Raw genomic sequence first — 57,671 nt, 5'->3', positions numbered from 1 at the left:
GCATAGGTGGGCCGCGTTCGACTGATAGCTACCTCAATATCCCTGCGATCATCACAGCATGCGAGCTGACAGAGGCTGACGCTATTTTTCCAGGATATGGTTTTTTGAGCGAAAATCAAAATTTCGTCGAAATTTGCGCTAAACACGGCATTAAATTTATCGGCCCAAGTGTTGAAGCTATGACGCTAATGAGCGATAAAAGCAAGGCTAAGCAAGTAATGATGAGAGCTGGAATCCCAGTTGTGCCAGGATCAGATGGCGCGATTGCCGATGTCGAGGCTGCGCGCAAACTAGCCAAAGAAATCGGCTATCCTGTCATCATCAAAGCAGCCGCTGGTGGTGGCGGACGCGGTATGAGAGTGGTCGAGAGAGAAGAGGATTTAGAAAAGCTTTTCTGGTCGGCTGAGAGCGAGGCTATGAGTGCGTTTGGCGACGGGACAATGTATATGGAAAAATACATCACAAATCCGCGCCATATCGAGGTTCAAGTCATCGGCGACGAGCACGGAAATGTTCTACATGTGGGCGAGCGCGACTGCTCTATGCAACGCCGTCACCAAAAGCTAATCGAAGAGAGCCCGGCGGTGATACTCGACGATGAAACCCGCGCCAAGCTCCTAGAAACAGCCGTTCGCGCGACTAAGGCGATTGGCTATGTCAGTGCGGGAACATTTGAGTTTTTATACGACAGCAAGGATAAGAATTTTTATTTCATCGAAATGAATACGCGCTTGCAGGTCGAGCATACAATCAGCGAAATGCGCTCAGGACTTGATTTGATCGAGCAAATGATAAGGGTAGCCGAGGGTCATAAGCTCCCTAGCCAAGATGAGATTAAATTTAGCGGACATGCGATCGAGTGCAGAATCACAGCCGAAGATCCGAAAAGCTTCATGCCAAATCCGGGCAAAATCACTCGCTACATAGCACCTGGCGGACGCAATGTGCGTATGGATAGCCATGTGTATGAGGGATACAGTGTGCCGGCATTTTACGATAGTATGATTGGCAAGCTCATCGTGCATGACAAAGACAGGCTTCGCGCGATTTCGAAGATGAAAATCGCACTATCCCAGCTCGTCATCGGCGGTATCAAATCGACCCGTGATTTCCACATCGCTATGATGAACAACCCTGATTTTATCAACAACGACTACGATACAAACTATCTGTCAAAACACTAAAATTCTAAATTTAGCCCATGAATTTGGGCTAAATTTAGCTAAATTATTCATTTTTATTTCATTTCATTAAAAATTTTATTTTGCTTTAAATAAGCCATTTCGGCTAACAGCCCGAATTCCGTAATGTTTTGCTCTAATGTATTCATTAGATTTCTCCTTTATTAAAATTTTTGAATTTTTATCAGCGATAGATATAATGGTCAAACAAATTTGAAAAATCAAAACTCCATTTTTTCATATCAAAGACTTTTTCTATCTCTTGTCTTCTGCCACATACTTTCCTTGTAAATTGGTAATCATCGGTAAAATGTGGCATTAATATTTCAGGGAAAATAAAAGTCGCTTCTTTATTTCTAATATACATTTTCCAAAAAGCTATTTTTTCTTTGCTCTTATTATCTATCACATAAATATCATTTAAGTGAAAAAATGTATTTTCAAAATAATTTTTAGAAATTTCATTTTTTTGATTTATAACTATTAAGTAATTATAATCTTTTACAATATTGTCATCATTTTTTATTATTTCGCTTTTTATTATTTTACGCCTAATATCTTGTATATTTTCATTATAAAATTTATACTTACTTGACTTATCTGTCAAATTTTGATATTGCGAAATTAAATTTATATATTGTTTATAATTTGATGAATTTGTATCAAATTCTTCTTGTATGATTTCGCCGTAACAATTAACAGCTATTTTCTCAACATGAATTCCGTCCAACATAGCTTCATCGAATTCCCCACATAATTGACCATTATAGAGTATTTCATCTTTATCGCTACTATTGATTTCGACATATACACTTTTTGGATATTCTACAATTTTATCAATCTTAGATTTAGGCTCTATTTGGCAATATTTATTTGCGATAATCCTAGTAGGAACGACATCGTAAAACGGCACCAAAACACATAAGGCAACAGATATAGCCACTGCTTTATTGCTTTTTGAAACTGCACCCACAATAACGCATATTATAACGCTTACTACTACATAAGCGGCAAATACAAAAGTTATAATTAAGTCCATAAATTTTCCTTTCAGGTCGTATCGCCAAAGACGATACGAAATGTTTCGCATTTTTGCAATGACGCATTGAACGCAAATTTTGCTAAATCTGTCATTGCGAGGAAAGGCGCAGTCTTGACGAAGCAATCTACGAATTAAAATCACCAATCGCTAAATTCGCAAAATTTTAAAATTCAATGAAATTGGCCAAAACGCTGACTTTGAATTTCAAGCTCGTAGATTGCCACGCAAGCAGGCTTGCTCGCAATGACAAATCAAGGGCTAGGGAATTTCTCTGAATCGCCACAAAATATTTCGCAAATTTTGCCAATGACAAAACGGGCGAAATTTATTCCAAAACCTCGTCTAATCGCACGAACTCAAAGCCATTTTTAACCAAAATTTTAAGGCCCCCCACCACGCCTGCGCCACTTGGCTTTTCGGGGTGGTTTGCGTGAGCGATGATGATATCGCCACTACGCGCGCTAGACACAGCAGTGCGCGCCCCTTCCGCACTCATCGTAGCCCCAGCATCTCCTAGCACGCTAAATCCCACGGGCGCGTATCCCATATCATAAATCTGCGCCACGGCAAGCTCATCGTAATACGCCGTGCCTGAGCGGTAAAATTTCGGGCGTGCGCCAGTAAGCCTTGCGATTAAATCGGCGTTTCGCGCGATTTCATCGTATAGCTCGCCAGCATCCGCTGTGCCCTTTATGCCGTAAATGCTAGCCCCATTTAGCGAGGCTGGGGAGTGTGCGGTGCCGTGATTTTCGATTTCGAAATTTGGATTTTGGCGCAAACGCTCGAATTTTTGCGGGAATTTCTCTATCCAGCGCAAATTTACAAAAAATGTCGCTTTCAGGCTGTGTTTTTCTAAAAATCCCACGATTCGCTCGTCCAAATCGTCCGTTTTGCTTCCGCACAGATCGAGTGTGAGGGCGACTTGCTTTTTGTCAGTTTTGAAATTTTTAATCACGCCCTGCAATTCCTCGCCCCAAAGGCTAGGCTTTGCGTCAGAGTATTTTTGCAAAATTTGCTCTTTGGTCAAATTTTCGCCCTGCGCGCCACACAAAACCCCAAAAGCGCAGATAAAAATTAAAAATTTTTTCATTGAATCTCCCCTGTAAATTTGGCTAAATTTTGGCTAAATTTAAAAAGGGGCAAATTTTGAAATTCGCTAAAATTTCGAAATTTTACCCCAAATTTGCGCTTAAATTTTGTTTATTTTTGCGCCAAAATGTCGCCAAGCACCTTTGCGGCGTGGTCTTTGGCTTTGACAGATTTATAGACTTTTTCGATTTTGCCGTCTTTGCCGATTAGAAATGTCGAGCGCACGATCCCTAGATACTCGCGCCCGTAGTTTTTGCGCACTTGAAGCACGCCGTAAGCCTTGGCGACTTCGCGTTCGTGGTCGCTTAGCAAGATATGGCGCAGGCTTTGCTTGGCGATGAAGCTGGCGTGTGATTTGGTGCTATCCGGGCTAATGCCTATAATCAGGGCGTCTTCGGCGATAAATTTATCCCAAAGCTCGCTAAATTCGCACGCCTCGGTGGTGCAACCAGGCGTATTATCCTTAGGATAAAAATACAAAACGACCCTTTTGCCGATAAAATCGCTTAGGCGAATTTGCACGCCATCGGCGTTTTCTAGGGCGAAATTTGGCGCCATATCGCCCTTAGCAAGCGTGATTTTACGCGCTAAATCCTCCGCGCTAAATGTAGTCTCAGCCATTTTGCGCCTTTTTTCGCATATCAGCCACACTTTCGCCACCGAAATAGAAATTCTCAGCCTCGTCGTATTCGAATTTCACGACCACGCGACTTGGCACCTTGCCTAGGTTTTCGACCATTGTTTTGGTGATTTCACCGGCGATTTTGTCCTGCAACTCCTTGCTTGGGGCTGGTTTGGTTAGATGGATATTGATGATTGGCATTTTTTACTCCTTTATAAAATAATCTCCGTCAAAACTGATTAGCGAATATTTTCGCTCATCTCCTAGCGCGCCGACAAGCTCATTTATGCTTAGAAATGTCAGGCTGTCTGCGCCGATATACTCGCGCACCTCTTCTGTGCTTTTGTTTGCGCTGATTAGCTCGGCGTAGCTTGGCGTGTCTATGCCGTATCTATCTGGGTGCTTGATTTCTGGGCTTGCGATACACATGTGAATCTCCCTCGCCCCAGCGTGGCGCAGAAGCTCGACGATTTTTTTGCTCGTGGTTCCTCGCACGATACTATCGTCAATGACGACTATGCTTTTGTCTTTCAAAACCTCGCTCATAGGGTTTAGTTTGAGTTTGACCTTTAAATTTCGCATTTCTTGTGTCGGCTCGATAAAGGTGCGCCCCACATAGTGATTTCTCACAATCGCTAACTCAAAAGGCACGCCACTTGCGCCTGAGTATCCCAAAGCTGCTGGCACGCCACTATCTGGGACAGGGACGACAAAATCAGCCTTTATGTCTTTGCATTTCTCAGCCAAAACTGCGCCTAGTTTTTTGCGGATATTATAGACATTTTTGCCCTCGACCGTGCTGTCTGGGCGGGCGAAATATATGTATTCAAACGCGCAAATTCTAGGATCAACCTCTTCGAAAATTTGAAGCGATTTTATCTCGTCTTTGCCCTCTTCGAAAATCACCATTTCGCCGGGCTTCACATCTCGCACGAACTCCGCTCCCACCAAATCAAAGGCGCATGTCTCGCTCGCTACGATATATCCGCCGTCATTGAGTCTTCCGATACTAAGAGGCCTTACGCCGTGCGGATCGCGCAGGGCAAACATTTTGCTACGACTTAAAATCAGAAGCGAATACGCCCCAGCGCATTTTTTCACAGCCTCGATTATGCGGTTTTGCAATTTTTTTTCTTTGCTTCTAGCGATTAAATGCAAGATATTTTCTGTGTCCATATTTGACTGAAATATCGCTCCCTCGGCGATTAGCTCAGATCTAACGCTATCTTTGTTTATCAAATTTCCATTATGCACGATTGAAATTTCGCCTAGGGCGTATTTAGCGGAGATTGGTTGCGCGTCGTGGATACTCTCGTTGCCCGCTGTGGAGTAGCGATTGTGGCCAATCGCACTATTGCCCTTTAAAATTTCAAGGGCTTGCGGGGTGAAAATTTTGGTTACTAGTCCTTGACCTTTTACCGTGTTTATATGGTGGTTGTGATTAGCACTTACTCCGCTTGCCTCTTGGCCTCGGTGTTGCATCGAAAACAGCCCATAAACCGCCGTTTTAGCCGCATTGGCTGAATTTATAACTCCTACTATCGCGCACATTTTAAAATCCTAAACAATCATTTATGCTATAAAGGCCATTTTTTTGTGTGGCAAGCCAAATTCCAGCCTTAATCGCGCCATTGGCGAAGGTTGCACGGCTCGTGGCGGTATGGTTTAGTTCGATATACTCGCCCTCGTTGTAAAACCCTACCGTGTGGCGTCCGACGATATCACCACCACGAAGCGCCATGACAGCGATTTCGTCTTTGCCCCGCTCTCCGATTAGCCCGTCGCGCCCGCTAACTCGCACGCTTTTGATATCAAGCTCTCTCGCACTAGCGGCGGTGTGAGCTAGCGTCATTGCTGTGCCACTTGGGGCGTCTTTTTTGTGTTTGTGATGCATTTCGACTATTTCGCAGTCAAAATCGCGCAAAGCCTTGCTAGCTAGATTTACAAGCTTGTTTAGCACAGCCACGCCAAGGCTCATATTTGTCGCGTGAAAAACTGGCATTTTTTGCGCGCACTCTTTTAGCAGTGCTTCGCCCTCATCGCCTAGGGCAGTAGTGCCGATGACAAGGGGTTTTGGGTGAGTTTGGGCGAATTTTAATAAATTTATCGCCCCGTCTCTAATGGTAAAATCAATCACCACATCGCAAGAATCAAAAAATTTCGCCAAATCGTCCGTGATTACGCATTTGGGGCTGTATGATAGCTCCTCGATAGTATAAATCGCGCTAACTACCGCGTTTTCGTAGTTTTTCAGACACTCATAAATCATACTTCCCATTCTACCGCTGCCGCCGTGGATACCAATCCTAACCATTTTAACCCTTTCTGAATTTGTAAAAATTTGGCGTAGTATAGCCAAATTTAGCTTATTTCTGAATTCGTTGCGTGGAATTTTCCGTAGCGCAAATTTTGCTTAATCTGTCATTGCGAGCGAGTGTAACGAGCGTGGTAGTTCAGAGAAATTCCCACGCCCTCAATTTGTCATTGCGAGGAGCTGTTTTACAGCGATGAAGCAATCTACGAGTAAAAATAACCAAACGCTAAATTTGCTGTCATTGCGAGAAAACGAAGTTTTCGAAGCAATCCAGGGAAATTTAAATTTAAAATTCAACTTAAATTTAGCATTGAACGATTTTGTAAATTTTAGGCTAAATTTTGAAATTCTCCGTAAGGGAGAGGGCGCGCTTTTTAGGAGACGCTACCCTCCCCCTTACAAACCCCCAACCCCCGACGACGCTTTACAAGGTGGCTAAATTTAGAAAAACGAAGTTTTTCTAAATTTAGCTGATCTTATTTTTACGGAAATGTTTCGCATTTCTCTTGCAATTACGAAATTTTAAATTTCACTTCTCTACGCCAAGGCCGACGCTGATGAAGCTATCTTGCTTCGCGCTGACATTTGCAGGCTTTTTAATCACGATTTGTGAGTCTGAAACGCCCAAATTCGCAAGTGCATTTTGCACGGATTTAGCGCGCGCGACGGCTAAATTCTCCAAACGAGAGGTTGTGAATTTTTGCGCCTGTATAAGTTTTTCAAATCCCTCTTCGCCACCCTCTTTTATGCGGTGTTTCGCCCTTAGGCTTGCAATCGCAGCGTCAGATGAGAGATTTTCTTTTAGCATTACCCTGTCTATATTTTCGTTTAGGGTGACGAGCTTAAACGCCCTAGTATCTAGCTTCTCATTATATGCTGGGGTTAGGGTGATTTTGATTTCTGGCTTTGATTTTGCAATCGTGGCAAGATTCTCGATTTTTTCGTTTTCGCTGATCAAAATCTCGCTACTAGCTGGCTCAAAATCAATTCCGTCGAGGCTAGAAGTATCGATTCCAGCAATTTTGCCTAAAAACCTAAACGGACTTAGCACGATATCGCTAAATAGCTTCGTCACAGCCCCCACAATCACGCCTCCAAAGCTAAATTTCGGATCGTTTAGATTCCCGCTGATTGGCAGGCTGACATTGATTTGGCCGTCGCTGTCTTTGAGAATCGAAATCGCTAAATCCAGTGGCAAATTCAGCGCGTCTTTGCTTTCAACCTTTTCGCCAAGCACGAGATTATCGAGGTTTATGTCGTTTGTGGCGTTTAGTTTGGAGGCGTTGATTTTATAATTTAGCTTTAAATTGCTCTTGCCACTTTTTATCTCATAGCCCACGAATTTCGCGCTGTATGGGGTGATATCAGCAAGCGCGACATCTTTTAAAACCACGCTAATATCGCTTTTTTGCTCTGGCGCGAAAGGGTAGGCTTTAAGAGCGATTTGCCCTAAGCCACTTTTGCCCACAAGGCCGTTAAATTTGAGGTTTGCTTGGGATTTGTCGCTGATTTTATCTATTGTAGTTTTGATTTTGGAGACCGTGATATTTAGTGGCATAAAGAGCGTATCGTCGATAAAGTTAAACGAGCCGTTTTGCACGCTGAGATTTGAAATATTCACGCCAAAAGCGCCTTTTTGCCCTCTGGCTTGGGCTTTTGGGGCGGGCGATTTGGAGGCTGGTTTGCTTGTGGATTTTGGCGAAGTTTTGGCTAGTTTGGCTAGGTTTATCTCGCCGTTTTTGGCGATATGGATTTTCGCGTAAGGGGCGTTTATGGCGATATTTTTGATATCAATTTTGCTCTCATTTAGGCTTAGCGCGCCCACTTTTGCGCTATTTATGCTAAAAACTTTCGCCCCTTTTGCGTCGTTTAGTGCTAAATTTTTGCCCGAAATTTCAGCATTTAGCGCGAATTTATCGCTAAATTTGAAATTTCCTTTTAAATTTGCGCTACCACTTGCGATTTTTGCGTTTAAAAACTGCTCCAAATACGGGTTTGCTTTGCGCAAATCAGGGTGGGCGACATCAAAATCGATGTCTAAGTTCAGCGGATTTATGGCGATTTTCGAGGTCGCGTTGGCGCTTATTTCGTCGCTTGCCACGCTTGCTTTGGTGCTAAAAGGGGCACTAAAATTGCTAGATAGATTTTGCACGCTAGCGTCAATTTTAGCGAGGTTGTGGGTAATCTGTGGAGCTACGAAGCTCTCTGTGATTTTCGCGTGGCCGCCATTTAGCGCGATTTGTGCGATAGCAAAGCTAAATTTTGGCTCATTTTTGGCCGGTGAAATACTGCGCGCAGAGCCGTTATTTTCGCTATTTTGTGTGAAATTTCCCTCTGGGGCGAGAGTGTGAATTTGAGCGTGTAAATTTTGCCTAAATTTCGCATTTTCTGCCTTGCTAGGCGCGTAAGAAATCACGCTTAAATCGTTTATGCTTTTTGCGCCCTCTTCGCTAATCTCTGAGTTAAAAAACGGCGCGTCAATGCCGATTTTGTCGATATTTAGGGCAAGTTTATCTAGGGCAAAGCTTAGCTTTTGCACGCTTAAATTTTTAATTCCGCTAAATTTTTCGTTTTTATTGGCTAGGCTAAGCTCGCCAAATTTGGCCGAATTTAGGGCTAAATTTGAACCTTTTTCGTCCATTTGGAAGCTAAAATCATCTGCGTTTAAATTTGCCAAATTTATTTTGTCAAATTTCGCCAAGGCTAAATTTAGTGGCAAAATTTCGATTTTTGCGACTTTTGCCTCTGTTTTAGAGGCGTTGTTTTCGCCCTTAAAATTTGCGCTGATTTGCGAAATTTCGCCACCATCTGCGCTTAAATTTATTAAGCTATCATTAAATTTGCACTCGCTTAAATTTATCTTGTCTAAATTCGCATTTAAGCCCAAATTTTCGCCCTCTAAGCCAAATTTTAAACCAAAATCAAAAGCCTTAAATTCGCCCAAACTCGCGTTATTTTCTGCGCTTAGAAAATCGCTATTTTTAAGCGAAATTTCGTCAAGGCGCAAGTTTGTGGCTAAATTTTCCCCAAATTTGGCGTTAAAATCAATATTTGCAAGCGAAATTTGCTCTGATTTGATTAAATTTTGGCTAGCAAACAGGGCAAGGTCGTTTAGTGCGATTTTGCTTTTTTTCAAATTTAGCGCGATTTCCTCGTCCAAAACCACCTCATAAAGGGCATTTGCGCTGATTTTCCCGCCAAGGAGATCGAGGTCTTTTATGTCCAAAAACGATAGCCAAAACGGATTGATTTTGAGATTTTCTACGCTTAAATTTCCTTTGATTTTAAGCGGATTTAGGCTGATTGAGCCTGAGTGAAAGATATTGTCGAAAGTCTGCGAAGAGGCGTTAAAATCGTGGTTTCCGATAGAATTACTAGCCAAATTTAGACCGGCGATTTCGTAGTTTAAGCTACCAAGCTCGATTTTAAAGGGCTTTTCAAGGCTTAAATCTTCGTAAAAAACCCCGCCGTTTTCGATTTTGAAATTATCCAGCTTGACATTTATGCTCGAATTTTCGTCTGTTTTTTCGCTTTCGCTATTAGCATAAAGGCTTTCGAAATTAAACGAGCCATTATTTTCGCGCGAAATGCTGATTTTAGGGCTTTGCAGGCGCAGGGTTTGGATATCTATGGTTTTGTTAAACAGCTCGCCAAATTTTAGCTTGACATCAATTTTCTCTGCCGAAAATAGCGGTTTGAAAGTCGAAAGCGAGGGAGCGGTGATGTTTAGCTCGTAGGTAAAGGGGTTAAATTTCGCGCTTTTAACGCTGAAATTTGCCTCGTTTTCTAGGATTTTTGGAACTGCTTTTTCGATGAGAAGTGGCACACCAAAAAAGCCAAAAAGCGTGTAAAACGCGCCAATCCCACAAATGCTATAAATAAATTTTTTCTTGTGTTTTGCTAAAAATTTCACCATTTTTGCGCCTATTGATTGTTAAATTTAATAATCTAAAATTATAGCAAATTAAAAATAACCAGGTAAATTTAGGTTTAATTATTAATGAATTTTTGGGCAAATGTGGTTTTTTTGTAAGGGGGAGGGCGCGCTTTTTAGGAGACGCTACCCTCCCCCTTACCAACCCCCACCCCTGTAAAACCTTAGAAGTGGCTAAATTTAGAGCTTCGCTCTAAATTTAGCTGATTTTATTTTTAAGGAAATGCTTCGCATTTCTTTCGCAATAATGCGAATTTTGCGAAATTTAAAAGGAGATTTTTTGTTAGTTCATATCTGTTGTGCGGTGGATTGTGATTATTTTTTGCGTAGGTTAGCGCGCGAGTGCGACGAGCCCTTGGTAGGGTATTTTTACGACCCAAACATACACCCTTACAGCGAGTATTTGCTGAGGTTGGAGGACGCAAAGAGCGTGTGCGAGGGGCTCGGGATTAAATTTTACGCTGGGGAATATGATTATGAGGCGTGGCTTAGTGGGGCAAAAGGCCTTGAAAACGAGCCAGAAAAGGGCAGGCGCTGTGAGTTTTGCTTCGATTTTCGTATGCAAAACACCGCCTGCTTCGCGCGCGCTGTCGGCGAGAAAAAAATCACCACGACGCTTTTAATGAGCCCCAAAAAATCGCACGCCCAGCTTGTAAATTCGCTAGAAAAAATCTGCAAAGAGCAAAATTTGGAGTTTGTCGCGCCTGATTTTCGCAAAAACGGCGGCACGAACGAGCAGTTTGCCCTAGCCAAAAAAGACAGCCTCTATCACCAAAACTACTGCGGCTGCATGTTTGCGCTACGCGCACAGCGCGGAGAGGGCGAAATTTACGAGCTTATGTCGCCACTTAGCGGGGAAATTTTGCCTGCTTCGATAGAAGAAAAGTTTAAAATTTATAAAAAAGTGGCGAAATTTAGGCGCGAAGGGGTGAAATTTGAGATTATCAGAGATGAGTTTTTAAACTACCGCCTGCTTAGGGCGTGGGTGAAATTCTCTGGGCAAATAAGCCCCTCGTTTATCTTGCATAACTCCCATTTTAGGCGTGAATTTGTCAAATTTAGCATAAATGAGAGTTGCGAGAAATTTTACTGCGATAAGGGCGAGATTAAAATTTTAAGCCTTAAATTTTTCAACGAAATTTTAAAAACAGATTTCAAAAACACAGCCGAAATTTTAAAAAATCCGCCAAGCCTGAAAAAACAAGAGCAAATTCGCGCGAAAATTTGTGGTGCGCGCTCGCTTTCGCCAATCATCGTCGTAGATGAAATTTACCCAGCCAAAGTGGAGATTTATGCGCTATCTCGGATATTTTTAGATGTTAGGGAAATTTTAGTAAAGTTAGGGTAAAATGGCAAGAATTTTTATCAAGGATACGAAATGATTGACATAACCGAAATCTTAAACATACTCCCGCACCGCTACCCGTTGCTTTTGATCGACAAAGTTACCGATATGGATATGGGAAAAACGATAATCGCTTACAAAAACATCACCTATGGCGAGCAAATTTTCCAAGGACATTTTCCTGGCCACCCGATTTATCCTGGCGTGATGATTATCGAGGGACTTGCCCAAGCTGGGGGAATTTTGGCGTTTAAATCTATGGAAGCTGAGGGCACGGATTTAAGCGATAAGGTTGTGTATTTTATGAGTATCGACAAGGCGAAATTTCGCAAACCAGTGCGCCCAGGGGACCGCTTAGAATACCGCTTAGAGGCGATTAAACACAGAGGCAGAATTTGGCAGTTAAAGGGCGAAGCGTATATCAAAGATGACGCAGGAGGCGATGTTTTGGCAGCCGAGGCTGAACTTCAAGCAATGGTAATGGATAAATAAAATGAGCAAAATTCATCACACCGCTATCGTAGAAGATGGCGCAGTTTTGGGCGATGATGTCATAATCGAGCCTTATGCGTTCATAAGCGCTCAGGCCAAAATCGGCTCTGGCACGCTGATAAAGCAGGGCGCGCGCATCATCGGCGATACTACAATCGGCGAAAATTCTAAAATTTTCTCTTATGCGATTGTGGGCGATATCCCGCAAGATATCAGCTTCGAAGTAGGCGAAAAAACAGGCCTTATAATCGGCAAAAACGCCACAATCCACGAATTTTGCACCATTAGCTCTGGTTCGCACAAGGGAGACGGATTTACGCGCATTGGCGATAATATCTTTATGATGGCGTATTGCCATGTGGCGCATGATTGTATTTTAGGCGATAATATTATTTTGGCAAATTCAGCCACTTTGGCTGGACATGTGCAAATGGGCGATTACGCAGTAATCGGCGGTCTAACCCCCGTGCATCAATTCGTCAAAATCGGCGAGAGTTGCATGATAGCAGGAGCTAGCGCGCTTGGACAAGACATAGTGCCGTTTTGTCTAGCGGAGGGAAATAGGGCCTATATCAGGGGGCTAAATTTAACAGGAATTCGCCGTAGATTTGACAGAGATACGGTCGAAATCATCAACAAAGCATATAAATTTTTGTTTAACCAAGGCGTGGGATTAAAAGAACAAGCCGAAATTTTGATAAACGAAACAGATAATGCGCATGTGAAAAAAATGTGCGATTTTATATTAAACACAAAACGCGGAATTCCGCTAGATAAGGGTAGAAATTAATGTCAGATAAATGTAGTTTTTGTGGTTCGAGCGAAAAGGACGGACTTACGATTTTCCCAAACGATAGTGGCACGGCTTCGATTTGTAGTTATTGTATAGATCAGGCTTATGCAGCACTTCATGGCGGGGAGGTCGCGAAAAAGAGCGAACGAATCGCAGGTGAGATAGATTTCGAGGCGATTAAACCAAAGGCTTTAATGGAGGTTTTGGATAGATATGTAATCGGCCAAGAAAGGGCGAAAAAGATTTTTAGCGTGGGTGTTTATAACCACTACAAACGAATTTTTCGCAAAGATGAGATAGAGGGCGACGATACTGAAATTTCAAAATCAAATATTTTGCTAATCGGTCCGACAGGAAGTGGCAAAACGCTTATGGCGCAGACTTTGGCTAGGTTTTTAGATGTGCCTATTGCAATCAGCGACGCTACAAGCCTAACAGAGGCTGGATATGTTGGCGAAGATGTCGAAAATATCCTAACTAGGCTTCTTCAAGCAGCCGGTGGCGATGTCGAGAGGGCTCAGCGAGGAATTGTGTTTGTCGATGAGATTGATAAAATCGCTAGAATGAGCGAAAATCGCTCGATTACGCGTGATGTCAGTGGCGAGGGCGTGCAACAAGCGCTTCTTAAAATCATCGAAGGAAGTGTGGTAAATATCCCGCCAAAAGGTGGCAGAAAACACCCTAACCAGGACTTTATTCAGATTGATACGACAAATATTTTATTTGTTTGCGGTGGCGCGTTTGATGGCATAAACGAGATTATCGGACGCAGAATCGGCAAAAATGTGCTTGGTTTTGGGCAAGAAAAACGAAGCAAAAAGGAAAACCAAAATTTGCTTGGCATGGTAGAGGCTGATGATTTGGTGCATTATGGGCTAATCCCTGAGCTTATCGGCAGACTTCATGTCATGGCGAGTTTAAACGAAATCGACGAGACGGCAATGGTTAGAATTTTAACCGAGCCAAAAAATGCGATTTTAAAACAATACCAAAAACTTTTCGCAATTGACGGCGCAAATTTGAAATTTGACGATGAAGCTCTAAGCGAGGTAGCAAAATTTGCTATCAAGCGCAAAACTGGTGCTAGGGGACTTAGATCGATTATTGAAGAGATTATGATTGATATAATGTTTGACCTACCAGAGCTTAGTGGATATGATGTGATTATCTCAAAAGAGGTAGTCAGTGAGGGCGCAAAGCCGATATTAGTAAAACAAAATTTAACTGCATAGGGGAATAAATGTTACTTGATTCTTTATTAGGCTTATTTTCTAGTGATATGGGGATTGATCTTGGCACGGCAAACACGCTAGTTTTGCTCAAAGATAAAGGTATAATCATAAACGAACCAAGCGTCGTGGCTGTGCAAAACGAACGCTATGGCAAACAAAAAATCATAGCTGTGGGCGCAGAAGCCAAAGAGATGCTAGGTCGCACACCGGGCGATATCGAGGCTGTGCGCCCGATGAAAGACGGCGTTATCGCAGACTTTGATATGACCGAAAAGATGATTAGATATTTCATCGAAAAAACGCACAAAAGACGCTTTTTCGTAAGTCCTAGGATTATCATCTCTGTGCCTTATGGTCTAACGCAAGTCGAGCGCAAGGCTGTGAGAGAAAGCGCGATGATAGCAGGTGCGCGCGAGGTCTATCTAATCGAAGAACCAATGGCAGCAGCGATTGGTGCAGGGCTTCCAGTAGCCGAGGCGAAAGGCTCGCTAGTCGTAGATATCGGTGGTGGCACGACAGAGATTGGTGTGATTTCGCTAGGGGGCATTATAAATGCAAAATCAGTGCGCGTAGCAGGCGATAAAATCGACGCTAGCATTGTAAATTATGTCAAAGAAAAATATAGCCTTCTTATCTCAGAGCGTGCAGCCGAAGAGATCAAAATCAAAATCGGCACCGCAATCCAACAACCAAAAGATTTAACCTACACGGTCAAAGGCAAGGATCAAATCAGCGGGCTTTTAAGCTCGGTTGATTTAACCAGCGAAGATGTCAGAGAGGCGATAAAAGACTCAATTCGCGAAATCGCAGACGCGCTAAAATTTGTGCTTGAAAGTATTCAGCCAGAAGTCGCAGCCGATATCGTAGAAAACGGTGTCGTGCTAACTGGTGGTGGAGCTTTGATTAGGGGACTCGATAAATATTTAAGCGATGCTGTGAAACTGCCTGTATTTGTCGCAGATGAGCCGCTGCTTTGCGTGGCAAACGGCACTGGCAAGGCCCTAGAAGATATCAAATCGTTAAAACAAGCAGCAAATGACTAATGTAAAGTTTCTACTCATCGCTGTGGTATTGGTGGCTACTTCGCTTATTTTTGGATCGCAAATTCATGGTAAATTTATCGGTCTTAGCGGAGGAGCTATCGATACTTACAAAGATATTACGAGCTTTATAAAAAACAAAATTTCAAAACATATCGATCAAGCAAACACTATCGAAGCCTTGCGCGCCGAAAACGAGGAGCTGAAAAAATCCGCCATGCTTCTTGGCACCTTTGCGGGAGAGTTAAATAAAATTTTGCTTGATAAAAACAGCTCCGCTTACGAACCGCGCGTCGAGCTTGCTAGGACGCTAAGTTACGCTAGCTTAAATGATTACAACAAATTTTGGATAAATTTTAAAAATTTCAATCCAGATAAAGTCTATGGTCTCATTAGCGAGGGCAAAACCGCAGGAATCGTCGTAAATCGTGATAACAAACCCCTAGCTATACTCCAAAAAGATGAAAAAAGCAATTTTTCTGTCTCAATCGGCGAGAGCCAAATTCCAGGCGTTGCAAACGGCGAGGGAAATGCTTTGGTGGTGAAATTTATACCACAATGGCTAGATCCAAAAGTCGGTGATGAGGTTTATACGAGCGGAAAGGACGAGATATTTTTCGAGGGCGTGCCTGTGGGGCGGGTCAAATCAGTTCAGAGTGGTAAATTATACAAAAGCGCTGTCATAGAGCCATACGCAAATCCAAATATGCCAACGTTTTTGTATGTCGTTACAAAGGAAAGATAATGCCAAAAAGAGAAGATGTAAAGACGATATTGCTCATCGGAAGCGGTCCTATCGTCATCGGTCAAGCGTGTGAATTTGATTATAGTGGCACACAAGCTGCTAAAACTTTGAAAAATTTGGGCTATCGCGTAGTTTTGATAAATTCAAACCCAGCTACGATTATGACAGACCCTGATTTTGCAGATGCGACCTATGTCGAGCCAATCACAAAAGAGAGCATTTTGCGAATTATCAAAAAAGAGGGCGTCGATGCGATACTGCCTACTATGGGCGGTCAGGTTGCGCTCAATGTCGCAATGGAAGTCTATGAAAGTGGCGAGCTAGGCGATGTGAAATTTCTAGGCGCTAAACCAGAAGCGATTAAAAAGGGCGAAGACCGCGTGGCTTTTAAAGAAGCAATGATTAAAATCGGCATGGATTTGCCAAAGTCAAAATACGCCTACACTATGGAAGAAGCTCATCAAGCAGCCGAAGAAATCGGCTTTCCGCTCATTATCCGCGCTAGTTATACGCTTGGAGGCGCAGGAAGTGGCGTAGCGTATAATATCGACGAATTTAAAGAAATCGCACAAAACGGCATTGATATCAGCCCAATCCATGAAATTTTGATTGAAGAGAGTTTGCTTGGCTGGAAAGAGTATGAAATGGAGGTTATCAGGGATAATAAAGATAACTGCATAATCGTCTGCTCTATCGAAAACCTTGACCCTATGGGCGTGCATACGGGCGATAGTATTACGATTGCACCGGCTTTGACGCTCACAGACAAAGAATATCAGCGCATGCGTGATGCAAGTTTTGCGATTTTGCGTGAGATTGGCGTCGATACGGGCGGAAGTAATGTGCAATTTGCCATAAATCCGCGCACAGGTCGCATGATAGTAATCGAAATGAATCCGCGTGTCAGCCGTAGCTCAGCCCTAGCTAGCAAGGCCACAGGCTACCCGATAGCCAAAGTCGCTACCATGCTAGCTGTGGGATTTAGCCTAGATGAAATCAAAAACGATATTACAGGCACGCCTGCGAGTTTCGAGCCTGTGATTGATTATATCGTTACAAAAATTCCGCGTTTTGCATTTGAGAAATTCCCGGGCGCGAACCCGCACCTTGGCACTGCGATGAAGAGTATCGGCGAGGTAATGGCGATTGGGCGCACATTTAAAGAGAGTATCCAAAAAGCACTTTGCTCAATGGAGAAAAGCTACTATGGCTTTATCGAGTTAAATTTAAGCAAAGATGATTTGATTTTTGGGCTTAGAAACGCGGGGCAGGATAGAATTTTGTATGTCGCGCAAGCTTTTCGCGAGGGATTTAGCGTAGATGAGGTCTTTGAATTTAGCAAAATCGATCCGTGGTTTTTGCGCGAAATTCACGAAATTGTCGAATTTGAAGCCAAAATCGACATGGATATCCTAAATGCTCCAAATTTGCTTCGCAAAGCCAAAACTATGGGCTTTTCGGACAAAATGATTGCGCATTTGATTAACAAAATCGATAATCTAGGCCTTACGCAAAACGATATTTTCTTTGCGCGCGCAAAACACGGCATAAATTTAGAGTATAACGAAGTCGATACCTGCGCAGGCGAATTTAAGGCTCTCACGCCGTATTTGTATTCTAGCACAAATATCACGCCAAACCTACCAACCAGAACGCCGCAAAACGCCAAAAAAGTCCTAATCATCGGCGGTGGTCCAAACCGCATAGGTCAAGGCATAGAGTTTGATTATTGTTGCGTGCATGCAAGCTACGCGCTAAAAGATCTTGGCATAAAGAGCATTATGTATAACTGCAACCCAGAAACGGTTTCGACCGACTACGATACGAGCGATATTTTGTATTTTGAGCCGATTGATTTCGAGCATGTTCGCACCGTAATCGAGACAGAAAAGCCAGAGGGCGTAATTGTGCATTTTGGCGGACAAACTCCGCTTAAATTTGCCAAACGCCTAAACGCAATTGGAGCCAAGATTATCGGCACGAGCGCACGCACGATTGATATCGCAGAAGACCGCAAGAAATTTAGCGAATTTATCACTAAAATCGGCGTAAAACAGCCTAAAAACGACACAGCCATAAGCGAAGCCGAAGCAATTGAAAAGGCCGCAATCATCGGTTATCCGGTTCTCGTGCGCCCTAGTTATGTGCTTGGCGGACGGGCTATGAGAAGAGTGCATAATGTCGATGAACTAAAAGAGTATATGAGCGAGGCTGTGAGCGTGAGCTACCACTCGCCGGTATTATTAGATAAATTTTTGCTTGATGCAACTGAGCTTGATGTCGATGCTATAAGTGATGGCAAAGATGTCTATATCGGCGCTATAATGGAGCATATCGAAGAGGCTGGAATCCACTCAGGAGACAGTGCAAGCATACTGCCTCCAATGAGCCTAAGCGATGAGATGATTGATAAAATCAACGAAACCACAAAACAAATCGCGCTAAATTTGGGCGTCGTTGGGCTTATGAATATTCAGTTTGCGATTTTTGAGGACGAGCTTTATATGATCGAGGTCAATCCGCGAGCTAGTAGAACCGTGCCGTTTGTGAGCAAAGCAACTGGAATTTCAATGGCAAAGGTCGCCACTCGCGTAATGTGGCAAGGAAATTTGCGCGAGGCGCTTAAATTTTACGATAAATTTGGCGTTTTGTGCGAGGAAAAGGGCATTTTAAAACCGCGCGTGAGTGGCAGAGTATGTGTCAAAGAGAGCGTATTTCCGTTTAATAAACTCCCAGGTAGCGATATCGCGCTAGGGCCTGAGATGAAAAGCACGGGCGAGGTTATGGGTATTAGCGAGAATTTCGCCAAAAGCTTTGCCAAAAGCCAAATTTCAGCCAGCAATGTCTTGCCAAGCAAGGGCGCTGTGTTTATGAGCTTGACTGATCGCGACAAAGAAAAAGGGGTGAGCCTAGCTAAGACTTTGGTTGAAACAGGTTTTAGTCTGATTGCCACTGGCGGGACTTGCAAGGCGCTAAAAGAGGCAGGTTTGGAGTGCGAGTTCGTCTATAAAATTTCTGAGGGTCGCCCAAATATCGAAGATAAGCTAAAAAATGGCGAAATCGCCCTTGTCATCAACACCAGCGACACCAAATCAAGCTCGTCAGATACATTTAAAATCCGCCAAGCTGTGGTGAGATTTAAACTGCCGTATTTTACGAATATCAAGGCTGCGCTCGCTGCTACTATGTCAGTGTGTGCGGTCCAAGATGGAAGCGCACTGGAAGTGAAAAGCTTGCAAGAGTATCTAAATGCAAGATAGAATTTCGTCTGAAAATGACGATGAATTGGGGCTAGGGGACAGTCTCCTACTCCAAATTCAAAATTTAGCTAATGGCAATCAAATTAGCAAAAACGATGTTAAAAAAATTTCAAGCCAAATTTTCCCATTTAATACCAAAATTTTCGTTTATTGGCAGTTTTACGGCTCATACGCCACCCAAACCCTAAAAGGCGACGCGAGCGTCGATATACACTTTGGCGATAACAAAATCGATTTTGAGGAATACACACAAAGCCTTTTGGATTTAGCCCAAAACGACGAACAAAGTCGCCAAGATTTTGTGGAAAATTTAAAAGCCACCAAAGCAAACGAAGCGATTAAACTCTCAGGCTCTACAAAAAATTTAGGCGATTATGAGAAATTTTCGTTTTCGTATTATTGCGGTAGTTGTAGCGGGCGCGGGCTTGTGCGCTGTAATAACTGCGGCGGGCGCGGAAATGTGGGCTGCTCATCTTGTGGCGGAAGTGGCAGAAGCAACTGCTTTGCTTGCGGTGGCACTGGTAGCGTGCTTTCATATAGACAGGTGTATCAAAACGGCGAGTATGTCTCGCAAAGTTACTATGCGACCTGCTACTCGTGTGGCGGAAGCGGTTTGCAGACCTGTGGCTCGTGCTATGGCTCAGGAAGCCTTAGGTGTAATTCGTGTAGAGGTAGCGGGGAGGTAACCTGCCAAAAATGCAGTGGATACGGGATTTTCACAGATGTTAGAACCGTAAGCATAATGGCAAAATCAAGCGCAAATATAAAAATTTCGTCCGAAAAATATGCCAGCGAATTTGACGAATTTGCCCAAAGTGCTGGTATGGAGCTTTTAAGCAAGAAAATTCCTTTTGAATTGGTCGAATTTAATAATTATTCTAGCGATACCGAGCTTTGCGTTTATGAGGGAAATAGCTATTTTAGCGAATTGCAATATCAAATTTTAGATAAAACATATCTTGGCGTGGGGTTTGCAAATCCGCCTTACGCCTTTATCAAATCGAAATTTTTCGATGATTTATTTGCCGATGAAATCGAGTGTTTAGAAAAAATCGGACTTGACGGCAAGATAACCAAAAGAGAGGCTTATTCGTTTTTTAACAAATACGCCTCCCAGCCTGTTTTAGATAAATCAATGAAGCTAATCGCCTCCGTTAGGCGCGATAAAAACGAAGAGTTAGGCTATGCGGTAAGGCAAAGTTGCGATGATTATATCAGCGATGAGAGCGCGCTTAGGCTAAGTGCGATGATGAAGGGAGTGCTAGATAGGATTTCGCCTGTGTATTCTGGGCTAATCTGGGGGCTTGGAGGGGCGATTTTTGCGATTTTTGCGCTAATTTTAACGGAGCTAAATTTAGAAAACTCATTTTCGCGCGCCCCATTTAGCGCTATTTTTCAAAGCGCGTTTGGAGTGTTTGTGTTAAGCCTTGTTTTAGGGCTAGTTTTTTACACGCTAAGCTCGCTTTCTACGCTACTTAAAAGGCGCAAAATCCCAAAAGAATATCGCCAAAAAATGCGAAATAAAGATCCGTTTAAAAAAATGGCGATTTGTGGAGTTTTATCTTGGATTGTGGGTGGAATTTATGGTTATTTTGCGTCGCAAAATCCCGCTTTGCGCCTTGAAAACAGGGTTGAAAATTTTGTTTTAGAGCAGATTGAAATCAGTGAAAAATTTATAAAAGATTATGAAATTTGCGAGAAATTTAAAATTCTAAACTGCACTAATGAAATTTTGCCTGCCAAAAACAGCGAAATTTCGCCAAGCTACGAGCAAAAGGTCATATTCATACAACAAACCCTGCGCCAAAACGGCTACAATGTCGCAATAGACGGCAAATTTGGCAAAAAAACAATAAACGCTTGCACTAAATTTTTAGGCAAAAGCTTTAATTCGATTGATGAAATTTATGATGAAATGCTAAGACGAAATGAAGGCAAATAGTCAAATTTTTGGCATTTTCATAACCTTTCTTGGTGGGGTTTTGTGGGGATTTAGCGGGGTTTGCGGTCAGTATCTCTTCGAAATAAAGGGCGTGAGCGCAAACTGGCTTGTCCCGCTTCGCCTGCTTTGTGCTGGGGGAGTTTTGGTGATTTATTGTGCTTTTTCGTTGCGAGATAGGCGAGTTTTTGCGCCGATTTTGGACGCGAATTTGAGGGCGCAATTTTTGGCTTTTTCGATTTTGGGCTTAATGCTGACGCAATATTTTTACTTTTATTCTATCGAGCTTTCAAACGCCGCTGTTGCCACAGTGATCCAATACACCGCGCCCGCGATGATTTTGGCGATTGTGTGTATCACGGAGGCGCGATTGCCTAAAATCAATGAGTTTGTTTCGCTGATTTTGGCGATTTTAGGCGTTGTGATTTTGGCTACGCATGGGGATTTAGGCTCGCTTGTAATCAGCCAAAAAGCGCTTATTTTTTGTCTGCTTAGCGCAGCTTGCGTTTGCGTGTATAATCTCGCGCCCAAAAAACTAAACCAAAAATACCCCGTCGTGCTAAATTTAGGCTGGGGCATGGTGCTTGGTGGAGTGGTTTTAGGCGGGGTTTTGGGCGTGTGGAATTTAGCTGGCGTTAGCGATTTAAGCGGTGTTTTGGCGTTTTTGGGCGTGGTGTTTTTCGGCACGGTTTTGGCATTTAGCTTTTATATGGTTGGGGTGAAGTTAATCGGCGCGCCAAAAGCAAGCCTAATCGCCGCGATTGAGCCAGTAAGTGCAGCTGTGTTTGCGCATTTTTGGCTAGGGACAAAATTTGTATTTTTGGATTTCGTAGGATTTGTGCTGATACTTTCGTGTATATTTTTGTTAGCAAAAAAGGGCTAAATTTAGCCAAATTTGACCAAATTTTGCGTATAATCCAATTTTTTAAATTTTCAAATTTAAGGATTTATTATGAAAAAGAAAATTTTACTTTCAGCGCTTTTTGGTGCAGTGATTTTCACAGGTTGCGCCACAGAAAAGCAAAGAGTCATCGAAACACCCGTCTCACAAGTCGCACTTAGCCCATATCACGGCGAAAAAGTAGCCGTCAGCGTGGGTAGATTCGCAAACCAATCGACCTATAATAGCGGTATTTTCTCGGACGGCGAGGATAGGCTAGGAAGCCAAGCTTTGAGTATTTTAATCACAAATTTACAGCAAAGCGGGCGTTTTAATGTCTTAGAGCGCACAAATTTAGAGGCGATGAAACAAGAGAGCAAAATTTCGAAAAAAGCCCAAAGCCTAAAAGGGGCGAAATACATCATCACAGGCGATGTCGTGGAGTTTGGCAGAAAAACTGTCGGCGATCATCAGCTTTTTGGAATTTTGGGCAAAGGCAAAACTCAAATCGCATACGCCAAAGTTAATCTTAATGTCGTAAATGTCGCTACTAGCGAGGTTGTGTATTCAAGCAGCGGTGCGGGTGAGTATTCGCTAAGCAACCGCGAAGTTATCGGATTTGGTGGCACAGCTGGATACGACGCTACGCTAAATGGAAAAGTCCTAAGCCTAGCGATTAAAGAAGCCAGCGACAAACTAGCCCTTGGCGTCGATAATAAGGCGTTTTAATGAAAAATTTAATTTTTGCATTTTGCCTCGGGGCGCTTTTAGTGGGGTGTGCTGGCGGTGGCAGGCAGAGCCTGTATCACTGGGACGGCGAGTATCAAAAATCGCTTTATTTGTATCTTAACGAAGAGGGCGACATAAACGAGCAAATTTCATCGTTAGAAAAATCTATCGCCAAAGCAGAAGCTAGCGCGAAAAAGGTTCCGCCAGGGCTTTATGCGCATGTGGGGCTTTTATACAATGCGCTAGGAAATACAGCCGCAGCTAAGTCGTATTTCCAAAAAGAAGCCACAGTGTTCCCGCAATCAAGGGGATATATGGAGTTTTTGCTCAGTGATAAAAAAGCTAAAAAGGGTGCAAAATGAAAAATAAATTTATAAATTTGGCTATATTTTGCCTCGTATTTTTACTTTCTGGTTGCGCAAACAACGCTCCCAAGACCGATTATTCAGCATTTTTGCAAAAAAAGCCAACCTCGATTTTGGTCTTAATGCCGACAAACGAATCCGTTGAGGTTAAGGGCGCAAGCGCGGTTTTGGCTCACAGCGTAATGCCTTTAAGCGAGGCTGGATATTATGTCCTGCCTGTAAGCGTAGCGCACGAGACCTTCAAAAGCAATGGCCTTAGCGAAGCTGGCGAAATTCACGCCGTCTCAGCAGCGAAATTAAAAGAGATTTTTGGCGCAGACGCCGCGCTGTATCTAAAAGTCCTACAATATGGTTCGAGCTACAAGGTCGTTTCTAGCAACACTATCGTCAGCGTCGAAGGAAAGCTCGTAGATTTAGGCTCTGGCGCGACGCTGTGGCAAAAGACAGCCTCAGCCCAAAGTGGCTCAGGGAGTGGTGGCGGAAATCTTTTTGTGATGCTAATCTCGGCCGCGATAGAGCAAATCGCGTCAAGTATCTCGGATAAAAGCTACGATGTATCGGCTATGAGCGACGCTTTGCTTTTAGGGCAAGACTGCAACGATTGCTTGCTTTATGGCCCACTTTCGCCAAATTTCGGCAAAGATAAACAACTGCAAAAAAATTAGTTTTCGCTGGGCAAATTTATCAAATTTGGTAAATTTGCCCTATTTGTCGCCAAGAGAAATTGCGTAGCAGTTTCGTGGCAATCTATGAGTTTTAAAAATTCAAACGCTAAATTTACAAAATTTAAAATTCTGCGAAAATTCGTAATAATACTGTGTAAAAAATTTGTAAATTTTAAAATTTATATTTGAAAAATTAAAGACACCCTAAGGTATCTTAAAATCATTGAAGATCTTGGGTGATTTGGGCCAACCAAGCTTTTATGCGACCTTCTGTGAGGGCACTTTGGTTGTCGTTATCGAGGGCAAGGCCTACGAATTTTCCGTCTTTTATGGCTTTGCTTGCGCTAAATTCATAACCCTCGGTCGGCACCGCGCCTATGATTTTTGCGCCGGCGGTTTTAAATCTGGCATACAACTCCGCCATTGCGTTGCAGTATGCGCCAGAATAGCTCGAACTATCGCCCATGCCAAAAATCGCTACTGTTTTGCCAGCTATATTAATTGCGAGCGAATCAAAGTCGAAGGCCGCCCAATCGTCTTGGAGTTCGCCATCGTTCCAAGTAGAGCTTCCTACGATGAGCGCGGTGTAGTTTGCGAGGTCCGCTGGCGTGATATCTGCTACATTTTTGATTTCATTTACTATGCCTAAATTTTCGCTTATGAGTTTCGCGGCTGCTTCTGTGTTTCCCATCGAGCTACCGTAGATAATGCCTATCATTTAAAATCCTTTATAAGCTAAATTTCGAGGGTCTATATTACTAATTTTGCTATGAATTTATACTTAAATTTGATGATTAATTCGCATACGAATCGTGCAAAAATGCGAAATTCTGATTTTGCTAAAAGTGCGATAAAATCGCGGTTTGGTTAAATTTAGCAAATTTTAAAAGGGCTAAATTTGGGGTTTGCAAAAAAGCTAAATTCCGCCCAAAATTTCAGCGAGAAATTTGGGCGAAATTTTAGATTAATCGTTTTTGTCTTTGTCGCAACAAAAGCTGTTTTTTAGCCCGAAAATCTTGCAATACTCGCAAAATACACAGCTCACGCTTCGTTTTGCGCACACAAGCGGAATATTGCGCTTTTTGACTTCGCTTTTGATTTTTTTCATCGTGTTGTGGTTCAAAAAACTAGTTAGCATTACCACGCAATCGGTGTTTTGTGGGATTGGTTTGCGATTGACGCGATTTTCGTTGCGTGCGTCCCAATGCTCGATATGCGTCGCGCCAAGATTGTGCAAAACAGCCTTTATCGGAGTGATTTCATCCGCGCCTATTACTAAAACACTCATTTTATCCCCTTTTGTTTTGATATTGGTTATTATAACACAAAAAATTTAAAACTTTCTGATAATGGATATAAAAATCTCAGAATTTTTATAAATTTAAAAAGGCTAAATTTAGGGAATTTCGAAAGAATAAAGAAAAAAGGTTGCGGTAAATTTACCGCAACCTGCGAGATTAAATCTCGTCTGAATAATCAGAATTTGCTAAGCGTTTTAGCTGTCTGTATCGTTTTTGAGAGTCTTGTTTGTTTTTAGCATAAAGCTCGTCAGCGTGCTCTGGATTGTTTTTCCTTAGAGCGTTGTAGCGAACTTCGTTCATCAAAAAGCTCTCGTATAGATCCCAATCAGGCTCTTTTGAGCTGATTTTTAGTGGGTTTTGACCAGCGTCTGCTAAGCGTGGATCGAAGGTATAAGTTGGCCAGTAACCGCATTTTGTCGCAAGCTCAGCTTGTGCGCCAGAGTGGTTTAGACCGCCTTTGATACCATGAGCGATACAAGGGCAGTAGCAGATGATGAGTGATGGACCATCATAAGCCTCTGCTTCCAAAATCGCTTTGATTGTAGCAGCTTGGCTAGCGTTTGAGTTGATTTGAGCTACGAAAATATTTCCGTAAGTCATAGCGATTTGTCCCAAATCTTTCTTTTGAACTGCTTTTCCGCCAGCTGTGAATTGAGCGATAGAACCACGGCGGCTAGCTTTTGAGCTTTGGCCACCTGTGTTTGAATAAACCTCAGTGTTTAGAACCAAAACATTTACATTTTCGCCACTAGCTAAAACATGATCAAGTCCGCCGTATCCGATATCATAACCCCAGCCGTCGCCACCGATAATCCATTGTGATTTTTTGCTTAGGTAAGATTTTCTCTCTAAAATTTCACTAACGCCCTTAACACCTTTGTTTTGCTCTAAGATTGGGATTAGTTTGTCTGTGACTTCGCGAGATTTTACAGTGTCGTTGCGATTTTCGATCCAGTCATTATATAGAGCTTTTAGCGCGTTTGGAGCTTCTTCCATTGTATTTAGCATAACATCTTCGATTTTATGGCGAATTGTCTCTGTTGCTACCTTCATACCAAGTCCGAATTCTGCGTTGTCCTCGAATAGTGAGTTTGCCCATGCGACACCGCGTCCGTTTGCGTCTTTGCGGTATGGAGTCGAAGGAGCAGAACCGCCGTAGATTGAGCTACATCCTGTCGCATTTGCTACGATCATGTGATCGCCAAATAATCTTGTGATAAGTGTGATATATGGAGTCTCGCCACAACCTGGGCATGCGCCGTGGAATTCGAAATATGGTCTAGCAAAGCCGACATTTTTGACATTGTTTTTCGGTGCCAAATCATCTTTGTAGCGAACATTTTCAAATAAATAATCAGCGCTTGTTTGCTCACCTTTATCCATTTCTTCGCCAAGTGGAACCATAACCAAAGATTTCTCTTTGCTTGGGCAGTTTTCAGCGCACAATGCACAACCGGTGCAATCTAGCGGGCTTACTTGAATTTTATATTTCATACCTGCAAAATCTTTGCCTTTTGCGTCAAGCAGGTGCTCTTTTGTGTATTGTGGAGCGTTTGCTACATCGTTTTCATCTAGCAAGAACGGTCTGATTACAGCGTGTGGGCAGACGAACGCGCATTGGTTACATTGGATACAATTTGCCTCGATCCATTTTGGCACAAGCACGCCTACACCGCGTTTTTCGTATTTTGTAGTGCCTGCTTCAAATGAGCCGTCTTCGTGTCCGATAAATGCTGATACTGGCAAATCATTTCCTCTGGCTGCATTTACAGGTTTTACGATTTTTTCGACGAATTCTGTGCCTTTGTATCCTACGCTATCAGATTTTACTTCGTCTTTCAAATTTGCCCATGCAGGATCGACTGGGACTTGGACTAAGCCGTCAGCGCCCTTATCAATCGCATCGTAGTTCATTTGCACGATTGCGTCGCCTTTTTTAGCGTATGATTTGTATGCAAATTCCTTCATATATTTTTGAGCTTCTTCAAACGGAATAATTTTTGCTAGTTTGAAAAATGCTGATTGCATAATGGTATTTGTGCGGTTGCCTAGTCCGATTTCGTGGGCTAGTTTAGTAGCGTTTAAAATGTAGAATTTAACATTTTTTTGCGCTAGGATTCTTTTTACTTTGTTTGGTATTTTTTTGATAGTTTCCTCTGCGTCCCAGATTGAGTTCAAAAGGAAAGTTCCGCCGTCTTTGATACCGTCGATTACATCGTAAATTTCAAGATACGCTGCTACTGAACAGGCTACGAAATTTGGATTTGAAACTAGGTAAGTTGAGCGGATTGGTTTTTTACCAAATCTTAGGTGTGAGCGTGTGTAACCGCCTGATTTTTTGCTATCGTAAGCAAAATATGCTTGCGCATAAAGATCTGTTTTATCGCCGATAATTTTGATTGAGTTTTTGTTCGCACCGACTGTGCCGTCTGCGCCAAGTCCGTAGAAAAGACACTCGATCTCATCTGCTTCGCCAAGAGAAATTTTCTCGCCGACTTTTAGTGATAGGAAGGTTACATCGTCTTCGATACCCACAGTGAAGCCATTTTTTGGTTTGTCTGATTTTAGGTTGTCAAATACAGCGATCATTTGAGCTGGATCGACATCTTTTGAGCTTAGGCCATAGCGTCCGCCGATGATTAGTGGAGCTTTTTTGCTGCCATAAAATGCTGATTTGATATCTAGGTATAGTGGCTCGCCGATACTTCCTGGCTCTTTTGTTCTATCTAAAACGCAAATTCTCTCTACTGATTCTGGCAGGACAGCAAATAGGTGTTTTACGCTAAATGGTCTGTAAAGATGAACTTTGATAACGCCAACTTTTTCGCCTTTTGAATTTAGATAATCAACTACCTCTTCAAGAGTTTGATTTACTGAACCCATTGCGACTACAACGCTTGTAGCGTCTTTTGCGCCATAGTATGTGAAAGGCTTATACTCTCTGCCTGTGATTTTTGAAATTTTTTCCATATAATCAGCTACGATATCTGGCAAAGCGTCGTAGAATTTGTTTGTTAGCTCTCTTGTTTGGAAGTAAATGTCATCGTTTTGAGCTGTTCCGCGAGTTTTTGGGTGCTCTGGGTTTAGTGCATTATCACGGAAAGCCTTAACTGCGTCATAATCGAGCAATTTGTCAAATTCGGCGTAATCCATAACCTCGACTTTTTGAATTTCGTGGCTTGTGCGGAAGCCGTCGAAGAAGTGTAGGAAAGGAACGCGACCTTTAATCGCTGCTAGGTGAGCGATACCGCCTAGATCCATTACTTCTTGCACGCTGTCGCTTGCTAGCATAGCAAAGCCTGTTTGGCGACATGCATAGACATCTTGGTGATCACCAAAGATAGAAAGAGCTTGCGCTGCAAGGGCTCTGGCTGCTACATGGATAACGCCTGGTAGCATTTGACCAGCGATTTTATACATATTTGGAATTTTAAGTAGTAAGCCTTGTGAAGCTGTGTAAGTTGTAGTAAGCGCACCAGCTTGCAGTGAGCCATGCACTGTTCCAGCGGCACCTGCCTCGCTTTGCATTTCTACGACTTTAACTGGCATACCAAAAAGGTTTTTCATGCCTTTTGCAGCCCACATATCTGTATAATCAGCCATTGGTGAGCTAGGTGTAATAGGGTAAATTCCTGCAACCTCGGTAAAAGCGTAAGAAACATAAGCCGCGGCTTCGTTTCCGTCCATAGTTTTCATAACTTTTCCCATAATTTCTCCTTACTGTTCGGGATTGTGTAAAACCTGTAAATTTTAGCTAAAAGTTGCTTAATTTGTTGTAAGTAATTAAAATAAAAATGAAATTTTATGGATACAAATTCAACTGAATTTAAGTAAAAGGAGTAAAATTTACTCCTCTTTTTTGCGCTCCCAAACGCGCTTTTTACCGAAGGTTACGACATTATCGGTTAGCTTCATCCAATCAAGCCTAATGGCAAAAAGCTCAGGGTTCATCGCCTTGGCAACGGCAAATCTTTTGAAGTAAATTTTAGCCTCGTTTTCATCTGCGCTACGAATTTTGCCCTTAAACTGAATTCCTTTAATCCTAGAAATGATTTTGGTATCCAAAGCAATCGTGCCAGAGACAAAGCGATTGGTAAAAAGCGCTTTGATATGCGTAGAATCTTCATGCCCTGAAAAAATCAAGGTTTTATTATCTTTATCGTAAGCGTAAAATGCGTTTGAGCAATACGGCAGATTTTCGACTAGCACGGCGATTGACATAAGCTTCATTTTGCTTAAAAATAGGTCAAATTTATCCATAAATCCCCCTGTAAAATTTAAAATTTCAAAAATTTGAGTAATTATACCTACATTTTCTTTTATGCGCTATAATTTCGCGCTAAATTTAGGAGAAGTTATGGAAAATTATAAAAAAATAAAAGAGATGTTTTTAATGCAACAACGCCTAAACGACGAAACTAACGGCGTGGGCTGGGAGGACGGATACACCAAAAATGGCAAACTAATCAACTGGAAGCGTTGCATTTATATGGAGTGCGCTGAGCTAATCGACAGCTTTGCGTGGAAGCACTGGAAAAACATCGCCGCAGCCCCTGATATAGATAATATCGTCATTGAAATCGTGGATATTTGGCACTTTGTGATGAGCTATGTTTTGGAACAAAACAAAAATTTAAAGAGCATTGATGAGATTGCTAGCGAAGTAATCAGCGTAAGCGCGTTTAGAGAATTTAGCGCGCACCGCGCAAATATCGAGGATTACTCGATTTATGAAATCGTAAATGATATCGAGCTTTTGATTCACGAGACGAGCGGATTTAATTTTAGCGTGGGTTCGCTTTTGCAGGATTATTTCAGAGTGGCGATCAAGTGCGGGGTAAATTTGGAGGTGCTTTTCGCCAAATATATCGGCAAAAATGTGCTAAATAAATTCCGCCAAGACAACGGCTACAAAGAGGGCAGTTACCGCAAAATTTGGAACGGCAAAGAGGATAATGTCGTTTTGGTCGAAATTTTAAATAGTGGCGTTTTGGAAGTGGGCGAAATTTACGCAAATTTAGAAAAAGCCTATAAAAACAGCGAAATTTAAAGAAATTTAATGGGTAAAATTTTTCGCCTTTCAATCAAAGATTTTTTTACGAAAAAATTCATCGCCCTTTCGCTTTTGCCGTTTTTTTGCGCGCTTTTGGTGCTTGGATATTTTATGTATTTTGGCGGAAGCGAGATTTTTGCCCTGCTCGAAGAGGGGGCAAAAAGCGGTGATTTTAGCTTTTTGGACGAGGAGCGATTTCCGCTGATTGCAAAACTTCTAGCTTATGGCGCCACAAAATGGATAATCGGCGTGATTTTTTATACCTTTGGGACATTTTTGGTGCTTATGTTAAGCGTGTTTTGCGCGCTTTTTATCGCTGGATTTCTCACGCCGATTGTCACAAAAGAGATAAATTTAAGACACTACCATTTAGAGCGCGCCGATGAGCCAAATTTGGGGCGAGTGCTAACCCTAATGGCGATTGAAATTTTAAAATTTATTGGAATTTTACTGCTTTGCTTGCTACTTTTAGCGGTGCCACTAATAAATCTTTTTGTGATAAATATACCATTTTTTTATATTTATTATAAACTCATTTTAATCGATGTCGCTTCAAACACCCTAGATAAAAAAAGCTTTGAGAAATGCTATAAAAAAGGCGGTGGGTATAAATTTATGCTTAGCGTATTTTTGTTTTATTTAGCGTGTTTGATTCCACTCGTGGGTCTGTTTTTCCAGCTGTTTTTTATCATATACTTATCGCATATAATATTTTTATCGCAACTAAAATTTAAAAAAATTAATGCAAATCAATGAAATTTATGCCGAATTTGTATAAAATAGCAGTTTAGTTTATTTCAAAGGATTTCTCATGAAAACTGGCAATGTCTATATCTGCAATATCTGCTCACTCAAAAGTAGCGATGACGAAAACGCTGTATTCATCAAAGCCCACAAAAACGGCGAAACCGTGCATATTTGCACCGCCTGTATGCCAAGCGTAATACACGGCTCTGGTATGATTGTAAAAAGCAATGCTGAGCTAGAATCTGAATTTTTCGAAGAGTTTAAAAAACACACAAAATAAAAATTTGGCAAATTTTAAAATTTGCCAAATTTAGCCTAAAATCCCTTTAATTTTTTTAGCTCTGGATCGATTACGAGTTTGTTGCCCTCGCTATCGACGGCTACATAGGTTACTTCTGCGCTTGTTACATGCTGGCAAATGCGAGAGCGCGACTCTTTGCAATACCTCTCGGCTGTGACATTTACCAAAACTGTAATCGAAGTGTTGCCGATTTTGGTCACGGTTGCGTGGCAAGTGACTAAATCTCCCACGAAAACAGGCTGTTTAAAAATCACCTCTTTCATTGATATTGTAACCACGCGCTCAGGCGCAAACTCCCTTGCTGCGACAGTTCCAGCCAAATCAATCTGCGATAAAATCCACCCGCCAAAGATATTTCCTGCTGGGTTAGTGTCTGTTGGCATAGCGATGATTTTTATAACTGCTTCGCCCATGTGTTCCATATTTTCTCCTTATTTGTAAATTTAAGTTTGGCATTGTAGCAAAGCCAGATTAAATAAAAAGTTACTAAAACTCTCTTAAAAAAAATTTTGCTAAAATTAGCCAAAATTTTAAAGGGAAAAATATGAATAATTTCGATCGATTAAACGAATTGGTGAGCGAAACGAAGGCAAATTTAAACGCACTTTATGCAAATTCAGATAGCGAAATCATAAAACAAGGTCTGCAAATTTGCGAATTTAGCGACACGCAAAGCGCGAAAATCGCGATTTTAAGGCGCATTGTGGATTTAAAAGAAGAGGCGATGATGCAAGAATTTCGCAAGCTAGGCTATGACGCAAACAAACAAAGCCTTTTGCGTGAAAAAATGTATGATTATGTCAGGCAAATACACTCTGACATGCACGCCGCGCTTATCGCAAAAATTGAAGAGGAGAAAATTTTAAACCCATTTTATTTAGAGCTTATCAAAAGCGTGCATAAAATCGGACTCGTAATCAATCAAATGCAAAAAAGCTGGCAAAAACTCATCATTGATACCAATAACAAACGCTTAGAGATGAATTTCGCCAGTATCGCGGACGCCAAAGAGTATCTTTTCGAAAACGAGCTTTTACAGCGCACGCCACACGATGAAATTTGCGATCGTTGCTATGGTGCGATTATCCAAGATAGCGAGGGCAAATTTGTCATGGCACCCTATGCTGTGGCGTTTGAAGAGGATAGCAAGGAGTTAATCGGCACATTTAATAAAGCGATTTTGGAGCTAGAAGACCTAGCTAGCAACGCCGAGGAGCGGGCATATATCTACTATCTAGCCAAACTTCGCACAGCCTTTGCCGAGCGCAACAATGTCTTTGTAATCGGCGCATGGCGAGACGCCGAAATGGCGTGGATGGAGACCAAATCCCCGATACAAATCGGCCACCCGCTTGAATACTATGAGGATAACTACACACACGCAGTTGCGCTAGAATGGGACATTAGACTATCTCAGCCAACTAGGTTTGACGCGGATAAATTTAAAGCCCAAGTAAGTGCAAGCTTTGATAAAATTTACAAACAAATCGGCGCAAATAGCCCTGTAATGCGCTCGCTCGTGCTTTCAAATATTGATAAAACCCAGCTTTATATCTCCACGCCGATGATTTATTACGGCGCGGATTTAAACGGGCTATTTTCAGCCCAAGTCGTGCCAAATGACGAATTCGTCAGCACAAACTGCGGAAAGAAAATTTTCGCATTTGTAAATTTTGTCTATGAAAGCGCCAAAGCCAAGCCGTTTATGAAAATTTCATCGCAAATTTTTGATTTAGATTATCTAAATTTTGGGCGCGAAATTTTATTCAAACAGCCTAAAATTTGGCGTATGGTCTATGAAATCTCCACAATCGGTCACGAGTTTGGTCATATATTTTTCATCGACGAGGACACAGAGTCTTTGATGAATAAATCAGGCGCTTTCAAGCTCGTCGAAGAATACAAGGCCACCACGGGCGGACTAATCAACTTCTTTTTCAACGAAAAACCAGAAATGCGCCTGCCGGTCCTTGACGAGCTAATCCGCCGTAGCGTGGGGCTCATCGCGTGGCAAAGGGTAAATGATGTGAGACCGTATTATTGCGAGGGGCTAATTCATCTGACGCTACTATTCCGCGCTGGCGTGCTGAAATTTGACGGCGCGAAGCTTGCGGTCGATTTTAGCGAGGCGGGGTATGAGAGATTTAAGGAAATTTGCCTGAAAAATTACGAAATTTTGGCTAGCACTTATTACAAAAAGCTCGACGCTTATGACTTTTTGGACGGATTTGTCGAAAATACTAGCGGCGTGTATCTACCAAAAGACGCGGTGTGTAGGGAGTTTGTGGAGTATTACTACGCGCTTTATGAAAAAATCGGCAATGAAATCGACGAGAGTGGCGAGCGCGAAAAATGGGCAAATTAAGGTCAAATTTAGCCTTTTTGGGGTTTTAAACACTGCGCCTGAAATTTGAAATTCTAAATTTTGCTTGCCATTGTTATTGCGAGCGAGCTTTGCTCGCGTGGTAATCTACAAGTTTAAAATTCCTTGCGCTAAATTTGCTGTCATTGCGAGCTTTCGTAGAAAGCGAAGCAATCCAGGGAAATTCAGATAAATTTCAATTCTTAAATTCTCTCTAAATTTTACTGGATTGCCACGCTCGTTACACTCGCTCGCAATGACACGAAATTTGCGTTTTGGTAATTTTTGCTCGTAGATTGCCACGAATTTTGCTAACGCAAAATTCTCGCAATGACAAATTAAACAAATTTTGCCCACCATTGTCATTGCAAGGAGCGACAGCGCCGAAGCAATCCAGAAAAATTTAAATTCAAAATTCAACCCAAATTTAGCATTGAACGATTTTTTGAATTTTAGACAAAATTTTAAAATTCTCTGTAAGGGGGAGGGCGCGCTTGTTTGCTCTGCTTCGCGCGTTGCGCTCGCAAGAAACCTGCTTCGGCTTCCGCCTCGCACCGCTACGCTGGTTTTGGAGACGCTACCCTCCCCCTTACCAACCCCCACCCCTGTAAAACCTTAAAATTTAGCTGGTTTGAGTTTTACTGAAATGCTTCGCATTTCCTTAAAATTTCAAACATAAAAAAACCCCGAGATTGCTCTCGGGGTTGTGTTAAATTTAAGGATTAAATTTAAAGATTAAATTTAGAGGTTAAATTTTAAAAATTTGACAAAATTTAAATTTTGCCAAATTTAACTAAAACGCAATGCTAAGTGCCATTTGTGCGCTTACGCCTTCTTGTTTGCCAGCGTATCCTTTCACGCCAGCGTCGAATTTAAGCGTTTCGGTTTTGTATTGATAGCCGATTTCGCCAATTCCTGTTAGGCCTTTTAGATCTGGGCTTAACATTTCGCCTGTGCTACCATTTGGCACGATAAATCGTCCGCCTGCTTCTGAGCTAAACTCATATTCGCCAGCTAGTCCTAGATAAAATTTATTGTGTTCATCTATTTTAAAGTTATCTTGCAAGCCAGCTCTAATCTTGTGTGATTGCAAAGCGTCGAAGTGAGTATCCACGCCATCTATTTTGATATCGGCTGCGTCGATATGAGTGTAGAAATATCTAGCATAAAAATCCAAATCGTTGCTTTCGCTTAGCGGGACGATTTTGCCACCACCTACATGCACAGCGTAGTATGTAGAGTCTATGCCCCAATCATAGTATTTGCTAACGCCGTTGAAATTTAGAGTGCCGTCGAAATTCGTAGTTAGCTGGCCAACTCTAAATGAGCCCTCATAGTATGAGCCACTCGCATTTTCTTGTTTGCCAAATGCACCCACACCAGCGTAGTATGCGTCCCCGCTACCTTTGGTGCCGTCATCTAGGTAAGCGTCGTAATCGACATTGCCGTATTCGATGAAAATACCCATTGTAAATTCACCCTTGCTATTTGGTGCTTTGCCTGCAAGACCTGCGTTTGCGTTAAAGCCCAAACTATCTACATGAGAGCCTGTGTTGTAGCGTTTGTCGTAACCCTCTACGATAGCATAAGGGAAAAGCTCGGTATATCCATCAGGTATAATGCGCTCTAAGTGGTTTGAGATGAGATACGAACCTTCCCAAACAGCCGCCATACCAGCAATCCTTGCTTCGTTGAAAATTTTGGTTTGGTCATTAGTAGTAACGGTCTTTGCAGACGCTAGATCCAAGCTATCTTTCAAGTCGTATTTCACGGTTGCGCCAATTTGAATATTTGTGCTTAGCGGTTTATTGCCAGCAATATTACTTCCGTTGGCTGTTTTTAGTAAATGAACTCTACCGCCATTGTTTTGCAAATTGCTCAAATTATCGACAAACACATTGATATTTGATTTAGATAGATCTGTGCCTGCTCCGCCAGTTAGCGTAATGGCGGTTTGTCCCGGACTTGGGTTGCTAGGTAAATAAAAGTTAATGGTTTCAAAATCTTTGACATCTTTTAGTGTGATTGTATCCATTGTAATTCTTTTATCGCTTTCGCCTACATTTAGTGTATTTCCGCTAGGACCGCCGTCAAATGTAACTGTGCCTAAATCCAAATCCCCTTTTGGAGAGATTGTGATTGTATTGCCACTTTTTTCTTGACCAAATTTAGTAAAAAAATCATCTCCGCCGATTGTATCTTTTATCTCTTCTGTTATATCGTGATTACCTGCGATATATAGAGATTTTTTATCAGTGCTTACAAACATACCGCGAATATTTCTTTTAAAGGCAGAAGCATTGTCGATAATATAATCTTGGTTTGTTTGATACGCATCGATTACTATACCTTCTGAGTTATCCCAGTCGTGTTTTACGGTTGTGCCACTAGCGCCTATATTTGTATTGTAGTTCGCCATTTTAGTATAGTCGGCTAGTTCGCTTGTGGTGCTATCGATTAGATAAAATTTTGTCTCTTTTTTTGTCAAATCTAAATCGCCTGATCCCCAAGAATAATCCCGCCCTGTATTATATTCAAAGCCATTTGTAGTCTCTTTTTTCACGCCGTTTTTATCTATCGTATTTACAACTTTTATTGTTGTTGTATTTTGGGCGGTATATTTATCGTAAATAACTCCACTTAACGCATCTGTTGCGCCATTACCACGCTCATCACTTATCGTGTTGCCGCTACTTAAAAATTTCACGCTAACGCCGTCTAAGCTACTAGAATTTGTTCCTGTTAAAGAAAGCACGGCTTTGCTTTTATCACCTTCTTGTAAAACATTGAAATTTAAACTATCAAAGCCAGTTATTTCTCCTGCTTTTCGTGTACCCCAAGTGCTAGTGTCATTGCCTAGGATTAGTGTATTTTCTGTTTTTTCTTTGTTTCCACCTACGACAGCTCCTGCGACATTTCCGTTTAGGAAATACACGGCGTTGCCTGTCGTGGTTCCCAAAGATGTATCAAATATATATCCGCCATATACATTTTCTGTAACTTTTCCATTGCCCGATAAATCTAAAATGACTAAATTTTTATTTGCGCCTTTTGATATATTAGTTACTCTATTGTCTGCCTTCACGCCTGCTGCACCACCATAGATATTTGCAATTTTACTCTCGCCCACTGCGACAGCTATATTGCCATCTGCACCACCTGATTTTGGTCTCCAAGTCGCGCCACCGTAAATATTGGTTTGTACGATATTATCATCTACATCTTTATTAAAATCGCTTATATATGCGCGGTTGTTATTTGCTTCGCCTTGCCTTGCAGCGCCACCAAAAAGTTTTCTAGTAGTGCTGTTTTCATTGCTATCATAATAAGCATGAGAATCTTCAAAAATTATTTGATTATATTGCACATTGGCTTGTTGTTCTCCTTCATCTGTCTGCGAAAAAGCACCAGTTATTTCAAAGTTGTTACCTTGCCCATAAATAGTGCTGCCTTTGACATGTAGAGTGTTATAATCCGCGAACGAAGCTATTCCGTATGTGATAGCACCACGAAGATTACCACTATTAATAGTTACGGTGCTTTTATTAACTACGGTTGTATTGTAATTAGTGGTAGTATTTTTTCCTGTCGTTCCTTCTTTGCCTGCTCTACCAGCCCAAGCACTACCTGTATATGTCGCATTATCAAAAAAAACAGAATTGTTATTTGCCTTTACATCGTTGATTGTTGTGCCAAGACGAGCTGCTTCTATACCTTTGGTAACATCGATATTGCCAGTAATTGTAATTTTATTATTTAATACATTTTTACTATTGGAATAACCACCAAAAACAGCATTTTTAAATGGTATACTTCCAGTCCCAGCAGTGTTACTAATGGTAATATTCGAATTTTCTGTCTCGCCATCGCCTAAATGGCGACCACTTTCTGTTTCTATTTTGTTCGCTCCTGTAATATAAGAAGCTGCGTTTAAGGCACTCACACCACCTACGGCAAATAAAATTGTAGCTAAGACGATACTTCCTCTGCTTTTGTTTAATGCTTTCATCTCAAACTCCTTTGAAATTTTATAAATAGCTGAAATTATAACTTAAATCACAGAAAAAAGCGGTAAAATTTAAAGAATTTATGGGAATTTTTGCATTTTTTTAAAAATTTGACAAATTAGGCGCTTTGGGCGCGGATTAAGCACAAAATTCTCGCAATGACAGCGATTTTGCAAATTCTAAATTTTAAACTCGCAGATTGCTTCGAGCCTTTCGGCTCTCGCAATGACAAATCAAGCGTCGCGGGGGGGCAATAACAAACAAAACAAAATCAAATTTTCTGATTTAAATCCACGCTTTCGATTGCTAAATTTCGAAATTTAGCCAAATTTTCCACTTCGCGCGCAGTATCTTCGGTGCAAGGCAAAACTATATGAAATCCACGCTCAAAGCCCAAAAAATAGTTTTCGCCACTCCTAGCTATGCGGTTTAAATCGCTAGTAGCGAACTTCTCGCTCGCACTGGCTTCGCCATTAGCGAAGCTAATCTCACTCTCGCTCCATAAAAAATTCATCTGCACACTTGAAGGCTCGATATTTTCGGCGTTTGCAATATGTTTGCGAAGCATTTTGCGATAAAATTTAGGGAAAAACACCAGCCACAGCGCGCCCATGATTAGCGAGGCGACGCTTGCAATCGGGGCTGTTTTGAAAAGTCCGTCGATGATGATACCAAAGATCAAAAACTCAAAAGCGATCGCATAGGTGCTGACGATTTTTTGTTTTTTTGCTTTTTTGCTGTGAAGTAGCATAAATTTGTTAAGTGCGACGACATCGCGCTCGGTGATAGTTACTTGCATAATTTTCCTTGATAAAATTTGGTGCATTTTATCAAATTCGGCTTAAATTTTCTATGTTAAATTTAAAAGGCTAAAATTCGCGCAAATTTAAGGAAAAATTATGAAAAATTTACTCAAAATCAGCGGATTTTTGCCATTTATGATAATAATGTTTATCAACGCTAGCGTAGATCTTGCGCACAAAATCACTATCCAAAATGTCCTAGTCAAGAGCTTTTCAGGCGACACGCTCATTGCCCTGACCGCGCTAGTAAATATGCTAATCTTGCTTCCATATATTTTTTTATTTAGCACTTCTGGCTTTTTAAACGACAAATTCTCGCGCACGAAAATCACTCGCGCTTGCGCCCTGCTTGGCGTGGCTTTGTGCGCGCTAATCACGCTTGGATACATTTGCGGGTGGTTTTATTTCGCATTTTTTATGACGATTCTTTTAGCTGCGCAAAGCGCGATATACTCGCCCGCGAAATATGGACTAATCAAAAAAATCGTCGGAGCGAAAAATTTAGGCGCGGCAAACGGCGCAGTGCAGGCTCTAACCATAATCGCGATTTTGCTCTCATCACTTGTGTTTTCTGTGATTTTCGAAAGCTTTGCAAAGCAAGGCGCAGGTGCTGGCGAGCTTTTGCGCTCGGTGTGGTTTATCGGGCTTTTGCTCGTGGCTGGCTCTATGGTGGAGGCGTATTTTGCCTATAAAATTCCATATTTTGACGCGGCTGAGCCTGAGGCGAAATTCGAATTTGCCAAATTCGCAAAATTCGAGTATCTAAGGCAAAATTTAAAATTCGTAACCTCGGATAAAAATATCTTGCTCTGCACGCTTGGGCTTTCGATGTTTTGGGCTGTTTCACAGCTCGTGATTGCGACATTTCCGGCGCATTTTAAGGCCATTAGCGGAAATGATAATGTGATGATTATCCAAGTCATTTTAGCACTAAGTGCGATTGGAATCGCGCTGGGAGCGGTGTTTGCAGGAAGTTATTGCAAAAAACATATCGAGCTAGGAATCGTGCCATTTGGCGCATTTGGACTAGGACTTGCGCTGATGATTTTAGCAAACGCAAATTCGGCTTTTACGCTATCTTTGGCGTCGCTATTTTTCGGATTTAGCGGTGGAATTTTTATCGTGCCACTTAATGCGAATATTCAGTTTTTTACCCGCGATGAGCGCATGGGGCGCGTGCTAGCGGGGTCAAATTTTATCCAAAATATCTTTATGGTGCTGTTTTTGATAATCGCCATAATTCTAGTAAATTTTGCCGTGTATAGTGGCGAAATCTTTGTAATGTGCGCGCTGTGCGTGCTAATCTGCGGAATTTTTAGCGCCAGATACCTGCCGCACCTTTTCATGCGAATTTTGCTTTTGCCGTTTTTGAAATTTGGATATAAAGTCCGCGTCGATGGGCTAGAAAATATCCCGCAAAGTGGCGGAGTTTTGCTTTTAGGCAATCACATTAGCTGGATTGATTGGGCAGTCGTGCAGCTTGCCTGCCCGCGCGCTGTGCGCTTTGTAATGCACAGAAGCTATTATGAGCTGTGGTATTTGAAGTGGTTTTTGAAAATTTTTGGCGTAATTCCGATCGGCGCAGGGGTCAGCAAAAGTGCGCTTGGCGCGATAAAAGAAGCCTTAAACGCTGGCGAAGTGGTGGGGCTTTTCCCAGAAGGGCACATTAGCTACAATGGCAGAGTCGATGAGTTTCAAGCTGGATTTGAGCACGCTGCAAAGGGCGCAAATGCCGTGATAGTGCCGTTTTATATCCGTGGGCTTTGGGGTTCGACATTTTCAAGGGCTAGCGAACATTATAAAAAAACAATCTCCAAGCTTGGCACGCACGCTTTGAGGGTGAGTTTTGGTGCGCCACTAGATATAAATGCCAAAGCGCACGAGGTCAAAAAGGCCGTGAGAGAACTATCGTTTTTTAGCTGGGAAAAATACCTTAGCTCGCTTGATCCCTTAGCGTATAACTGGCTAAATCAGGCGAAAATTTCGCCATTTAAAACTACCGCGGTCGATAGCACAGGGGTGAAATTTACAAATTTAGCGATGATGAGCGCGCTAATAATGTTTCAAAAGCGCCTAGCACCGCGCATAGGAAATGAAAAAAACATAGGCATAATCCTGCCTAGCTCCGTGATTGCAAGTGCGATAAATTTGACGATTTTAGCCATGGGCAAAATCAGCGTAAATCTCAACTACACTCTAAGCGAAGAAAATCTCGTGTATTGCGCCACAAAGGCGAATTTGCGCACCATAATCAGCTCGAAAAAATTTGTCGAAAAGCTAAAATCGCGTGGATTTGAGCTAGAAAGTAGCCTTGGCGAGAGATTAGTGTATTTGGAGGATATCGGTGCAGATATCACACGCAAAGAGCGCATAAGCACGGCGATAAAGGCTCTTTTGATGCCGAAATTTTTATTCGAGGTTTTGTATATCGCGCCACACGCAATCGACGATGAGGCTACGATTTTATTTAGCAGTGGAAGCGAGGGACGCCCAAAAGGCGTGGTGCTCACGCACAAAAACATAATGGCAAATGTGCGCCAAATCTCCGAACTCGTAAATGCCACGGGTGAAGACGCGCTTTTGGCGTCTTTGCCGATTTTTCACTGCTTTGGGCTAACTGTTACGACGCTATTTCCGCTAAATGACGGACTTTTAAGCATACATGTCCCAGACCCGACAGACGCGTTTTGTGTGGGCAAAATGAGCGCGAAATACGGCGCGTCGATTATGTTTGGAACCTCGACATTTTTTAGACTTTATGCCAAAAACAAACGCCTAAATCCGCTAATGCTTCGAAATTTGCGCCTTGCAATCGCAGGTGCTGAAAAGCTAAGCGAGAGCGTGAAAAAGGACTTTAAGGTCAAATTTGGCGTGGATATTTATGAGGGATACGGCACCACAGAGACTGCGCCTGTGGTGAGCGTAAATACGCCAAATATTTTAGAGCCTGATTTTTTCAAGGAACTTGCCTTCAACCGCGAAAAAAGCGTGGGTTTGCCACTAGCTGGCACGATAATAAAAATCGTCGATCCCGCGAATTTCACCGAGCTTGGAAACGGCGAAGCAGGGCTAATCCTAATCGGCGGGGCGCAGGTGATGAAATGCTACTACGACGAGCCAGAGCGCACAGCGCGCGCGATTATCGAAATCGATGGCGTGAGGTATTATAACAGTGGCGATATCGGATACTGCGACGATGACGGGTTTTTGTTTATCACAGACCGCCTTTCGCGCTTCGCAAAAATTGGTGGCGAAATGATAAGTCTGGGCGCAGTAGAGGGGGCGATAGGCGAAATTTTAGGCTCTACGGTTAGCTTTTCGTGTGTAAATTTGGCTGATGAGAAAAAGGGCGAGAAAATCGCGCTACTATACAGCGCCGAATTTGGCGAAGATGAAATTTCGCAGATGATAAAGGGTGCAAATTTAGCCCCGATAATGCAGCCAAGCGTGGTAAAAAAAGTGGGCGAAATACCGATTTTAGGCAGCGGCAAGGTGGATTTTAAAGCTGTGAAAAAAATGGCAGAGGATATGGGAATTTAAAATTTTACTGGGCAAATCCTCGCAATGACAGATTAAGCAAATTTATCGTCATTGCGAGTGAAATTTACTTCACCAAAGATAAATCAAGTTTGATTTCGTCGTTTTTGATGACGCAAATGCCCTTATTTAGCACATTTTGTGCGATTTGCTTGGCGCCTTGCAAAGAGTGCATTTCGCAGGTGCCACACTGAAATTTATTCAGTTCTGGTATGTCGCTTTGGCATTTTACCGCTAGCACATCGTGCATAGAGCTCTTCCATGCGTGAATTATCTCCTCTTCGCGCGGTTCGCCGATTAAACTCATATAAAATCCAGTCCTGCACCCCATAGGCGAAATGTCGATGATTTCGACATCGGCGCTGTTTAAATACGCTCTCATAAAGCCCGCAAAAAGGTGTTCGAGCGTGTGAGTGGCGCGCTCGCTCATAATCTCTAAATTTGGCCTGCAAAATCGCAAATCAAAAACGCAAATCTTATCACCGCCCTTTGTGGTCATTTTTTTGGCGAGTCGCACGCCAGGGGCTTTCATCTTGGTATGATCTACTAAAAAACTATCAAGCAGTGGCATTTTTTCTCCTTTAAAGTCGTTTGATTTCTTTTTTTTCAAATAAAATTTCGCTAGGGCTTTTCTCATCAGAGAAAAAGACATTATAAACAAACATCGAAAACACCGCGGTCGTAACGATAGCCATAAAAATCAAAACCGCGAAAATTATCTTGCGAATTATTAGCATGCGCGCGCCTGAGCCCTTAAAACGCCATTAAACGCGCGTGCGCTAGATTATAAATCATCGCAGAGCCCTGCGTGGCGAGTTTATTTAGCATTTTTTCATACGGGCTTGGTTCTAGCCAGATTGGATTTGATACGCCACTTAGCTTTTCGCACGCTGTTTTGGCGCTTTGCAGTGAGCCGACCTCGTCGATTAGGCCTAGTTTTTTGGCCTGCGCGCTTAAAAATACCCTAGCGTTCGCCCAAATTTCGCGCTCGTCGAATTTAAGCTTTCTCGCACTTGCCACTTCGCGCGCAAACAGCTCGTAGCTTTGATTTACTAGGCTTTGCAGACTTTCCCTCTCAGCCTCGCTCCACGGCCTCATCATGGTTCCAGCCTCTTTAAATTCCCCAGCCTTTACGACCTGCTCGCTAATGCCGATTTTTTCGGTTAAATTCGAAACATCAAGCCCTTGCATAATCACGCCGATTGAGCCGATAAACGAGCCCGGGTTTGCGTAAATTTTACTAGCCCACACGCCACTAAGATAGCTTCCGCTCGCCATTGTGCCCTTGGCGTATGCTACGACTGGCTTTTTGGCGTTTAGGGATTTTATCGCTTGTGAGATTTCTACGCTTGGGCTTAGAGCTCCGCCTGGGCTATCAATGATGAGCAAAACGCCCTTGATTGCGCCGTTGTTTTCGATTTCTTTGATTTTTTCTAAAATTTGGCTATCGTCCATAATCGTGCCGGTCAAATTTATCGTGGCTAAATTTGCATTTGGACTTTGCGCGCTCTTATCCCCGCTAAAAATCAAAAACACAATGAGCAAAAATATCATTGATTTAAAATATTTATTTATAAAGCCAAGCACCGCTAAAATGGGCGTAAAAAGGTTTTTTAGAAATTGCATTTTTTGCCTTTGATATATAGTGATTTTGCGTTTTTACTCTGTAAAATCAGCTGTAACGCTAGCTGGCTCTCATCGCACTCAAATCCCTCAAATACAGCGATATCTGCGATTTTGCCATTACTTAGCTCGCCTAAATTCAAATCCAGCGATTTTGCCGCGCGGTTTGTCGCACCTAGCAAAAGTTCGCGCGCAAGCTTGCTAAGCTCCAATCCATCATGCACAAAGAGATTTGCCCTAAGCTCGTCGAGGAAATTTAGGCTGATATTCGAGCTTAGCCCGTCTGTGCCGATAGAAAATAAATAGCCGTTTTTAATAACGCTAGTTAGCTTTAATCTATCTCTGCCTAAAAGGCGGTTTGAGACCGCGCAGTGCGTGATAGAGTGGAGTTTTTTATCAAAAAGTTTGAGATCTGCAAAGACACAGTGCGTAAAGAGCGTGCGCACGCCCTTGAAATACTCGATATAGCTTTTTGGCGAATAAAATGGTTTTGGGTTTGGCAAAAACGCCCCAAGCCACTCTTTAAACGCGCCTTTGCCGTGTTTGAGCCAGTCGCGCTCGTGGTTGCTCTCCATGAAATGCGAACTCATCAAAAGCTCGTTATCGCGGGCAAAATCAGTGGCAAATTTCGTGATTTCTGGGTGCGTGGAGTATGGCGCATGCACGGAGACTGCCGGGATAAACAGATCGCTTACAAGCTCAGCGGACCTTGTGAAGCGCTCGCTAAATTTATCTATATTTGCGTCGATTGTGTTTTTATCCGCGCCTAAAATTTCGTTGAAAAACACGAAGCGCGCAGGCGTTTTGGCGCAAATTTGAGCCTCTGTGCCAAAGCTAGAAATTTCGCCTATCGTAGCCACGCCTGATTTCATCATAGTTAAAATTTCTTTTTCGATTATCGTTTCTAAGGCCTGTTTGGAGAGCTCTTCTCTGGCATTTACGATAGAGGCGACCCATTTTACGAAATCGCCGTAGATTAGGTGCGTGCGGTTCGCGCTAAATTCTAAATGCGTGTGAGTGTTGATAAACGCCGGCATGGCGATATCGCTTCCGCAATCGATAAATTCAGCCTCGGGGTATTTTTCCCTAGCTTCATTTGGTTTTAAAATTTCTTCTATTTTTTCGTCAAAAACTACGGCTTTGTCGCGGTGAATTTTAAATTTTTCATCGCAGGTTAAAATCCACTTCGCCTTTAAAATTTTCATAATTAATCCTTGTGATTTGTGATGAAATATTTTACAATAAATTAGTAAAAATTTAAGATAGTCAAAAATAAGCAATATTTGGCTATAATGAGCGATTAAATTTTTTTAAAAAGGACAAAAAATGAAAATTATGGTAATCCAAGGACCAAATATCAACCTTCTAGGACTACGCGAGCCAGGAATTTACGGCCGTATGAAAATGGAAGATATCCACAGACAAATGCAAGTCGTAGCAGAGCAAAGTGGCGTAGAAATCGAGTTTTTCCAAAGCAATTTCGAAGGCGAGCTAGTCGATAAAATCCAAGAGTGCTACGGCACATGCGATGGAATCATCATCAACCCAGCCGCTTACACTCACTCATCAATCGCTATGAGAGACGCGCTTATGGCTGTGGCGTTGCCTACTATCGAGGTGCATATCTCAAACATCAACCGCAGAGAGGAATTCCGCGAAAAATCAATGATAGCCCCTGTTACAGCCGGTCAAATCATCGGCTTTGGCCCTGTGGGATACCATTTAGCGATGATTGGTATGCTCCAAATTTTCGAGCAAATCAAGGCTGCAAAAGAGGCGAAAAAAGAGGCGTAATCAAAGCAGATGAACTATATTTTAAGGGATACTAACGCCGTATTTTGGGAGTGTGGATATGCGTGCGATAACTGCATATTTCTAGCTCTTAATGGCGCGCGGTTTTTTATCACAGACGCTAGATACAGCCTCGAAGCTAGCGAGTTAGCCAAAAATGCGCAAATTGTGCAAAGCTCGGATTTAACCCTTTCTGCGCGTAAAATTTTGCGCTCTTACAAGGTGAGGGCTGTGATTTTTGATCCTAATGATTTTAGTTTTGGCGCATTTAACGCACTAAGTAAAAATTTAAAAACGCGCTTTATCCCAAAGCCAAATTTTAGCCAAATTCGTCGCACGATAAAAAGCGAAAATGAGCTTGAAATCTTGCGCACTGCGGCTAAAATCGGCGCGCAGAAATTCGATGAATTTGCCAAATTTGTGAGCGAAAATGGGCTTGGTATGAGCGAAAAAGAGCTATTTTATAACGCGACTTTGATTTTCAAAGATAGCGGAAATTTAGCCCTTAGCTTCGAGCCGATTGTGGCGATTAACCAAAACGCTGCCAAAGCTCACGCTCTGCCTAGCGATGAGAGGCTAAAAGATGGCGATTTGCTTTTATTGGACGCTGGGGTGAGGTATAAAAACTACTGCTCGGATCGCACAAGAACGGCGAAATTTAGCGCACAAGAGGGAATAAATTTTAGCAAAAATCAAAATTTTGGCGATACAAAAAAAGATAAAATTTACGCCATTGTCAAAGAGGCTCAAAAACGCGCCATAAACGCCGTAAAACCTGGTGTCGCTGCGCGCGAAATTGATAAAATCGCGCGTGATTATATTGTGCAAAATGGCTTTGGGGCGCAGTTTTTGCACTCTACGGGGCACGGCGTGGGCGTGGATATCCACGAACTACCGATTATTAGCCCGCGCTCGAAGGCCATTTTAGAGGAAGGCATGATTTTTAGCATAGAGCCTGGGATTTATTTGCAAGGCGAGTTTGGCGTGAGGATCGAAGATACCGTAATCGTGACAAAAAATGGTTGCGAGGTCATGAGCGAATAATGCAAATTCTGGCGCAAAAAAACGGATTTTTAAGGCTAAATGAGGCTGTGAGGGTCATAAAAAGCCGGAATTTCCCGTGCAAATTCTCCAAAAAAGAGAATTTTAAATTTTGCTATATTTTAGGGCTTGGCGGAAACATCGGCGACAGCAGGGCGAGGTTCGAGCGTGTGTATCACCTGCTACAAAAAAATCCGAATTTTTTCGTTTGCGCTTCGTCGCAAATTTTAGAAAACAAGCCATTTGGGTTTTTAGAGCAGAGCAATTTTTTAAACGCTACACTGTGCGTGCAAAGCTCGCTCGCACCGAATTTAATGCTAAAAACTATGCAAAAAATCGAGCTTAAATTTGGGCGCAAACGAAGCTTTAAAAACGCCCCGCGCACGCTAGACATTGACATTTTGTATTCTAGCGTGAAAATTAGGCGAAACGAGCGCTTAATCGTGCCGCACAGGGGCGCAGCAGAGCGCATAAGCGTGATTTATCCACTTGGAAGTATGATTGAAAAAGGTTTGGTATGAAAAATAAAATTCTAACATTTCTAAGCGCAAAAGGGGGAGTTGGCAAGAGCCAGATTGTGGCGAATTTCGCTCAAATTTTAGCTAACGCAGGATACGCTGTGGCTGTGCTAGAAGTGCCAAATTTCAACAACCAAGAGATAATCTTAAACGCTAAAATCGACAAAAACCAAATTTTTGTTTTCGCAAACTCTCAGGCCAAGGGGCTTAAAATTTTGCCAAATTTGACGCTGATTGCGCCAAATGACGGCGTGTTTTTGAGCGAAGATGGCGCGATAGAGAGCTTTTTGGGCGCAACGCTTGGCGCGGATATGTTTGATTTCATCTTAATCGACGCTTCGCTAGATTATGCGAAAAAACTAGTAGAATTTGACACCGAGCCGATTGTGGTGTGTGCGAACGAACCCTGCGCTATCAGCAACACTTACGCGTTTTTGAAATCGCTAAATTTGCCACAAAAAGAGATTTTGTTTTTGATGAATTTCGCCTCTTGCGAGGACGAGGCTGTGGGGATATTCGAAAATCTAAAATCCGTGGCACGAAAGAATTTGGGCGAGGTGAAATTTGGGCTAGTTGGCTTCATGCCTTATGATAAATATGTCTTTATAAACGCCCAAAATAGGGAGCTTTTCAGTATCTCGCGCCCGTTTTGCAAGGCTAGTATCGCGCTTCGTGATAGCGTAAGCAGGACGCTGGTGGCGCTTGGGCTGGAAGCTTTGCCAAAGCGTGGCGCTTTCGGTGGCTTTCTAGGAAAGCTTAGTAATTTAATCTAAATTTTAATCACACAATGCAAATACGAGAAATTTTACAAGATATCAGAACGGCGAAAAATAGCCTAAATTTCATAGAACCAGGCGTTACGATTTTTGGCTCAGCGAGGCTAAATGCGGGTAATCAATATGTCAAAGACGCAGAAAAACTCTGCGCGGCGCTCGCTGATATGGGATATGCGGTCATCACAGGCGGAGGCGGTGGGATAATGCGCGGGGCAAACAAAGGCGCATTTGCTCGCGCAAAAGCCCCAAGCGTGGGCTTTAACATAAAGCTTCCTTTCGAGCAAAAAAGTAATGCGTTTTTGACTCACGATGTGCATTTTAAAACCTTCGCCCCTAGAAAAGGCGCGCTCATCGCAAATAGCGAAATTTTCGTCATTTTCCCGGGCGGGTTTGGGACGATGGACGAGCTGTTTGAGGTATTAACCCTCAAACAAACAGGCTTTAAAACAGCCCAAATTTACCTATACGACGCCAAATTTTACGCCCCTTTGGTGGAGTTTTTCAAAACCTCAATGTTAGCTTTGGGGACGATTGATGAGGGCGATTTGGCGGGATTTAGGCTGTGTTCTAGCATAGAAGAGATAATAGAACATATCAAAAAGGAGAAATTTTGAAAATCATGGTCGCCCTAAGCGGGGGCGTGGATAGCTCGATGAGCGCGAAGCTTTTAAAGGACGCTGGGCACGAGATCGAGGGCTGCTATATGAAGCTACACGAAAAGCCGGGCTATCACGAGAAAAATATCGAAAAAGTGCGCAAAGTAGGGGAGTTTTTGGGGATAAAAACGCATATTTTGGATTTGCAAGATGAGTTTAGGCGCGAGGTTTATGAGCCGTTTGTGCGCACATACCAAAACGGCCTTACGCCCAATCCCTGTGCGCTTTGTAACCGCACAATCAAACTTGGCAAGCTTTTGGAATTTGCCCATAAAAACGGCTGCGAACGCCTAGCTACTGGGCATTATGTGCGCGTGGAAAACGGACTTTTAAAAAAGGCACGCGATGAGAGCAAAGATCAAAGCTATTTTTTGGCAAATATCCGCCCAGAATCGCTAAAATTTATGATTTTCCCGCTTGGAGAGATGTTTAAAAGCGAGGTCAAAGCCAAGGCTAGCGCGTATCCAGAGCTCATCGAAATTGCCGCACAAAGCGAAAGTAGCGAGATTTGCTTCGTGGATAAAACATATATCGAAATTTTGCAGCGCCACACAAACACCAAAACCCCGGGCGTGGTAAAAAACGCAAATGGCGAAATCATCGGCACTCACGAGGGCTATATGCACTACACAATCGGCAAAAGGCGTGGGTTTCGCATAGACGGCGCGCATGAGCCACATTTCGTGCTCAAAATCGACGCGCAAAATAACGAAATCATCGTCGGCGGGCGCGACGAGCTCGATACTTACGAGTTTTCGACGCGAAATTTAAACGCATTTGTGAGCGTAGATGAAATTTTAAATGCGCCAAATTTGGGCGTGAAACTTAGATATCGAAGCACGAAAATCCCTGTAAAAATCGCGCTAAATGAGCGTGGCGGGGTTAGTGGCACGCTCTCTCGGCCAGCAAATGGCGTAGCTGGGGGACAGCTGGCGGTTTTTTACGACGAAGAGGACCGCGTGCTAGCCAGCGGGTTTATTGAGTAAAATTTTAAATTTGCAACGCTAGCTATTGTCATTGCAAGAAATGCGAAGCATTTCCGTAAATAAAACCAGCTAAATTTAGAAAAACGCAGTTTTTCTAAATTTAGCCACTTTAAAAGCGTCGTCGGGGGTAGGGGGTTTGTAAGGGGGAAGGGGCGCGACCTCGCAATTCAAGCCCCCTTCCCCCTTACGAGAAAAGCACGGCGCAGGTTAAATTCAAAAAATCGTTCAATGCTAAATTTAAGTAGAATTTTAAATTTAAATTCCCCTGGATTGCTTCGAAAACTTCGTTTTCTCGCAATGACAATGGTGAGCAAATTCCGGGGCAGTGTTTGTGGAAATTAAAATTTCAAATTTTATCTATATCAAAGCAAAATAAGGCTAAAATGCTCAGATTAATTTGAAATTTAAAGGAAGCAATAAATGCACTGTCCCATGGCGACTTGATATTATCGGTGTTTTTCTAGGGCTAATCATTTATTCACGCATATTCATGCCGCGCTAGCGGCGCAAAATTCAGACTTTTTCTCAACACAATTTATAAAATTTTAAAACAAAAAGGATAAAAATGAAAAGTTATATCACAGGTTTTCCTCGCATCGGCGAGCAAAGAGAATTAAAAAAAGCGTTAGAAAGCTTTTGGGCAGGAAAGTGCGAACTTGGCGCACTAGAAAAGGTAGCAGATGAGCTAAAAGATCGCCACATAAAATACCAGTTAGACGCATGGACGGGCTTAATTAGCGTAAATGATTTCTCATTTTATGATTTAATGCTTGATAATAGCGTGCTTTTTGGCGCAGTGCCCCAAAGATTTGCCGCTTTGAGTGGCGAAGAGCAGTATTTTGCGATGGCGCGTGGAAACAAAGACGCCGTAGCAATGGAAATGACAAAGTGGTTTAACACAAACTACCACTACATCGTGCCTGAGATTTCAGCGAACACAAAATTTAGCCTAAATGCAGACAAAATTCTAAACGAATATAAAGCAGCTAAAAACAACGATTTTAAGGATAGTTGCGCGTTAAAGATAAATTTAATCGGACCGATAACTTATCTAGCGCTTTCGAAAAGCACGGACGGAAGCGAACCACTAGCCAAACTTGATGAGCTAGTAGAAAAATACGCCGAGCTTCTAGGCAAGATTTCAGCCCTTGATAGCGAAGTCGTCGTTCAAATCGACGAGCCGATTTTCGTAACCGATAGGGGCGTGGAGCTAACGGGAAAAATCGTACCCGTTTATAACAAGCTAAATTCGGTCGCTTCAAACATTAAAATCGTATTTATGACATATTTCGAACACGCCACAGAAGCTTTGAAAGAAGTCGTTAAAACAGACATTTGGGCTGTGGGGTTAGACTTTGTCTATGCAAGTACAGAAAATATCAAAGCTGAGCTTGAAATTCTAAAAGATGCGAAAACTACGCTATTTGCAGGGGTTATTGATGGACGAAATATTTGGAAAAGCGACATTGATAAAAAGTTAGAATTTTTGGAATTCATCTCCCAGTATGTCAGTAAAGATCGCCTTTATGTGGGAACTTCGTGTTCGCTTTTGCATGTGCCATTTACGCTAAAATATGAAGAAAAGCTAAACCCTGAGATTAAATCGTGGCTAAGTTTTGCGTGTGAAAAACTAGAAGAAGTCTGCATTTTAACCCACCTTTTCTTTAAAATTCCAATCTGTGATAGCGGTATCAAAAAATATGAAGAAAATCAAAAATCCGCCAAAACACGCCTAAATTCGCCGTTAATCCACGATATAGCGGTGCAAAATCGCGTGAAAAATTTAACAAAATTCCAAAGAGATACGCCTTATGAAGAGCGTATAAAAATTCAAAAAAATGCCCTTGCTTACGGCGATTTGCCGACCACGACGATAGGCTCTTTCCCGCAAACAACCGAACTTCGCCAAGTTCGCAACGCCTATAAAAAGGGTCTAATTAGCAAGGAAGCCTACGAAAAAGACATAAAAGCCTATATCGATGAGTGTGTCTCTTTCCAAGAAGAGATTGGGCTTGATATTTTAGTCCATGGTGAGCCTGAGAGAAACGACATGGTTGAGTATTTTGGCGAACAGCTTAAAGGCTACGCATTTAGCGCAAACGGCTGGGTGCAAAGCTACGGCAGTCGCTGCGTAAAACCGCCACTTTTATTTGGTGATGTTAGCCGTCCAAAGGCGATGACCGTGGAGTGGATAAAATACGCACAATCTCGCACTAGCAAGATTATGAAGGGTATGCTAACTGGACCAGTTACGATTATGAACTGGTCGTTTGTGCGTGATGATAAGCCTAGAAGCGAGGTTGTCAAGCAACTAGCTTTGGCAATTAGTGATGAAATTTCTGATTTACAAGAGGCAGGGATTAAGATAATCCAAGTCGATGAAGCAGCCTTTAAAGAGGGCTATCCACTTCGTAAGGAGAATATCAGCCAATACGAAAATTTCTCTGTGGGTGCGTTTAAACTCGCAGTTTCAAGCGCAGACGCTAAGACGCAAATTCACACTCACATGTGCTATTCTGAATTTAACGATATTATCAAAACGATTGAAGCTATGGACGCTGATGTCATCAGCATAGAAACGGCGCGTTCTGGCAACGAACTTTTGAAAATTTTTAAATCCGTAGGCTATAAACAAGAAGTAGGACCTGGTGTGTATGATATACACAGCCCTCGCGTGCCAAGTGTGGAAGAAATGGTAGCGCAAATCAACGCACTTTTGGAAGTTTTGCCAAAATCTCAGCTTTGGATAAATCCTGATTGCGGACTTAAAACTCGCAAATGGGAAGAGGTAAAACCAAGCCTAAAAAATATGGTAGAAGCTGTGAAAATCGTAAGAGGATAGGAGTAATGCGGCGCGAGCAGGGCAGTGCAAAGCCCTGCGCGCTTCATAATCAATCAAAATGACATTTTTTTCGCCCGAGTTTATTTTGCTTTTTACGCTGTTTTTTGCCCTGTATTGGTCGCAAAAAGACAGCGTCTTTATCCAAAAAATCCTAATTTTGGCTGCAAGTTACGGCTTCGTCTGCTCTGTAAGCCCAAAATTTGGCGCGATTTTGTTTGCTTACTCGTGCTTTGTCTATTTTGCTGGGAAATTTTTGAGGCGAAATTCGGGCAAATTTGCCATTTTATCGGCAGTTTTTGGCTCTATTTGTTTTTTGTGTTTTTTCAAATATTTTAGCCATATTAGAGAATTTTTCGCCATTGTTACAAATTTTTTTGGTCTCTCTCCAATCGAGTCAATCGCCCTGCCACTGGGCATTTCATACTATACTTTTATGTCGATAACCTATCTCGTGGCTGTGGGCAAAAAGCAGTGCGAGGGGGCGGATTTTTTGAGCTTGCTTTGCTATCTGGCGTTTTTCCCAAGCGTGGTAATGGGCCCCATAAGCAGGGCAGCCGCGCATAAAAATTCCAAAGGATACACTAAAATTTACCCAGTTTTGCCACAATTTAATCAAAAAAAAAGCTTTAAAAACGGCGATAAAATTCTCGCGCTTTTTATCATCGGCGCTTTTAAAGTTCTTGTCATTTGCGGTCATCTTACGCCGTTTGTGGGTGAGATTTTTAGCAATATTTACGATTTTAGCGAGGTTAGCGCGCTAAAAATTGTGTTGGCGATTTTGCTTTATTCTTTTGTGATTTATACGAATTTTAGCGGATTTATCGACATTGCGCGCGCCCTAGCACTCGCACTTGGATTTGCTTTGCCGCGCAATTTTCACATGCCATATACTGCGCGAAATATCGATCAGTTTTGGGATAGGTGGCATATCAGCCTTTCTACCTTTATCCGCGATTACATTTATATCCCGCTTGGCGGGAATTGTGGCTGGGGCAAAAAACTGCCAGTAAAGCTCAAAATCGGCGCAAAGAAAAAGAAAAAGAAAAAAGCCAAAAAAGAGATAATCGAATTTGTCGAAGTGCGCGGTGCGTGGAAGTTTTGGCGTATGAATTTTAATATAATGCTAGCATTTTTGCTCTCTGGAATTTGGCATGGAGTGGGGCTAAATTTCGCCATTTGGGGGGCGTTGCATGGCTTAGCGTGCGTGTGGTTAAAGTGCCTTAGAGCTTGCAAAGTAAGAGCGCTGAATTTGCATTTATCAAGGTTAATTACATTTATCTATGTCAGTTTTGCGTGGGTGTTTTTCGCAAACACTGATTTTAGCGAGATTGGCGCGATTTTCTCGGCTCTTATTTCATCTCCACTTTATCAGAGCAAATTTGAAATTTTGCTAGTTTTGGCTGTTTTGATTTTTGTTTTGATTTATCCTAAATTTTTGGTTACAAACCGCCTAATTGAGGGCTTTTTAAAGAGATTACCATTTTGGCTAAAAGGTATAGTTTTGGGCGCGGTTTTTTGCGCGATTTATCTTTTGATGCCAAGTGGAATTCCAAATTTTATTTATGCGAGTTTTTAGATGATTAAATTTTTGTTTTCGTTGGTTGTGGCGTTTTTGATTTTGGCTTTTTTTGCGCAAAATTCCTTGATTTATTACGCGAATTCGCGCTTTGGCTCGAATTTTGGTTTGGAAGAGTATTTGGCGAATTCGCCTTTGAGATTTGGGGGCGAATTACAATCAAGCATTAGCCAAAAAATCCAAAATTTCACGCCAAATTTAAAGGCGAAATTCGCAAGCTTCTCCCCGCAAACAGCCACTTACACGCTTGCTAGTAACACTGCGCCCATTATCGCTCCAAGCGATAAAGACGCAATCATCGAGCGCGAGCTTAAAAAAATCGAAGCAGTTAAGCTAACCGATACAACTTTGCCTAAAATTGATAATAACAAAAGCGCGAATTTAAGCGTGCCAAAGCCTAGCGAGGCGAACGAAACAGCTCCTGTTCTCGCGCCAAAAGTTGCGAAAAAATCTAATGAAAAAATCGCGCTTAAAGCCGGTCAAACCGTGCTATTTATCGGCGATAGCCTAATGCAGTATGTGGGTATGAGCGCTAAGAAATTTTTCCCAAAATCAGGGCTAAAAGTGCTAGATCTTAGCAAGCAATCAACCGGCCTAGTCGATAAAAAGGGGCATAACTGGCAGCAGGTTTTATCCGAAAATTTGGCAAATAACGAAAATATCGGGCTAGTGGTGGTGTTTTTGGGTGCGAACGACACTCACCCGCGCAAGATTAACGGAGCTGTGCGAAGCGTAGGGAGCGAGGTTTGGAACGAATTTTACGCTAGCAGGGTCAGGGAGATTTACGATACTGCCGAAAAATACGGCGCAAAGGTGCTGTGGCTGGGGCTTCCGTGCATGAACGAAGCGAAATTTGAGCAAAAAACCGAGGCGATTAACAAAGTTTATAAAAGCGTGAATAACGAATTTGGCGAAATTTACATGCCTACAAGCCCATTTGTGTGCGAAAACGGCGCATACAAGGTCTATCTCAAAAACGGCAAAAACCAAATTCGCGTCCGCCAAGACGACGGAATCCACATCAGCAAAAAAGGCTGTGAAATCATAACCCAAAAAATTTTAGCAAGGATTAGCGTTGAATAGCCTTGCTCGCGTGCTTTTCGCGGTTTTGCTCTGCATTAGTGGCGCGCTAGCGCAGGGCTTTGGGGTGAAGTTTTTGGGCGATTCACACCTTGGAAGCGACGCGCTAATACAGGCATTTAGAGATGAATTTTTCGGCGGAAGCGACGATAGTGTGGGCTTTATCGCCCCGCTAATGCCTAAATTTCACGCTAGCGAGGCTGTGAGATTTAAAAACGAGGGCTTTGAGATTATCTCATCGCGCAGGGATACAGACTCGGATTTCCCGCTATGCGGGGTCATCGCAAGGGCGAGAAATGGGGCTGGTTTGCAAATCGAGCTTAAAAAGCTAAGTGGCGAATTTGAGGTCGAAGTGCTTCACAGAGTGGGCGGAAATGGCGAAATTTTCGAGATTATCGACGCTAATGGGCGGAAATTTCGCATAAATCATCTTTTGCGAAATTCTTGGGAATACACGCGCTTTACGCTCGCTTTTCCGGTGCAAATCCGCTCTTTGCGCGAGGGTGCGGAGCTTGGTGGGTATAAAATTTACCGCAAAAATGGCAGTTTTGCCGATAGTTGCGCTAGCAATGGCGCGTATTCGAGCGCGTATCAAAAATGGGGCAAAAACGCCTTTATTAGGGATTTGGCACGACTTGATTACGAGCTTTTTATCATCGCTTATGGCACAAACGATGCCCTTGATAGCAACTTTGACGAGGCGAAATTTTACGCGACTCTGCGGGGGCTAGTGCGCTCACTTCGCAAAGGCTCGCGCAGGGCAAAAATCCTGCTCGTTGCCCCGCCTCGCAGCCCCAAAGTGCCAAACGCCGCGCGCGCAGCGGCCGTGATAAGGCACCTAGCCAGCGATATGGGGCTTATGTTTTATGATTTTGATATGGCGATGAGCGAGGACGGAGGCTGGGAGGGTTGGCGCAAAATGGGGCTAATCCGTCCCGATGAAATCCACCTAGAAGCTGGGGGTTACGAGAGGCTTGGGCGAAATTTAGCCAGGCTTTTGAAGCGAAATTTGATAGAATTTTAAAATTTAGCATAATCCGCTAGCGCAACCTTTTAAACACTGCCCCGAAATTTGTAAATTTTATATAATCTGTCATTGCGAGCAAAGCGAAGCAATCCAGTAAAATTTTCAGCACACTTCAACTTAAATTTTACTTCCAATTTGTCATTGCGAGAATTTTGCGTTAGCAAAATTCGTGGCAATCTACGACTTTAAATTTAGAGCATGTGAATTTTGTGTCATTGCGAGGAGCAAAAGCGACGAAGCAATCCAGTAAAATTTAGGGAGTGGTAGAAAATTTGAATTGAAATTTATCTGAATTTCACTGGATTGCTTCGAAAACTTCGTTTTCTCGCAATGACAGCAAATTTACACGCTTTAAATTTTATGCTCGTAGATTGCTTCGAGCCTTTCGGCTCTCGCAATGACAAATTAGGCAAAATTCGTGCCAATCTATGAATTTAAAATTTCGGGGCAGTATTTTGCAGAAATTTGAAATTTAAAATTTCACTGCTGTATCAAGCGTGGTGCAGTTCTCTCATGCCTTTTATGCAGATTTCTACGACCTCTTTGATATCCATGCCAAGCATTTCGCAGCCCTTTAAAATCACGCTTCTATCGCATTTGGCGGCGAATTTTTTATCTTTAAATTTTTTCATTACACTGCTAGTGCCTAAATCCTCAAAGCCGTTTGGGCGCATTTTGGCGCAGGCATCGATTATGCCTGTTAGCTCATCGACGCAAAATAGGCTCTTTTCTAAATTTGAAATCGGCTCGACATCAGTGCAAATGCCGTATCCGTGGCTGAGTATCGCCCGCACGCTAGCTTCATCTACGCCAGCGCCCAAAAGTGGCCCAGCTGTGTGCGCTAGGTGCTCGTCTGGGAATTTTTCGTAGTCGAAATCGTGCAGATAGCCGATTGCTTGCCAGTATTCTTTATCCTCGCCGAAATGCTCCGCCATAGCCCCCATTGCGGCCATTACATTTTCGCAATGCGCGATTAAATTTGGCTGTGAAATTGCGCCCGAGATTAAATCTTTTGCCATTTTCAAATTTAACACTATTTTTTCTCGCTTTCGTTTCGTGCTTTCATTTTTTCGAATTCGATTGAAATTTCGCTTAAATTTGGCTCGTCCGCCATTTTATCTAGCACGGAGTTGTATTTATTGACTAGCATTATGGCAATCATCGAAAATGTAAATCCAGGCAGTAGCGAATAAATATAGCCCGATAAATCGGCAATTATCCAGATTATGACGGTGATTCCGCCCACTAGCATGCCACACAGCGCGCTTAAAGCGCTCATGTGCTTAGAATACAGGCTAAAAAGCAGCACCGCTCCAAAACTCGCGCCAAAGCCCGCCCAAGCGTGTCCGACGACATTTAAGACGCTATCGTCCCACAAAAACGCCGCAATCGTAGCTAGCACCGCGATGAAAACGACAGCGAGGCGGGAGACTAGGGTTTGGGTAGCCGATGAGACCTCTTTTTTATAAAATGCGAAAATGAAATCTTTCGTAACCGAGCTAGCACTGACCAAAAGCTGGCTAGAAATCGTGCTCATAATCGCAGCTAACACGGCTGAAATAATCACGCCAAGGATAAATGGGTGGAAGAAAATTTTGCCAAGTTCTAGGAAAATTTTCTCTGGATCGCTGATAGATAGGGAGTTTTGGTGAAAATACACTAGGCCGATTAGTCCGCTAGCCATCGCCCCAAGCAGTCCAAAAACCATCCACGAAATCCCAATTCTGCGCGCAGAACTCATCTCGGCTGAATTTCTAATTGCCATAAATCGCACGATGATATGAGGCTGTCCAAAATAGCCAAACCCCCATGACAAAAGCCCCAAAATTCCAAGAAAAGTTTGCCCTTCAAATAGATCTAAATGCGACGGACTGATTTTTGATACCTCGCCCCAAAAGCTAGAACTATCTGGGATTTGTAGCGCATTAAACGAAAAGGCTGGAATCATAATTAGCACGATAAACATTAACGCGCCTT

48 protein-coding genes (2 of these 48 cut by a window edge) are annotated in these 57,671 nt (G+C 42.5%); 28 read left to right on the top strand and 20 right to left on the bottom strand.

From position 1 onward, the window contains the following. Positions 1–1,184, top strand: the 3' portion of a protein-coding gene (locus OFN98_RS07285; RefSeq protein WP_270874859.1) for an acetyl-CoA carboxylase biotin carboxylase subunit. The gene continues 154 nt to the left of window position 1, outside the view; the window shows 1,184 of its 1,338 coding nt (coding positions 155–1,338); the start codon falls outside the window, past its left edge; it ends in the stop codon at positions 1,182–1,184. A gap of 181 nt (positions 1,185–1,365) precedes the next feature. Here OFN98_RS07285 and OFN98_RS07280 read toward each other — a convergent pair whose 3' ends face one another. The 7 genes from OFN98_RS07280 to OFN98_RS07250 form a co-directional block, all read right to left on the bottom strand. After that, complete coding sequence (locus OFN98_RS07280; protein WP_270874858.1) at positions 1,366–2,220, bottom strand: hypothetical protein; 855 nt, start codon at positions 2,218–2,220, stop codon at positions 1,366–1,368. A 328-nt stretch (positions 2,221–2,548) separates the two neighbouring features. Further along, positions 2,549–3,313, bottom strand: coding sequence for a polysaccharide deacetylase family protein (locus tag OFN98_RS07275; RefSeq protein WP_270874857.1), 765 nt, complete (start codon positions 3,311–3,313; stop codon positions 2,549–2,551). 110 nt (positions 3,314–3,423) lie between these two features. Then, positions 3,424–3,891 carry a thioredoxin-dependent thiol peroxidase gene (gene bcp / locus OFN98_RS07270; protein WP_270865558.1) on the bottom strand — a complete coding sequence of 156 codons (468 nt, stop codon included), beginning with the start codon at positions 3,889–3,891 and terminating at the stop codon, positions 3,424–3,426. Between the two features lie 34 nt (positions 3,892–3,925). Beyond that, positions 3,926–4,135 (bottom strand): tautomerase family protein, encoded by a 210-nt coding sequence (locus OFN98_RS07265; protein WP_270862507.1) that lies wholly within the window; start codon positions 4,133–4,135, stop codon positions 3,926–3,928. A gap of 3 nt (positions 4,136–4,138) precedes the next feature. After that, complete coding sequence (gene purF, locus OFN98_RS07260; RefSeq protein WP_270876654.1) at positions 4,139–5,485, bottom strand: amidophosphoribosyltransferase; 1,347 nt, start codon at positions 5,483–5,485, stop codon at positions 4,139–4,141. A 1-nt stretch (position 5,486) separates the two neighbouring features. Further along, on the bottom strand, positions 5,487–6,248 hold the full coding sequence (gene dapB / locus OFN98_RS07255) for a 4-hydroxy-tetrahydrodipicolinate reductase (protein ID WP_270874854.1): 762 nt from the start codon (positions 6,246–6,248) through the stop codon (positions 5,487–5,489). A gap of 529 nt (positions 6,249–6,777) precedes the next feature. Beyond that, a complete protein-coding gene (locus OFN98_RS07250; RefSeq protein ID WP_270874853.1) occupies positions 6,778–10,164 on the bottom strand; it encodes a DUF748 domain-containing protein in 3,387 nt (1,128 codons plus the stop codon). Positions 10,165–10,462: 298 nt separating this feature from the next. Here OFN98_RS07250 and OFN98_RS07245 point away from each other — a divergent pair, with 298 nt between their 5' ends. From OFN98_RS07245 to OFN98_RS07190, 12 genes are all read left to right on the top strand, one after another. Continuing rightward, complete coding sequence (locus OFN98_RS07245; protein WP_270876653.1) at positions 10,463–11,530, top strand: epoxyqueuosine reductase QueH; 1,068 nt, start codon at positions 10,463–10,465, stop codon at positions 11,528–11,530. A gap of 30 nt (positions 11,531–11,560) precedes the next feature. Continuing rightward, positions 11,561–12,019, top strand: coding sequence for a 3-hydroxyacyl-ACP dehydratase FabZ (gene fabZ, locus OFN98_RS07240; protein ID WP_270859936.1), 459 nt, complete (start codon positions 11,561–11,563; stop codon positions 12,017–12,019). A gap of 1 nt (position 12,020) precedes the next feature. Next, positions 12,021–12,809 carry an acyl-ACP--UDP-N-acetylglucosamine O-acyltransferase gene (lpxA, locus tag OFN98_RS07235; protein WP_270868980.1) on the top strand — a complete coding sequence of 263 codons (789 nt, stop codon included), beginning with the start codon at positions 12,021–12,023 and terminating at the stop codon, positions 12,807–12,809. Then, complete coding sequence (clpX, locus tag OFN98_RS07230; RefSeq protein WP_270876652.1) at positions 12,809–14,044, top strand: ATP-dependent Clp protease ATP-binding subunit ClpX; 1,236 nt, start codon at positions 12,809–12,811, stop codon at positions 14,042–14,044. The genes lpxA and clpX overlap by 1 nt, the downstream gene beginning before the upstream one ends. Positions 14,045–14,052: 8 nt before the next feature. Then, positions 14,053–15,087 (top strand): rod shape-determining protein, encoded by a 1,035-nt coding sequence (locus OFN98_RS07225; RefSeq protein ID WP_270874955.1) that lies wholly within the window; start codon positions 14,053–14,055, stop codon positions 15,085–15,087. Then, a complete protein-coding gene (mreC, locus tag OFN98_RS07220; protein WP_270874956.1) occupies positions 15,080–15,829 on the top strand; it encodes a rod shape-determining protein MreC in 750 nt (249 codons plus the stop codon). Before OFN98_RS07225 ends, mreC begins: the two co-directional genes overlap by 8 nt. After that, entirely contained in the window at positions 15,829–19,089 is a 3,261-nt protein-coding gene (gene carB / locus OFN98_RS07215) for a carbamoyl-phosphate synthase large subunit (protein ID WP_270876651.1), read from the top strand. The genes mreC and carB overlap by 1 nt, the downstream gene beginning before the upstream one ends. After that, positions 19,079–21,031 (top strand): hypothetical protein, encoded by a 1,953-nt coding sequence (locus OFN98_RS07210; RefSeq protein WP_270874958.1) that lies wholly within the window; start codon positions 19,079–19,081, stop codon positions 21,029–21,031. Before carB ends, OFN98_RS07210 begins: the two co-directional genes overlap by 11 nt. Continuing rightward, positions 21,018–21,911 (top strand): DMT family transporter, encoded by an 894-nt coding sequence (locus OFN98_RS07205; RefSeq protein WP_270866530.1) that lies wholly within the window; start codon positions 21,018–21,020, stop codon positions 21,909–21,911. The genes OFN98_RS07210 and OFN98_RS07205 overlap by 14 nt, the downstream gene beginning before the upstream one ends. Before the next feature lie 69 nt (positions 21,912–21,980). Next, positions 21,981–22,637: a CsgG/HfaB family protein gene (locus OFN98_RS07200; protein WP_270859927.1), complete on the top strand. Its 657-nt coding sequence runs from the start codon at positions 21,981–21,983 to the stop codon at positions 22,635–22,637. Then, entirely contained in the window at positions 22,637–22,999 is a 363-nt protein-coding gene (locus OFN98_RS07195) for a DUF4810 domain-containing protein (RefSeq protein ID WP_270874959.1), read from the top strand. Before OFN98_RS07200 ends, OFN98_RS07195 begins: the two co-directional genes overlap by 1 nt. After that, a complete protein-coding gene (locus tag OFN98_RS07190) occupies positions 22,996–23,667 on the top strand; it encodes a DUF799 domain-containing protein (RefSeq protein ID WP_270874960.1) in 672 nt (223 codons plus the stop codon). Before OFN98_RS07195 ends, OFN98_RS07190 begins: the two co-directional genes overlap by 4 nt. A 220-nt stretch (positions 23,668–23,887) precedes the next feature. Here the strand turns inward: OFN98_RS07190 and OFN98_RS07185 are convergent, their stop codons facing one another. The 4 genes from OFN98_RS07185 to OFN98_RS07170 form a co-directional block, all read right to left on the bottom strand. Further along, positions 23,888–24,385, bottom strand: coding sequence for a flavodoxin (locus OFN98_RS07185; RefSeq protein WP_270874961.1), 498 nt, complete (start codon positions 24,383–24,385; stop codon positions 23,888–23,890). Positions 24,386–24,631: 246 nt separating this feature from the next. Continuing rightward, entirely contained in the window at positions 24,632–24,955 is a 324-nt protein-coding gene (locus OFN98_RS07180) for a DUF2325 domain-containing protein (RefSeq protein ID WP_270859923.1), read from the bottom strand. Between the two features lie 169 nt (positions 24,956–25,124). Next, positions 25,125–28,676, bottom strand: coding sequence for a pyruvate:ferredoxin (flavodoxin) oxidoreductase (nifJ, locus tag OFN98_RS07175; RefSeq protein WP_270874962.1), 3,552 nt, complete (start codon positions 28,674–28,676; stop codon positions 25,125–25,127). 138 nt (positions 28,677–28,814) lie between these two features. After that, on the bottom strand, positions 28,815–29,228 hold the full coding sequence (locus OFN98_RS07170) for a hypothetical protein (protein ID WP_270862801.1): 414 nt from the start codon (positions 29,226–29,228) through the stop codon (positions 28,815–28,817). Positions 29,229–29,325: 97 nt separating this feature from the next. On the opposite strand from OFN98_RS07170, the gene dut reads away from it, so the two are divergent. From dut to OFN98_RS07155, 3 genes are read left to right on the top strand one after another with little or no spacing between them, the layout of a single operon-like run. Further along, complete coding sequence (gene dut / locus OFN98_RS07165) at positions 29,326–30,018, top strand: dUTPase (protein WP_270859920.1); 693 nt, start codon at positions 29,326–29,328, stop codon at positions 30,016–30,018. 9 nt (positions 30,019–30,027) lie between these two features. Then, complete coding sequence (locus OFN98_RS07160; RefSeq protein WP_270874963.1) at positions 30,028–30,777, top strand: EI24 domain-containing protein; 750 nt, start codon at positions 30,028–30,030, stop codon at positions 30,775–30,777. Between the two features lie 55 nt (positions 30,778–30,832). Continuing rightward, a complete protein-coding gene (locus OFN98_RS07155; protein WP_270859918.1) occupies positions 30,833–31,048 on the top strand; it encodes a hypothetical protein in 216 nt (71 codons plus the stop codon). A 35-nt stretch (positions 31,049–31,083) separates the two neighbouring features. Here the strand turns inward: OFN98_RS07155 and OFN98_RS07150 are convergent, their stop codons facing one another. Continuing rightward, entirely contained in the window at positions 31,084–31,491 is a 408-nt protein-coding gene (locus tag OFN98_RS07150) for an acyl-CoA thioesterase (RefSeq protein ID WP_270862798.1), read from the bottom strand. A gap of 122 nt (positions 31,492–31,613) precedes the next feature. On the opposite strand from OFN98_RS07150, the gene ciaB reads away from it, so the two are divergent. Next, positions 31,614–33,434: an invasion protein CiaB gene (gene ciaB / locus OFN98_RS07145; RefSeq protein ID WP_270874964.1), complete on the top strand. Its 1,821-nt coding sequence runs from the start codon at positions 31,614–31,616 to the stop codon at positions 33,432–33,434. 790 nt (positions 33,435–34,224) lie between these two features. Here ciaB and OFN98_RS07140 read toward each other — a convergent pair. After that, positions 34,225–37,440, bottom strand: a complete 3,216-nt coding sequence (locus OFN98_RS07140; protein ID WP_270874965.1) for a hypothetical protein — start codon at positions 37,438–37,440, stop codon at positions 34,225–34,227. A gap of 269 nt (positions 37,441–37,709) precedes the next feature. Further along, positions 37,710–38,237 (bottom strand): hypothetical protein, encoded by a 528-nt coding sequence (locus tag OFN98_RS07135; protein WP_270874966.1) that lies wholly within the window; start codon positions 38,235–38,237, stop codon positions 37,710–37,712. Between the two features lie 100 nt (positions 38,238–38,337). Between OFN98_RS07135 and OFN98_RS07130 the strand changes: the two genes are divergently transcribed. Next, the gene (locus OFN98_RS07130; protein ID WP_270874967.1) at positions 38,338–41,781 is read left to right on the top strand and encodes an acyl-[ACP]--phospholipid O-acyltransferase; all 3,444 of its coding nucleotides are present in this window, start codon (positions 38,338–38,340) and stop codon (positions 41,779–41,781) included. A 64-nt stretch (positions 41,782–41,845) separates the two neighbouring features. Here the strand turns inward: OFN98_RS07130 and luxS are convergent, their stop codons facing one another. Genes luxS through mqnF form a run of 4 tightly spaced genes read right to left on the bottom strand, consistent with a single transcriptional unit; the run spans position 41,846 to position 44,606 of the window. Next, on the bottom strand, positions 41,846–42,349 hold the full coding sequence (gene luxS, locus OFN98_RS07125) for an S-ribosylhomocysteine lyase (protein ID WP_270876650.1): 504 nt from the start codon (positions 42,347–42,349) through the stop codon (positions 41,846–41,848). Between the two features lie 10 nt (positions 42,350–42,359). Continuing rightward, complete coding sequence (locus OFN98_RS07120; RefSeq protein WP_270859783.1) at positions 42,360–42,515, bottom strand: hypothetical protein; 156 nt, start codon at positions 42,513–42,515, stop codon at positions 42,360–42,362. A gap of 16 nt (positions 42,516–42,531) precedes the next feature. Continuing rightward, positions 42,532–43,404, bottom strand: a complete 873-nt coding sequence (sppA, locus tag OFN98_RS07115; protein ID WP_270876649.1) for a signal peptide peptidase SppA — start codon at positions 43,402–43,404, stop codon at positions 42,532–42,534. Next, the gene (mqnF, locus tag OFN98_RS07110) at positions 43,392–44,606 is read right to left on the bottom strand and encodes an aminofutalosine deaminase family hydrolase (protein ID WP_270874971.1); all 1,215 of its coding nucleotides are present in this window, start codon (positions 44,604–44,606) and stop codon (positions 43,392–43,394) included. Before mqnF ends, sppA begins: the two co-directional genes overlap by 13 nt. 121 nt (positions 44,607–44,727) lie before the next feature. Between mqnF and aroQ the strand changes: the two genes are divergently transcribed. The 10 genes from aroQ to OFN98_RS07060 all read left to right on the top strand — a co-directional run bounded on the left by aroQ (position 44,728) and on the right by OFN98_RS07060 (position 55,691). After that, the gene (gene aroQ, locus OFN98_RS07105) at positions 44,728–45,195 is read left to right on the top strand and encodes a type II 3-dehydroquinate dehydratase (protein WP_270859780.1); all 468 of its coding nucleotides are present in this window, start codon (positions 44,728–44,730) and stop codon (positions 45,193–45,195) included. A 9-nt stretch (positions 45,196–45,204) separates the two neighbouring features. Next, positions 45,205–46,236, top strand: coding sequence for a M24 family metallopeptidase (locus OFN98_RS07100; protein ID WP_270874972.1), 1,032 nt, complete (start codon positions 45,205–45,207; stop codon positions 46,234–46,236). Then, positions 46,236–46,754, top strand: a complete 519-nt coding sequence (gene folK, locus OFN98_RS07095; RefSeq protein ID WP_270874973.1) for a 2-amino-4-hydroxy-6-hydroxymethyldihydropteridine diphosphokinase — start codon at positions 46,236–46,238, stop codon at positions 46,752–46,754. The genes OFN98_RS07100 and folK overlap by 1 nt, the downstream gene beginning before the upstream one ends. After that, positions 46,751–47,524, top strand: a complete 774-nt coding sequence (locus tag OFN98_RS07090; protein WP_270874974.1) for a nucleotide-binding protein — start codon at positions 46,751–46,753, stop codon at positions 47,522–47,524. The genes folK and OFN98_RS07090 overlap by 4 nt, the downstream gene beginning before the upstream one ends. A 14-nt stretch (positions 47,525–47,538) precedes the next feature. Further along, the gene (locus OFN98_RS07085; RefSeq protein ID WP_270874975.1) at positions 47,539–48,141 is read left to right on the top strand and encodes a TIGR00730 family Rossman fold protein; all 603 of its coding nucleotides are present in this window, start codon (positions 47,539–47,541) and stop codon (positions 48,139–48,141) included. Further along, complete coding sequence (gene mnmA, locus OFN98_RS07080; protein WP_270874976.1) at positions 48,138–49,169, top strand: tRNA 2-thiouridine(34) synthase MnmA; 1,032 nt, start codon at positions 48,138–48,140, stop codon at positions 49,167–49,169. The genes OFN98_RS07085 and mnmA overlap by 4 nt, the downstream gene beginning before the upstream one ends. A gap of 565 nt (positions 49,170–49,734) precedes the next feature. Continuing rightward, complete coding sequence (gene metE / locus OFN98_RS07075) at positions 49,735–52,011, top strand: 5-methyltetrahydropteroyltriglutamate--homocysteine S-methyltransferase (RefSeq protein ID WP_270874977.1); 2,277 nt, start codon at positions 49,735–49,737, stop codon at positions 52,009–52,011. A 58-nt stretch (positions 52,012–52,069) separates the two neighbouring features. After that, positions 52,070–53,587, top strand: coding sequence for an MBOAT family O-acyltransferase (locus OFN98_RS07070; protein ID WP_270874978.1), 1,518 nt, complete (start codon positions 52,070–52,072; stop codon positions 53,585–53,587). Then, positions 53,588–54,670: an SGNH/GDSL hydrolase family protein gene (locus OFN98_RS07065; protein WP_270874979.1), complete on the top strand. Its 1,083-nt coding sequence runs from the start codon at positions 53,588–53,590 to the stop codon at positions 54,668–54,670. Then, positions 54,663–55,691 carry a GDSL-type esterase/lipase family protein gene (locus tag OFN98_RS07060; protein ID WP_270874980.1) on the top strand — a complete coding sequence of 343 codons (1,029 nt, stop codon included), beginning with the start codon at positions 54,663–54,665 and terminating at the stop codon, positions 55,689–55,691. Before OFN98_RS07065 ends, OFN98_RS07060 begins: the two co-directional genes overlap by 8 nt. A 494-nt stretch (positions 55,692–56,185) precedes the next feature. On the opposite strand, the gene OFN98_RS07055 is transcribed toward OFN98_RS07060, so the two are convergent. Both OFN98_RS07055 and putP read right to left on the bottom strand, forming a co-directional pair. Continuing rightward, a complete protein-coding gene (locus OFN98_RS07055) occupies positions 56,186–56,728 on the bottom strand; it encodes an HD domain-containing protein (protein WP_270874981.1) in 543 nt (180 codons plus the stop codon). Beyond that, positions 56,728–57,671: the 3' portion of a sodium/proline symporter PutP gene (putP, locus tag OFN98_RS07050; RefSeq protein WP_270874982.1), read on the bottom strand. The gene runs 562 nt beyond the window's last position; only the last 944 of its 1,506 coding nucleotides appear in the window; its start codon lies off the right edge, out of view; its stop codon occupies positions 56,728–56,730. The genes OFN98_RS07055 and putP overlap by 1 nt, the downstream gene beginning before the upstream one ends.

The sequence above is a fragment of the Campylobacter sp. JMF_15 NE4 genome (genome assembly GCF_027737645.1).
Taxonomy (GTDB): Bacteria; Campylobacterota; Campylobacteria; order Campylobacterales; family Campylobacteraceae; genus Campylobacter_B.
Note: the sequence above shows the minus strand (reverse complement) of the source record. Positions and strands in the feature narration are given on the sequence as shown.

Coding starts and splice junctions, on each gene's coding strand:
- OFN98_RS07200 (WP_270859927.1), top strand. CDS start 21,981: ATGAAAAAGAAAATTTTACTTTCAGCGCTTTTTGGTGCAGTGATTTTC.
- OFN98_RS07150 (WP_270862798.1), bottom strand. CDS start 31,491: ATGGAACACATGGGCGAAGCAGTTATAAAAATCATCGCTATGCCAACA.
- lpxA (WP_270868980.1), top strand. CDS start 12,021: ATGAGCAAAATTCATCACACCGCTATCGTAGAAGATGGCGCAGTTTTG.
- purF (WP_270876654.1), bottom strand. CDS start 5,485: ATGTGCGCGATAGTAGGAGTTATAAATTCAGCCAATGCGGCTAAAACG.
- OFN98_RS07195 (WP_270874959.1), top strand. CDS start 22,637: ATGAAAAATTTAATTTTTGCATTTTGCCTCGGGGCGCTTTTAGTGGGG.
- OFN98_RS07155 (WP_270859918.1), top strand. CDS start 30,833: ATGAAAACTGGCAATGTCTATATCTGCAATATCTGCTCACTCAAAAGT.
- aroQ (WP_270859780.1), top strand. CDS start 44,728: ATGAAAATTATGGTAATCCAAGGACCAAATATCAACCTTCTAGGACTA.
- mqnF (WP_270874971.1), bottom strand. CDS start 44,606: ATGAAAATTTTAAAGGCGAAGTGGATTTTAACCTGCGATGAAAAATTT.
- OFN98_RS07100 (WP_270874972.1), top strand. CDS start 45,205: ATGAACTATATTTTAAGGGATACTAACGCCGTATTTTGGGAGTGTGGA.
- OFN98_RS07170 (WP_270862801.1), bottom strand. CDS start 29,228: ATGGATAAATTTGACCTATTTTTAAGCAAAATGAAGCTTATGTCAATC.
- dut (WP_270859920.1), top strand. CDS start 29,326: ATGGAAAATTATAAAAAAATAAAAGAGATGTTTTTAATGCAACAACGC.
- dapB (WP_270874854.1), bottom strand. CDS start 6,248: ATGGTTAGGATTGGTATCCACGGCGGCAGCGGTAGAATGGGAAGTATG.
- OFN98_RS07070 (WP_270874978.1), top strand. CDS start 52,070: ATGACATTTTTTTCGCCCGAGTTTATTTTGCTTTTTACGCTGTTTTTT.
- nifJ (WP_270874962.1), bottom strand. CDS start 28,676: ATGGGAAAAGTTATGAAAACTATGGACGGAAACGAAGCCGCGGCTTAT.
- OFN98_RS07120 (WP_270859783.1), bottom strand. CDS start 42,515: ATGCTAATAATTCGCAAGATAATTTTCGCGGTTTTGATTTTTATGGCT.
- OFN98_RS07090 (WP_270874974.1), top strand. CDS start 46,751: ATGAAAAATAAAATTCTAACATTTCTAAGCGCAAAAGGGGGAGTTGGC.
- fabZ (WP_270859936.1), top strand. CDS start 11,561: ATGATTGACATAACCGAAATCTTAAACATACTCCCGCACCGCTACCCG.
- metE (WP_270874977.1), top strand. CDS start 49,735: ATGAAAAGTTATATCACAGGTTTTCCTCGCATCGGCGAGCAAAGAGAA.
- luxS (WP_270876650.1), bottom strand. CDS start 42,349: ATGCCACTGCTTGATAGTTTTTTAGTAGATCATACCAAGATGAAAGCC.
- OFN98_RS07065 (WP_270874979.1), top strand. CDS start 53,588: ATGATTAAATTTTTGTTTTCGTTGGTTGTGGCGTTTTTGATTTTGGCT.
- OFN98_RS07225 (WP_270874955.1), top strand. CDS start 14,053: ATGTTACTTGATTCTTTATTAGGCTTATTTTCTAGTGATATGGGGATT.
- OFN98_RS07265 (WP_270862507.1), bottom strand. CDS start 4,135: ATGCCAATCATCAATATCCATCTAACCAAACCAGCCCCAAGCAAGGAG.
- clpX (WP_270876652.1), top strand. CDS start 12,809: ATGTCAGATAAATGTAGTTTTTGTGGTTCGAGCGAAAAGGACGGACTT.
- folK (WP_270874973.1), top strand. CDS start 46,236: ATGCAAATTCTGGCGCAAAAAAACGGATTTTTAAGGCTAAATGAGGCT.
- OFN98_RS07275 (WP_270874857.1), bottom strand. CDS start 3,313: ATGAAAAAATTTTTAATTTTTATCTGCGCTTTTGGGGTTTTGTGTGGC.
- OFN98_RS07190 (WP_270874960.1), top strand. CDS start 22,996: ATGAAAAATAAATTTATAAATTTGGCTATATTTTGCCTCGTATTTTTA.
- OFN98_RS07135 (WP_270874966.1), bottom strand. CDS start 38,237: ATGCAAGTAACTATCACCGAGCGCGATGTCGTCGCACTTAACAAATTT.
- ciaB (WP_270874964.1), top strand. CDS start 31,614: ATGAATAATTTCGATCGATTAAACGAATTGGTGAGCGAAACGAAGGCA.
- OFN98_RS07210 (WP_270874958.1), top strand. CDS start 19,079: ATGCAAGATAGAATTTCGTCTGAAAATGACGATGAATTGGGGCTAGGG.
- OFN98_RS07280 (WP_270874858.1), bottom strand. CDS start 2,220: ATGGACTTAATTATAACTTTTGTATTTGCCGCTTATGTAGTAGTAAGC.
- OFN98_RS07140 (WP_270874965.1), bottom strand. CDS start 37,440: ATGAAAGCATTAAACAAAAGCAGAGGAAGTATCGTCTTAGCTACAATT.
- OFN98_RS07205 (WP_270866530.1), top strand. CDS start 21,018: ATGAAGGCAAATAGTCAAATTTTTGGCATTTTCATAACCTTTCTTGGT.
- mreC (WP_270874956.1), top strand. CDS start 15,080: ATGACTAATGTAAAGTTTCTACTCATCGCTGTGGTATTGGTGGCTACT.
- OFN98_RS07130 (WP_270874967.1), top strand. CDS start 38,338: ATGAAAAATTTACTCAAAATCAGCGGATTTTTGCCATTTATGATAATA.
- OFN98_RS07185 (WP_270874961.1), bottom strand. CDS start 24,385: ATGATAGGCATTATCTACGGTAGCTCGATGGGAAACACAGAAGCAGCC.
- OFN98_RS07085 (WP_270874975.1), top strand. CDS start 47,539: ATGCAAATACGAGAAATTTTACAAGATATCAGAACGGCGAAAAATAGC.
- sppA (WP_270876649.1), bottom strand. CDS start 43,404: ATGCAATTTCTAAAAAACCTTTTTACGCCCATTTTAGCGGTGCTTGGC.
- OFN98_RS07160 (WP_270874963.1), top strand. CDS start 30,028: ATGGGTAAAATTTTTCGCCTTTCAATCAAAGATTTTTTTACGAAAAAA.
- OFN98_RS07180 (WP_270859923.1), bottom strand. CDS start 24,955: ATGAGTGTTTTAGTAATAGGCGCGGATGAAATCACTCCGATAAAGGCT.
- OFN98_RS07250 (WP_270874853.1), bottom strand. CDS start 10,164: ATGGTGAAATTTTTAGCAAAACACAAGAAAAAATTTATTTATAGCATT.
- carB (WP_270876651.1), top strand. CDS start 15,829: ATGCCAAAAAGAGAAGATGTAAAGACGATATTGCTCATCGGAAGCGGT.